The organism is Streptomyces sp. NPDC052079 (assembly GCF_040680275.1).
Classification (GTDB): Bacteria; Actinomycetota; Actinomycetes; order Streptomycetales; family Streptomycetaceae; genus Streptomyces.
The window spans coordinates 111,314-165,948 of the sequence record NZ_JBFAWL010000013.1; the positions used below are offsets into that span (position 1 = coordinate 111,314).

A 54,635-nucleotide genomic window follows, 5' to 3' on the forward strand; every position below is an offset into this window, starting at 1 on the left:
CGTGGCCCCCGACGAAGGGGCGCACGAGGACGAGGAGGAGGCCCTGGTCGCCATGGACGTCGGCATCGACGGCGGGGCCGCCTCCGCCGAGGAGGCCGCCGTGCATGTCGTAGACGAGGACAGCCTGCCCGGCTGAGCCCGCCACTCCCCCGCCGCAGCGCGGGCCCGAGTCGCCCCAGTCGCCCGAGGAGCATTCATGCAGCAGGACAAGCACCCCGACTACCACCCCGTGGTCTTCCGCGACCGTTCCGCCGGGTACGCCTTCCTCACCCGGTCGACCGCCACCAGCGGGCAGACCATCGAGTGGGACGACGGCGAGACCTACCCGGTCGTGGACGTGGAGATCTCCTCGGAGAGCCACCCGTTCTACACGGGCAAGGCCCGGACCGTGGACACGGAGGGCCGGGTGGCCCGCTTCCAGCGCCGGTACCGCGGTGAGGGCGCAGGCTGAGTCCCCCCGGGGCCGGGCCGTCAGATCACGTTGAGCGCCGCCGCGCAGCCCACCCCGCCCAGCAGCATGAACGCGGGCATCAGCACCTTCAGCTCCACCCAGCTGCCCGCCCGGAACCGCATGGCCTTCGGCGGACCGATGGGGTACCAGCGCTTGCGCCCCACCGGTATCGGCCACAGGATCGGGCAGCCGGAGACGGTCAGCGCGTCCCCGATGTCGTGCACCAGCGCGCCCAGCACGATCGGCAGCCCCAGCCACAGATACTCCTGGCCAGGCGCGGTGAACAGCCAGTCCGAGCCGTTGCCCGGCTGGTCCAGGATGTCCGCGATGATCCAGGCGCTGGTCGCCGCCAGCAGCCACACGAGGACGTCGCTGCTGGAACCGCGGGTCGCCCGCCACAGCAGGCCCTCAATGGCCAGCACCATGTGCACGAAGAGGATGGCCAGCACCGCCCAGCGGCCGCCCGTGACCGCCAGGGCCGCGGTGCCGCCGCCGATCAGGACGGCCCACAGCCAGGTGTGCGTGAGCGTGCGGTGCCCGCCGGAGCGGCGCGGGTCGCCCTGCTTCCTGGTGGCCTTGTAGACGGCGTAGGAGAGCTTGTCGACGATCTCGCAGAGCCAGCGGGACAGCGGCCCGAAGGCGCGGGAGATCGTGGCCGCCTTGTGGTCCAGGTCCGGGGCGAGTGCGGCGCCGGCGCAGATCAGGGCACCGGCCAGGAGCACCGGCCAGGGCATCGGGTGGCCGGCGGCTGCCGTCGCCGCACCGACTCCGAGCCAGGCCGCGGCACCCGAGAGTGAGTGTGCTGGTCCCATCATCGCCGTTGCCCGCCCCATTTCTCGTTCGCCGCCCGCCGGTTGACCGGGTGCGCTGAAGCCCCGCCGGCGCCACAGCGTAGCGGTCGTGATCTTCGGGCTCGCAGCCGATTCCCGCATCGGGCGGGCGGGCAGGCAAGATGGGGGCGTGACCCTCATCGATCAGCTCCCGCCGACCGCCGATCCCGACGCCCTGTACGAAGCCTTCGAGTCGTGGGCCCAGGAGCGCGGTCTCACGCTTTATCCCCACCAGGAGGAGGCGCTGATCGAGGTGGTCTCCGGCGCGAACGTGATCGTGTCGACGCCCACCGGTTCCGGCAAGAGCATGATCGCCGCGGGCGCCCATTTCGCCGCCCTGGCGCGCGACGAGGTCACCTTCTACACCGCGCCGATCAAGGCGCTGGTGTCGGAGAAGTTCTTCGAGCTGTGCAAGATCTTCGGCACGGAGAACGTCGGCATGCTCACCGGTGACGCGTCCGTGAACGCGGACGCCCCGGTCATCTGCTGCACCGCGGAGGTGCTGGCGTCGATCGCGCTGCGCGACGGCCGGAACGCCGACGTGGGACAGGTCGTGATGGACGAGTTCCACTTCTACGCGGAGGGGGACCGCGGCTGGGCCTGGCAGATTCCCCTGCTGGAGCTGCCGCAGGCGCAGTTCGTGCTGATGTCGGCGACGCTCGGCGACGTCTCCTTCTTCGAGAAGGACCTCACCCGTCGCACCGGCCGCCCCACCGCCGTGGTCCGCTCGGCGACCCGGCCCGTGCCCCTGTCCTACGAGTACCGGTACACACCGCTCACGGAGACGCTCACCGATCTGCTGGCGGCACGCCAGGCGCCGGTCTACATCGTGCACTTCACGCAGGCGCAGGCGGTGGAACGGGCGCAGGCGCTGATGAGCATCAACATGTGCACGCGCGAGGAGAAGGACCGCATCGCCGAACTCATCGGCAACTTCCGGTTCACCACCAAGTTCGGCCGCAATCTCTCCCGTTACGTGCGGCACGGCATCGGTGTGCACCACGCCGGCATGCTGCCCAAGTACCGGCGGCTGGTGGAGAAGCTCGCGCAGGCGGGTCTGCTGAAGGTCATCTGCGGCACGGATACCCTCGGTGTGGGCGTCAACGTCCCCATTCGCACGGTGCTGTTCACGGCCCTGACCAAGTACGACGGCAATCGCGTACGGACCTTGCGCGCCCGTGAGTTCCATCAGATCGCGGGCCGCGCCGGGCGGGCCGGCTTCGACACCGAGGGCTTCGTGGTGGCCCAGGCCCCGGAGCATGTGATCGAGAACGAGAAGGCGCTGGCGAAGGCCGGCGACGATCCGAAGAAGCGGCGCAAGGTCGTGCGCAAGAAGGCACCCGAGGGTTTCGTCGCCTGGAGCGAGCAGACCTTCGACAAGCTGATCGCTTCCGAGCCGGAGCCGCTGACCTCCCGTTTCCGGGTCACCCACACGATGCTGCTGTCGGTGATCGCCCGGCCCGGAAACGCGTTCAAGGCGATGCGGCGGCTGCTGGAGGACAACCACGAGCCGCGCAGGCAGCAGCTGCGGCACATCCGGCGGGCGATCGCCATCTACCGCTCGCTGCTGGACGGCGGCATCGTCGAAAAGCTCGACCGGCCGGACGCCGAGGGCCGCATCGTCCGCCTCACCGTGGACCTTCAGCAGGACTTCGCGCTGAACCAGCCGCTGTCCACGTTCGCCCTGGCCGCGTTCGAGCTGCTGGACCCCGAGTCGCCGTCGTACGCGCTGGACATGGTGTCCGTGGTGGAGTCCACCCTGGACGACCCGCGCCAGATCCTCGCCGCCCAGCAGAACAAGGCGCGCGGCGAGGCGGTCGCCGCGATGAAGGCCGACGGGGTGGAGTACGAGGAGCGCATGGAGCGCCTCCAGGACGTCAGCTACCCGAAACCGCTGGAGGAACTGCTCTTCCAGGCGTACGACACCTACCGCAAGAGCCATCCCTGGGTGGGCGACCATCCGCTGTCGCCGAAGTCCGTGGTCCGGGACATGTACGAGCGGGCGCTGTCCTTCACGGAACTGGTGTCCCACTACGAGCTGGCGCGCACGGAGGGCATCGTGCTGCGCTACCTCGCCGGCGCCTACAAGGCGCTGGAGCACACCGTGCCCGACGACCTGAAGACCGAGGACCTGGAGGATCTGATCGCCTGGCTGGGCGAGATGGTGCGCCAGGTCGACTCGAGCCTGCTGGACGAGTGGGAGCAGCTGGCGAATCCGGAGGAGATGACCGCCGAGGAGGCCCAGGAGAAGGCGGACCAGGTCAAGCCGGTCACCGCCAACACGCGGGCCTTCCGCGTCCTGGTCCGCAACGCCATGTTCCGCCGGGTCGAGCTCGCCGCCCTCGACCAGGTGGAGGAGCTGGGGGAACTGGACGCCGAGTCGGGCTGGGACGCCAACGCCTGGGGCGAGGCGATGGACAAGTACTGGGACGAGTACGACGAGCTGGGCACGGGCCCGGACGCCCGCGGCCCGAAGCTGCTGCTGATCGAGGAGGAGCCGGAGAACGCACTGTGGCGGGTCCGGCAGATCTTCGACGACCCGAACGGCGACCACGACTGGGGCATCAGTGCCGAGGTCGACCTCACCGCCTCCGACGCGGAGGGACGCGCGGTCGTCCGCGTCACCGATGTCGGCCAGTTGTGACCACAGGAGGATGCCGCCCATGACCAACCCGGCCGAGAGCCTCGTCGCCCTGCTCGACCTGGAGCAGATCGAGGTCGACATCTTCCGTGGCCGCAGCCCGCAGGAGTCGTTGCAGCGGGTCTTCGGCGGCCAGGTGGCCGGCCAGGCGCTGGTTGCCGCCGGCCGCACCACGGAGGGCGACCGTCCGGTGCACTCGCTGCACGCGTACTTCCTGCGCCCGGGCAGGCCCGGGGTGCCGATCGTGTACCAGGTCGAACGGGTGCGGGACGGCCGGTCGTTCACCACCCGCCGGGTCACCGCGGTGCAGCAGGGCCGCACGATCTTCAATCTCACCGCCTCCTTCCACAAACCCGAGCAGGGGAGTTTCGAGCATCAGCTGCCGCCGGCCCGCAGGGTTCCGGACCCTGAGTCGCTGCCGACGGTCACCGACGAGATCCGTGAGCATCTGGGCGCGCTCCCGGAACAGCTGGAGCGGATGGCGCGCCGCCAGCCCTTCGACATCCGCTATGTGGACCGGCTGCGCTGGAAGCCCGAGGACGTCGAGGGCGCCGAGCCGCGCAGCGCGGTGTGGATGCGGGCGGTCGGTCCGCTCGGCGACGATCCGCTGGTGCACACCTGCGCGCTGACCTACGCCAGCGACATGACCCTCCTGGACGCCGTGCGGATCCCGGTGGAGCCGCTGTGGGGTCCGCGCGGCTTCGACATGGCGTCCCTGGACCACGCCATGTGGTTCCACCGCCCATTCCGTGCGGACGAGTGGTTCCTGTACGACCAGGAGTCACCGATCGCGGTTGGCGGCCGGGGCCTTGCCCGGGGCCGCATCTACAACCTCGAGGGGCAACTAATCGTGTCCGTGGTGCAGGAGGGACTGTTCCGCAAGTTGGACTGACCTGCGGTTTCACCAATCATCGGCGGGGCCCGCAGTGGAAAGCGTCCAACTGTTCGTCCAGCTCCGCGCAGATCCGTGAGACCTCGCTCTTGGATATCCCGGTGTCCGAGCCCAGGGGCTTGACCAGGTCATCGACCGACCGGGTGGAGACGCCGTGGACGTGCGGGTGTCGGTGTGCTCTCCCCAGTCCGCGCCGATCTTCGCACTCGCCTCGGTCTCGATCAGTTCCTGCAGTAGCCGCTCAGCAACCTCCCGGACCGGTTCAAGACCATCCGCCGAACGTAGTGACTCAAGCAGACGAAGTAAGTCATGCTGGGACAAGGCCACCGTGCACCTCCCGAGGTCGAACTGCCCGTTCACCAAGGACAGTTGCACGGTGGTCTGCCAGTTGAGCAGGGAGTATTCACCCGTAGACGGTGCACTCCAGGGAGCGGAACCCGCGCACTCAACCGCGGGGATCCCTACACCACTCAGCGGGACGCCATCCCTGGTCCGGGTGATGCCGGGGAGCGCGAGAGCGGCCCTGACAACGCCAGGATGTGTCCAGTACTGCCGGATGGGGCGGGTCCGGCAAGCGTGATGGAGAGGAGTACCGCGAGGAATTCATGTCGGACACGCGCTCGACAACCTTGGCTGGCTGCTGGACGAGCAGCTCGGTTCCGTGGAGGGCGTCAGGTACGCCGGTGCTGATGAGCGGCGACGGCCTGCTCAAGGCCCACACGAAGACCATTAGCCAGGACGACGGCGAGAAGCCGGCCCTCCGAACCGCCTTATTGCGGGCATCGCGGCGGGCTTGGGACGATTTCACCGGCGGTCAGGGCGGGCGTCAGCACCTAATCGACGGCCTGACGACCGCGGCCGGGCAGCACACGATGCTGTCGGTCGTCACAACCGGACCCCAGGTCGACGTCGGCCTGATCCGCCACCACATGGCGCAGCTCGTGGTGCGGCTTGGCGAGCAGCTCGGCACCGAGCACCGCAAGCCCGCGCCACAGCCGGAAGGGGGCACCGCAGCGTGACCGGACCGCGCCACGACCCGGACATGATCAGGCCCTACGTCCGCACGGGCGGGCACATCCGCCCGTGCAGGGCTGTGCGCCTGGAAAGTGTGGTCATGGCCCGGCCCCCACACCTGCCCTGCGCGCTCTCACGCCTACCTCATCGCCGGAACCGCGATCAGCTACCTCCTCGACGCCTTCCCGGAGATAGACCTTGCTGTCCCGCCGCTGACCTGCGTTGGCGGCCCGGCCCTTTCCACCGTGCCTTGGAAGCCCTTCCGGCCCTCTTCCCGCCGCACACTGAGGAGCTCACACTCATGTCCGAGCAGCCGATACTCATCCTCGACCCCACCGGATCCGACCGCCACGGCGAGCACCGGGCCCTGCGCGCCCAAGGCTCGGCGGCACGGGTCGACATCCTCGGCGTCCAGGCATGGGCCGTCACCGATCCGGCCCTTCTCAAGCAACTCCTGAGCAGCCCGCAGGTCTCCAAAGACGGCCGCGCCCACTGGCCCGCCTTCGCCGACACCGTCCCCACCTGGCCCCTCGCCCTGTGGATCGCGGTGGAGAACATGTTCACCGCCTACGGCCCCGACCACCGTCGGTTGCGCCGCATGATCGCCCCGGCCTTCAGCGCCCGGCGAATCGCCACCATGAAGGACGCCATCGACCGCATGGCGACCACCCTCATCGACCGCCTGGCCACGCTGCCCCCGCACGAACCGGTGGACTTACGCGAGCACCTGGCCTACCCGCTGCCCATCGCGGTGATCGGCCACCTGATGGGCGTACCCGAGAGCCAGCGCGACGCCTTCCGTCAGGTCGTCGACGGCGTCTTCGACACGACCCTCACCCACGCCGAAGCCGAGGCCAACACCGCCACCCTGTACGAGCAGGCGGACCAACTCATCGACACCAAGCGCCGCACCCCCGGCGACGACCTGACCTCCCTGCTCATCGCGGCCCGCGACGACGAAGGCGACGGCGGCGGCTTCACGGACCAAGAACTGCGCGACACGCTCCTGCTGATGATCAGCGCCGGGTACGAGACCACCGTCAACGTCATCGACCAGGCCGTCACCGCCCTGCTGACCGACCCCGAGCAGCTCGGTCACCTCCGCGCCGGCCGCGCCGACTGGAGCGACGTCGTCGAGGAGACCCTGCGGCACGAACCCTCCGTCAAGCACCTGCCCCTGCGCTACGCCGTCACCGACATCCCCCTGCCCGACGGACGGACCATCGCCGCGGGCGAGGCGATCCTCGCCTCCTACGCCGCCGCCAACCGCCACCCCGACTGGCACGGCGCGTCCGCCGACCGCTTCGACGTCACCCGGCCCACCAAGGACCACCTGGCCTTCGGCCACGGCGTGCACTTCTGCCTCGGCGCCCCACTCGCCCGACTCGAAGTCACCACCGCCCTGCGCCTGCTCTTCGACCGCTTCCCCGACATCCGCCTCGCCGTCCCCGCCGGCGAACTGCGACCGCTCCCCACCCTGATCAGCAACGGACACGTCACCCTGCCCGTACACCTGCGGCCGGATACCCGCTGATCACCACTTCGGCCTGGAAGACCGTCGTCACCACCACCCCGACCACATCTCGCTGCCGGAACCGGCTGGCGGTCTGGGTCCTGACACCTCGTCCAGAGGCCGCTCCGAGCGGGTACCGACCGACAACGGCGCTGGCCTGGAGGGCCGGATGCTGGTTCCGTGGTGCGGGATGGGCTGTTCTGGCCGCTGTAGGTCAGCTGAGTTTGTGGCGCCAGCGGCCGAGCAGGCCGCGGGGCGTCCCGCGAGCCGGTTGGACGGGCCGTGGCGGCCGCCGGGCCGGGCCGGGGTGGCGTGGGGCCGGGTGGGGTGCCGGACGGTGTTGCCTTGCCTCTTGGGCCAGCCGGGTCAGATCGGCCTGGAGCCAGGCGATCTCATCGGGGTCCTGTGCCGTCATGAGGTCCTCCGCGATGTGGGCTGCCGGTGAGCCGGGAGATCCGTGGGAGGGCGGCGGTTCGCGGAACCCGCTCAGCAGGGACCGCTCGTAGGGGTTGGTGACGACCTGCGAGACATGGAGCGGGTCGAGCAGCGAGGCCACGGCTCCGGCCCGCGCCCAGGGGTGGCCGGCCTGACGGAGCAGGTGACCCAGGTGGCGGGCGCGCCAGTTGCGGGGACGCAGGTCGAGGCCGGCGTCCAGCATGCTCCTGAGGTTTTCCGGCGTGCGTCCCTTCAGCAGTGGTGCGTTCTTGTCGTCGGCCGCGAACAGCCTCAGTTCTTCGGCCAGGTAGAGCCAGACCACGGCCCGGTAGCGGTTCAAGTAGAACCTCACCGGCACCAGGAGTCCCAGCCGGGCCAGGCGGGTGAACCGGGCCTTCGGCACCTCCATGAGGGCGGCGCCCTCGGTGGTTCCCACGGCCTCCACGCTTCGGCGCAGGGTCTCGGGGAATCCTGGCCCGGCGCGGAGCCGCTCGATCTCGGCCCGGGCGACCCGTCGGCCACCGCCGCCGTCACGGGTCGTGCGGATCCGGCCGAGGTGCACGGCGAGGTCGAACTCGGTTCGCTTGAGGCAGAGTTCACGCGCCGCGCGCCCCGTCGTGACCCAGGCGCCACGGTCTTCCGTGGGCTGCTCGGCGGTGTCGCGGGCGGTTGCGTCGCGGGTGAGGATGTGGTGTCCGGGCATGCTCGTCTCCCCCGTGGAGTGTGGGCGGTGGCGCCGGGTGCGCCGCGGAAAAAACCGTAGCCGCTCCGTCACATTCCGTGGCGAGCCTGTGGAAAACCTCGAGCAGAGGACAAAAGCCCAGGTCAGAGATTTGGTCCGGGTTCCGGTTGGCGGGCGTCCACGTCCAAGTGCTCGCCGACCCGGTTGACCAGCAGGGTCATTTCGTACGCGATCCGGCCGATGTCGGCCTCGGCGCCGCTCAGCACGCAGAGACAACTGCCGGTACCGGCCGCGGTGACGAAGAGCACCGCGTCGTCGAACTCGATCATGGTCTGGCGCACCCCGCCCGCGCCGAAGTGCCGTCCGGATCCCTTGGCGAGGCTGTGCAGGCCGGACGACACGGCGGCGAGATGCTCCGCGTCCTCACGGCGCAGCCCCGTACTCGCGCCCGTCACCAGCCCGTCGTTGGAGAGGACAAGCGCGTGCCGCACATGTTCGACGCGTTGGGTCAGGTCGTCCAGCAGCCAGTCGAGTCCCTGGTTCTGCCCCATGTCGTGAATCTCCCCCTGCTCTTTCCCCGTGGTCTGCCCCGTGTCCGTCCCCTCCTGGCGGGAGGGTCCTCGGCCAGCCTTCCCCACGACCGGGCGGCGGGCAAGGAGGATGGAGGCCATGGGACACAAGATGACCGAGGAAGAGTGGCGGGAGTTCGTCTCGTCCGGAACCCGCACGGCCAAGCTCGCCACCGTCCGGGCCGACGGCAGCCCGCATGTGGCGCCGGTGTGGTTTCTGCTCGACGGGGACGACGTGGTCTTCAACACCGGCGCGCGGACCGTGAAGGGGCGCAACCTGGCTCGTGACGGACGCGTCGCCCTCTGCGTGGACGACGACCGGCCGCCGTTTTCCTTCGTGGTGCTGCAGGGCCGGGCGCGGCTCTCGGAGGACCCCGGGGAGCTCCTGCACTGGGCCACCCGGATCGCGGCGCGGTACATGGGCGAGGACCGTGCCGAGGAGTTCGGGGCGCGCAATGGGGTGCCGGGCGAACTCCTTGTCCGCGTCAGGATCGAGAAGGCCGTGGCGATGGCCGACCTCGCGGACTGACACCCCGCCCGCGGGGCGGCCGGCGCGCGTCATCCCACCGAGTCGAGCAGCCGGGCGGTGTGCATCCGCCCGGCGTACTCGACGAGCCGGATCAGCACCTCCTTTCCCGAGTCGCGCTCACGCGCGTCGCACAGCACGACGGGTGTTCCGGCGTCGAGGTCGAGCGCGCGGCAGACGTTCCGCGTGTCGTGGCGCCGGGCTCCCGCGAAGCAGTTGACGGCGACCACGAACGGGATCCGCCGATGCTCGAAGTAGTCCACCGCGGGGAAGCAGTCCTCCAGGCGCCGGGTGTCCGCGAGGACCACCGCGCCCAGAGCGCCCTGCGCCAGTTCGTCCCACAGGAACCAGAAGCGGTCCTGGCCGGGTGTTCCGAAGAGGTACAGGGACAGCCCGGAGCGGATGGTGATCCGGCCGAAGTCCATGGCGACGGTCGTCGTGACCTTCTGGTCCACCCCGTCGGTGTCATCCACCGAGCGGCCGGCTTCGCTCAGCAGTTCCTCGGTGCGCAGCGGACGGATCTCGCTGACCGCTCCCACCAGCGTGGTCTTGCCCACGCCGAATCCGCCGGCGACCAGTATCTTCAGCGCCAGCGCGGACGTGTCGCCGCCGGGTGCGTCGGAGTGTTCAGGGGCCATCGATCACTTCTCTCTGGAGTGCCGGCCGCGGTCGGCAGGGGCAGGGTGTGCCGCGCGGGCCCGGGAGGAGCGCCACCGCCGCGCGGCATGGGTGCGGTGACGCCTACAACGGCACGGCCGCGGTGACGCCTACAGGGCCCGCAGGCCCGCGATCACCTCGCGGAGGATGCGCTCGTCGGGCAGGCGCGCGGGGGGTACGGGTCGGCTGACGGTGACGCAGCCGCGTTCCAGCAGATCGCCGAGGAGGACCCGGACCACACCGACGGGCAGATCGGTCCCGGCGGCAAGTTCGGCGACCGACTGTGTCTCCGGACGGCACAGTTCGATCAGCGCGCGATGCTCCGGGCCGAGGGCCGGGTCGTGCGCCTCGGGTGCGGCCGGGGCCAGGGTGACGAGGGCGATCAGGTCGAACCGCACCCCGTCGGGGCCGGACCTGGTGCGTCCTCCGGTCATCGCGTACGGCCGAACCAGGGGCCCGGCCTCGTGGTCGTACCACTGGCTGCCCCGCTCGCGCGGGATGCCCGTCGTGTCCTCGGTCATCTGCTCGGACCGCTTCCTCGTCTCATCCGGCGGCCGGTGGCCGCGCGCCGGCGCGCGGCGCGGTGCGCAGGTGCTCGCCGACGCGTTTGACCAGCCGTGCCATCTCGTAGGCCACCAGGCCGATGTCCGCGGTCACCGCGGTCAGCAGGGCGAGGCAGGAGCCGTCTCCGGCGGCGGCCACGAACAGGAAGCCGTCGTCCATCTCGACCATCGTCTGGCGTACCCCGCCGGCCCCGAAATGCCGGCCCGCGCCTTTGGCGAGGCTGTGGAAGCCGGAGGCGACCGCCGCCAGGTGCTCGGCGTCCTCGCGTCCGAGGCCTTCGGAGGCGCCCACGGCGAGTCCGTCGTTGGACAGCACCACGGCGTGCCGCAGGCCGGTGACGCGGAGCACCATGTCGTCGAGCAGCCAGTCGAGTTCACCGGATCGCCGGCCGGCCGTGGTGCGCGGTTCCTGGATCATGCGGGGTCTCCTTCGGTGCTGTGGCCGCGCGGACCGGGAACGGCGCCGGGGCCGGGCGGTGTGCCGCCCCCGCGCGCCCAGCCGTCGCGATAGGCCGTCATGCGGTCCCGTACGAGTTCGGGGGTGCGGTCGTCGATGCCGTCGTGTCGCTCGGACGCGGGCGCGCCGTCCTGGCGGCCCTCGCGCAGTTGCGGGGCGAGGCTGGCCTGGCGCACCCGGCGTGGGAGGTCGTCGGAGCCGGCCGGCTCCTCCTCCGGGCGGTGCAGTCGCAAGGGGGCGGCTCCCGGGAGTCGGTTCGCGGGGGTGTTCCGCGGGGGGCGGGTGCCGGCGTCCGGCGCGCCCTTGCGCCCTTCCGCCCTGGCCGTGCCGCCGTACGACGGGCCGGTGCCCGTGCCCGCTCCGGCGGGGCCTGTGGCGTCCACCGCGCCGGTGCCTGCCCCGGCTGGGGTGACGTCCGCCGGGGCCGTGACCGGGGCGGCCAGGGCCCGCCGGTCGCCGGGTGCGGGGACGGCCTCTTGGAGCGGGGCGGCGCCGGGCACGGGTGCGGAGGCGTGTTGCCGGCGGGGCTCCCGCCGGGCCGTGGCGCCGGTGGAGCCTTCCGGCGGGCCGTTGCCGTCGAGCAGTGCGGTGGGCAGCAGGACGACCGCGGTGGTGCCGCCGTACGGGGAGGTCCGCAGGTGCACCTTGATGGCGTGCCGCGCGGCCAGCCTGCTCACCACGAAGAGGCCGAGCCGGTCGCTGTCGAACAGGTCGAGGGCCTGGGACTCGGTGATGCGCCGGTTGGCCTCGGCAAGGGTCTCCTTGCCCATGCCCAGGCCCCGGTCCTCGACCTCCAGGGCGTAGCCGTTCCCGACGGGTTCGCCGGTGACGCGGACGCGCGTGTGGGGCGGCGAGAACTGGGCGGCGTTCTCGATGATCTCGGCGAGGAGATGGGTGAGGTCGGCGACCGCCGTGCCCACGACGGAGGTCTCGGAGAGCTGCCGTACCTCCACGCGCGCGTAGTCCTCGACCTCGGAGACGGCGGCGCGCACGACGTCGGTCAGCGGGACGGGCATGCGCCAGGCACGGCCGGGTGCCGCTCCGGACAGGATGATGAGGCTCTCCGCGTGGCGCCGCATCCGTGTGGTGAGGTGGTCGAGGCGGAAGAGGTCGCTCAGCTCTCCGGGGTCGTCGGAGCGGCGTTCCATGCTGTCCAGCAGACTCAGCTGGCGGTGGACGAGGATCTGACTGCGACGGGCCAGATTGACGAATACTCCGGAGATCCCGTCGGCCAGTTCGGCGCGCTCCACGGCGGCGCGCAGTGCGGCCCGGTGCACCGTGCCGAGCGCCTCGGCGACCTGACCGGTCTCGTCCTGCGTCCGGGGTCCGGGCGGCGCCTCCGCCTCGATGTCGATCTCGCCGCCCGCACGCAGGGTCCTCATGGCCTCGGGGAGTTTGCGGTGGGCGATCTCGAGGGCGTTGTCGCGCAGGCCGATCAGTTCGACTACGAGGCCCCGGCCGATGCGCACCGAGATGACGAGCGAGGCGGCGACGGCGGCGAGGCCGAGGAGTACCGCGGCGCCGGCCGGGCCGAACAGCCCACGGGTGACCGGGTCGGCCCGGTGGGCGACACGGGTCGCCGCTTCGGCGCCGAGGGTCCGCATGCCGTCCCGCACGCGGGCGTGCGCCGCGTTCCACGCGTCCCGCGGGGCGGCTTGGACGGCCCGGGTGCCGGGGGCGGCGGCGAGCACGTCGTCCTCGGCGGTGTACAGGCTGGCGTAGTCCGGGCTGTCGGCGAGGGTGTTCCAGGCGGCGCGTGCGGGGTCGCGCAGGTCGGGGACGGCGGAAGCGGTGAGCGTGCGGCGCAGTTCGACGGCTCCGGTGAACAGGCGCAGCCGCTCCCCGCCGAGGCCGCCGCCGTCGAGCCGGGCACTGGTCAGGAGAGCGTCCTCCTGGGCGAGGGCCTCTCCCGCGCGGGCGAACTCGAGCACCACGCGCGCGTCGGCGCCGAGTTCGGCGTCCTGGATGCCGGTGAGGGCGCCGCCGACGCCGAAGGCCGCGGCGATGGTGCCGGTGTACCGGCCGTAGGTGTCCTCCCAGCCGGCGCTGCCCGCACGGACCGCCGTCCGCAGCGGGCGCAGGCGTTCGGCCGCGGCGATGAAGGTGTCCAGCCGGTCCTCCACCGCGCGGGGCAGTTCCTCGCCGTCGGCGACGGTGCCGTGCTCGCCGAGCCGCAGGGCCGCGACGGCCCGGTCGGTGCTGCGGGCGAGTCGCGTCAGCTCGTCGGTCCCGACCGCCGACGCGTCGGTCGCGCGGCGCACCGCGGCGGCGCGTTCGGCCTGCAGGGCGGTGACGGCGGCGGAGACCGGGGCACGGACCGCGGCGTCCACGCGCTGGGCCTGGCGCAGTCGGGAGATGTCCTGGGCCGTGGTCACGGTGGCGTACGCCCACAGGGCGAGCAGGGAGACGACCGGCACCATCAGCAGGCAGATGATCTTGGCGCGTACGGTACGGGGCCCGTTGAGCCCTCGTCGTGTGCGCCCGGCCGCCTGGACGGGGCCGTACGGGAGGCCGGGGCCTTCGTCGGCCGGTGGTCCCGCGTGTGCGCGCCGGCCGCGGGCAGGAGGCGGGGACGGTGCCCCGGCGCGGGCTGTCGGGGTCCTCCGGGATGTGCGCATGGACTCCTCGCTCGGGAGGGTTGTGGGGCGGGCCGGTCCGACACCGGCGCCGCGGGGGGCCGGGTCAGTGGGCGGTGTGTTCGACCGGCCGCCGGGCCGGGGTTTCGCCCTCCCCGGCCGAGGGGGACAGCGCCACGAAGGCCGAGGTGAGGAAGAGGTAGGACCCGAGTCCGACGGCGAGCGGGAAGATGAACTGCATCGCCGTGGCCCCGTCCAGTGGTGCGCCGGAGGGGGCGACGCGCACGCTCACCGCGAACATCCCCGTGTAGTGCATGCTGCTGACCGCCACGCCCATGATCAGGGACGCCACGGTGACCGCGCGGGGCGAGTGGATGTTGAGCGCCGCCCACAGGGCCGCGGTGGCCGCGAGGACGGCGATGAGGACGGACAGGCCGACGAGCACCGGGTCGTAGCTCACCTCGCCGTGCAGCCGCACCGCCGCCATGCCCAGGTAGTGCATGCTCGCGACGCCGAGACCGGTGGTGAGCCCGCCGAGCAGCAGGGCCCGGACACGGTCACGGCTGCGGCCGACGGCGAACACGCCGGCGCAGACGACGGCCATGGCGACGAGCAGGCTGGCCACGGTGAGCGGTACGTCGTAGCGGATGCCGGTGCCGCTGACGCCGAATCCCAGCATGGCCACGAAGTGCATGGTCCAGATGCCGGTGCCGATCGCGGAGGCGGCGGTGAGCAACCAGTTGCGGCGTGCGCGGCCGGTGGTGGCGAGCGCGCGGACGGTGCAGCGCAGTCCGAGGGCGGCGCCCGTGCAGGCCATCGCGTACGACAGCACGGGGGTGAGCCATCCCAGGGTGGCGTGGTCCAGGTGTCCCATGGCCCCGGGACGCTAGGGGGCGCGAGCGCGTGAAGGGGGCGCGTTTCGAAAGCGGTTGGAATCTGACGCAGCGGTGCACCGGAACGACCGCGTCGCGCTCGAACGTGCGCACTGCGCTGTCGCTCGTCCCGGTGAGGAATCATGCGGAGCATGAGCGACGACCACACACACGTCCAGGAGTTCTTCACCGCGCGTGCCGGTGACTGGGACCGCCGCTTCCCCGACGACGGCCCTGCCTACGCGGCGGCGGTCGCCGAGCTCGGTCTGCGGGAGGGCGGCCGGGTGCTCGACGCGGGCTGCGGCACCGGACGGGCCCTGCCTCCGCTGCGCGCGGCCGTGGGCCCTTCGGGGGTGGTGCTCGGCGCGGATCTGACCGCGGCCATGCTGCGGGAGGCGGCACGGGCCGGACGGGACCGCGACGGGGCGCTGCTGCTGACCGATGTCGCCGCGCTGCCGCTGCGGTCCTCCTCGCTGGACGCGGTGTTCGCGGCGGGGCTGATCGCGCATCTGCCGGACCCGGCCGGGAACCTCCGGGAGATCGCGCGGGTGGTGCGGCCCGGCGGTGTCCTCGCGTTGTTCCACCCGATCGGCCGGGCGGCGCTCGCCGCGCGCCAGGGCCGCACCATCACAGCGGACGACCTCCGCGCGGAACCAAACCTCCGGGCGCTGCTGGCCGGTTCCGGCTGGCGCATGACGTCGTACGCCGATGAGGACGACCGCTTTCTGGCGCTGGCCGTTCGAACGGGCTGAGCACCGGACCGAACGCCGGGGTCAGTCCGGGTGCCGCACCGGGCATCCCCGGAGCCCCGGTACGGGGGAGGTGCCCAGGTCGGCGAGCCGGTAGCCGTACGGGTAGCTCTTGATCTCGCGGTTCTGCCGGGCGAAGTGCGGGGCGCGGCGGGGCGGCAGCAGCCGGACGGCGCGGCCCCGCAGCCGTACCGCGCGGCGCACCCACGCCCGCGTGGCCGCGCTCGGCGGGGTGTACCGGAAGGCGCGCAGCAGGGGTTCGTCGAGCAGCGCGAGCGTGGCGGTGCGCAGCACCGGGGCGAGCGGGCGCGGATACCAGGAGGCCATGAGGTCGAGGGTGGCGTCCGAGACCCGTCGCGCGCCCTCGTCCCAGCCGAAGTGGGCCTGCTCGTAGGCGTCCAGACAGCTCGCGAACTCCTCGTAGGACCCGGGGATGTCCTTGATGCCCATGTGCCTGCCGAGCGTCCGGTAGTGGACGGTACTGGCGACGATCTCGTGCTGCGACAGCCTGCGCCATCCGTAGGCGTCGATCCACCGCCGGGGCATCACCACGAACGTGCACAGGACGTAGCGCATGTCGTCGTCGGGGATGTCGTAGGCGTGGTGCATCCGGTTGATGCGGCGGAGCGCCGTCCGGCCCTGCGGACTGCCGAAGCCGTGCTCGACGATGGCGTCGAGGAGCAGCGAGGTGTCGTCGTAGCGCTTCTGGGAGCGGTCGGTGAGCTCCGCCGTCTCGGCGAGCAGCCGGCCGATCCGGGGGACGGCGTAGGTGCGGTAGAGGGCCAGTTCCAGGGATCGGGTGTAGTCCCAGGGGAACTCGTAGGCGGAGCTGAGCCGGTAGATCTCCGTGGCCTGCCGGTACGGGTCCATCCGCCGGATGCGTTCCAGCCGCTCGTAACGTCGCACGGTGCCGCCCCCTTCTTTCGCCGACGCCGCAACTCTACGTTGAGCAGCAGGACACGCACGGTCGGAGGGCGATTTCGCGCGGAGGGAAGGTGGGCCCCATGTGGCGGACGGTTCGTGGCATCGGAAGCAGAGTGATCCGCGGTCTGCGCGCGGGGGAACGGTCCGGACCGAAGGAGCGTCCGCACAACCTGTTCGAAGCCGCGGCGGCCTATGTCTCGGCCTGCGCGGAGGACGACCAGGACCGGATGGAGGAGGCGGCCGGCTGGGTGTCGCCGGAGGCGCTGTCGTTCGGGGTGAACGAACTGGCGTGCCGCGCGGTCGTCGCGCTCGCGCGGGAACGGGACGAGTCCCCGGGGACGGTCGCGCGGGCACTGCTGGGGCTGCCCGCCGCCTGACCCGCCGGTCCGCGCGTGGCCGATTCGCCCCGTCCGGGCGGAAACCTGCAGCTCCGGGCGTGGCTGCGGGGTCGTGACAAGGGGGTCGGGGTCGGCATAAGGTGCGCGCCGATGGACGAAGCGATGGGGAGGCTGGGATGGCCGGGACGGACGAGGAAGCCGTCGCCGCCGCGGACGACGCGCTCTATGTGCTGACGGCGGCGCTGCTGACGCCGGCGAAGTTCCCGAGCGTGCTGGGCGACGACTATCCGGAGGCGTGCGCCGCGCTCGGCCTTCCGCCCCTCGCCGACGGGTATGGGCTGGTGCTCGGCCAGGACGGCGAGGGCGCCCGGTGGACCGTCGTCGTCGACGACGTCTCGCTGGTCGCCGTCGCGATCGCGTCCTGGGACTGCGGCATGGAGCATGATCTGTCGCCGGACGAACGCACGGTTGTCGCCGCGCTGCCCGGCTGGCCGCTGGCGGTCGCCGTCGCGGCGCCCAACGTGCCCGCGCCGCACGACCCCGGTCCCGAGGTCGCGGACCGGCCCGCTCTGACGCCTCCGGACGCCTCGGTCTGGGGGCCGGCCCAGCGTCGGCTGGGGGCCGACGAGATCGCGCTCCAGTGGGCGATCTGGCGGGAGCAGGTCGACGACGCGGCGTTTCCGGTGCCGGGCGGCCTGGCGGAGGAGGCGGGCGGTTCCGGCGAGGACGGCCCCAAGGACGCGCCGGACGATCGCAAGGACGGGGACGGCAGCGGGGACGTGCCGCGGGGCGGTCACAGCGGGATCCGGCGGGTCCTGGCGGAGGCGCGCGCCTATGTCGACTCGCCGCCGCCGCTCGGCCGGGTGCGGTCGTCCTTCGCGCCGGGCGGTGCCCGTACGCTGCGCGCCGACGGGCCCGGCTGGTCGCTGGTGGCCAGGACGGACGACATCGCGTTCGTCCTGCTCGACGAGGAACCCGGCGAAGTGCTTCCGGTGGGCAGGGGGCCGCAACTGCCGGGCCTGCTCGAGGCACTGGACCAGATGGCCGTACGACCCCTCTGAGCAGGCGCGGCCTTCGGCAAGGGCGCGGGTGAAGGACGCTAGCGTGTGCTACGGCCCCACGTGTGGGCGTCGTTCCGTATGGCGCCAACCCATCGAAGACGGCGAGGTCGGGCCCTCACCATGGGGCAGTTCCTTGATCAGCCCTGCCCCTCGTCCGTAGCCCGTCCTTCCGGAGGCCGTCATGCGCCCGTCCCGTGGCGTTCCGCTGCTCGCCGCCGTCCTTGCCGCCGCCACCCTCTCCGCTCCGACTCCGGCCGGTGCGGCCGGGGACGGCCACTGCGCACGCCAGGAGCAGGTGCGGGTGCCCGGCGCGGCCCATCAGCGCACTGCCTGTCTGACCGATCTCACGACCGCGGGGCTGGCCGGCACCCCGTACACCGACCTGGCCGACCAGGCGGGACTGACCGCCGCGGCCACCCGGTCGCCGTCCGGTGTGCCCGGAGTGCAGGTCGACGGCTACTTCCCGGACACCTCCCGCTTCAACAACACCCATGGCTGGGCGCACGACGCGCAGTTCGTGATCCGGCTGCCCGACCGCTGGAACGGCGGGCTGGTCGTCACCGGCGCGCCCGGCAACCGCAAGCAGTACGCGACCGACAAGGCGATCTCCGACCAGGTGCTGGCCCAGGGCTACGCCTATGCGGCGACGGACAAGGGCAACAGCGGGGTGGACTTCTACAACGACGGGAAGCAGCCCGGTGACGCGGTCGCCGAGTGGAACACGCGGACCACGGAGCTCACCCGGGCCGCCCGGCACGCGGTGGCCCAGCGCTATGGGCATGCCCCACGCCGGACGTACGTCACCGGGGTCTCCAACGGCGGCTACCTCACGCGCTGGCAGCTGGAGAACCACCCGGAGCTCTACGACGGCGGGGTGGACTGGGAGGGCACCCTGTGGGCCGACCGGGGGCGCCACCCGCTGCTCTCCCTGCCCGTAGCGGTGGCCAGGATGTACGGCAGGGCGACGGACGAGGACATGTACGCGGCCGGCTTCGCCCGCGGGTCGGAGTTCCTGTGGCCGTACCACGAGAAGGCCTATTGGGGCGTCACCCAGAAGATCTACCGTGCGGAGTTCGACCCGGACTACGACCCGGGCTGCCCCGGCGCCTCCGCGGGATCGACGGTGGAGGAGATCCTGGCGCCGTGCCCCTCCGACGCCGCCTACGACTACGCCTCCCGTCCGGCGTCCGTGCACCGTGCCGTGAACCGGGTGGCGCTCACCGGGCGGATCGGCAAGCCGATGATCACCTTGCACGGCGACCTGGACGCGCTGCTGCCCAAGGCCGTGGACTCCGATGTGTACGACGGCATGGTCGAGGCGAGTGGGCGCGAACACCTGCACCGCTACTACACGGTGCAGGACGGCACGCACGTCGACGGCCTGTACGACTCCTATCCCGACCGGCTGCGCCCGATCCTGCCCTGCTACCGCTCGGCGTTCGACGCCCTGGTCGCGTGGGTGGAGCGCGGGGTCGCACCGCCCGCGGACCGGACGATCGACAGGCCCGCGAGCGGTGACGTGGTCAACTCCTGCGCACTCGCCGCCGGTGAGCGGTGACGCGCCGGCGCCGCCTCAGCGGCGCAGCTCCTTGCGGGACTGGCGGCGCAGCCTGCGCCGCTGTGCCGGGTCCAGGGCCAGGTACGCGGCGGCCGGGACTCCCAGGACTATCAGGAGGGCGGCCCACCAGGGCAGCCAGATGAGCAGGATCAGTCCGACCGCCACACCTCCCACGGCGATCTTGGCGTTCTTCGACATGAGTGTCGCCTCCTTCGCGGCCACTGCCGCTCTCTGTCGTGAAAACGGGCCCGCGCCTTCGGCGGTTCCGGACCGCGACCCCGAGACCTCCCTGAGGTGCGCCCCCTAAGGTCCCGAGTGTCCGCGGGGAGCTCTCTCGTCGAGAGGGCCCCCGCAGACCCCTTCATGGTGACCCAGCTCACAGCACACGCATACCCGGTCAGCGGCGTTCATGCTGTACCTTCGGCGACTCCGGCTTCACTAGTCAAGTTTGAGGACTCCTGTCATCGCAGCGCTGACGACTCCCCCGGCCTCCCCCTCCGCGCCCTCCGCACCAGCCCATTGCCCTGTCGTCTTCGTACCGGGCGAACCCGCCCGCGCCGGACGCTTCGCCTTCTGGCGGCCCGGCGGTTCGGCTCCCCCCTCCGTGACCGGAGCGTCGGCCGGACAGCTGACCGTCGTCGTGCCCGGCGACGACGGCGTGGAGGCGGTGCGCGTCCCCGCCGCGCTGCTGCCGGTCGAGGCGGCGCTTCCGCTCCTCACGCGGGCCCGTGTCGCGGAGGACGGGCACCGGGCCGCCGTGTTCTGGGGCGCCGCCGCCCTGCACGCCCTGCACCTGGTGGCGCGCGGGCTGCTGTTGCCGGGCGTGTCCCCCGCCGACCACGACGCCTGGCGCGTCGGCCCGCTGGACGCGGAGCACGTCGAGGCGATCCGCCGGCTCGCCGCGGCGATGCCGCCCGAGGCGCATGCCGTGCCGTTGAACGCTTCGGGCGCGCCTCGTCTGGCGGAGCCCGAACGGCTGCTGCGCGCGTTCTTCGACGCGGTCGCCGACACCCTCCCCCGCTCCCCGGCCGCCCGTCTCGTGACCGGCACCGCGGCCTTCGCGGTGCCGGAGCCCCAGCGGCTGCCCGAGCTGCGGACCTGGGCCGCCGACATCGCGGCGGGGCACGACGCGGGCGTACGGCTGTCGCTGCGGATCGAGGTGCTCGGGACGACGGACGCGGCGGACGACGTGTCCGACGGCGCGGACGTGTCGTTCCGGGCCGTTCTGCAGATGCACGGGGTGACCGATCCCGCTCTGGTCGCGGACGCCGCCGCGGTGTGGGCGGGCGCCTCGGACGCCGCCTTCGGCCCCCGCGCGCAGATGGACGCCCTGCTCGCGCTGCGCCGCGCGGCGCGGGCCTGGGCGCCGCTCACTCCCCTGCTGTCGGCGTCCGTGCCGGACGCGGTCGACCTCGCGGAGGAGGAGATCACCGAGCTCCTCGGCGAGGGCGCCCGGGCGCTCGCGGCCGCGGGCGTCGACGTGCACTGGCCCAAGGGGATGGTCCGCGGACTGACCACCCGCGCGGAGGTGGGTCCCCGCGGCGACGGACCAGGGCACGGGCGGGCCGGCCCCGGGGAAGGCCCGTCGTCCCTGTCCGCCGACGCACTGCTCGCGTTCGACTGGTGGTTCGCCCTCGGCGACCGCCGCCTCACCCGCGAGGAACTGGACCGGCTGGCCGAGCAGAACCGGCCCCTGGTGCGGCTGCGCGACCAATGGGTCCTGGTGGATCCGCGGGAGCTTGCCCGCGCCCGTGCGCGACAGGACCACAAGATCACGCCGGTCGACGCGCTCGGCGCGGCGCTGACGGGCTCCGTGGAGGTCGACGGCGGCCGGATCGAGGTACGGCCCACCGGGTGGCTGGCGGCCCTGCGGGACCGGCTCGCGGACCCCGAGGCCCAGGAACCCGTCGAACAGCCCGCCGCCCTGGACGCCACGCTGCGGGACTACCAGCGGCGCGGACTGAACTGGCTGGCCCGGATGACCTCACTGGGCCTGGGCTGCTGTCTCGCGGATGACATGGGCCTGGGCAAGACCATCACCCTGATCGCGCTGCATCTGCACCGCCAGACCGACGCCGCGTCGGCCGGACCCGCCCTCGTGGTCTGCCCGACCTCCCTGATGGGCAACTGGCAGCGGGAGATCGAGCGGTTCGCGCCCGGTACTCCGGTGCGCCGCTTCCACGGGGCCCGGCGGGCGCTGGACGGCCTCGCGGACGGTGAGGTGGTGCTCACCACCTACGGCACCATGCGGCTGGACGCCGCCCGGCTGGCCGGGGTCACGTGGGGCATGGTCGTCGCCGACGAGGCCCAGCATGTGAAGAACCCCTACTCGTCGACGGCCCGCGAGCTGCGTTCCATCGGGGCACGCGCGCGCGTGGCGCTCACCGGCACGCCGGTGGAGAACAACCTGTCCGAACTGTGGGCGATCCTCGACTGGACGACCCCCGGTCTGCTGGGCCGGCTGGGCACCTTCCGCACGCGGTACGCGGAAGCCGTCGAAGGCGGCCGGGACCCCGCCGCCGCGGACCGGCTGGCCCGGCTGGTACGGCCGTTCCTGCTGCGCCGCCGCAAGTCGGACCCGGGCATCGCACCCGAGCTGCCGCCCAAGACGGAGACCGATCACGCCGTGTCGCTCACCCAGGAGCAGACGGCACTGTACGAGGCCGTGGTGCGTGAGGCGCTGGCCGAGATCTCCGGCGCCGGGACCATGGCGCGGCGCGGCATGATCGTGAAGCTGCTGACCGGACTGAAGCAGATCTGCAACCACCCGGCGCAGTTCCTCAAGGAGGAGCGGCCGGTGGTCGCCGGGCGGTCCGGGAAGCTGGAGCTGCTGGACGAGCTCCTCGACACGGTCCTCACCGAACAGGCCGGGGTCCTCGTGTTCACGCAGTACGTGCGGATGGCGCGGTTGCTGGAACGGCATCTGGCCGCGCGGGGCGTTCCGACGGAGTTCCTGCACGGCGGCACACCGGTAGCCGAACGCGAGGCGATGGTGCGCCGGTTCCAGGACGGCGAGGTCCCGGTGTTCCTTCTGTCGCTGAAGGCGGCGGGCACCGGGCTGAACCTCACCCGCGCGGAGCACGTCGTGCACTACGACCGCTGGTGGAACCCCGCCGTCGAGGCCCAGGCGACGGACCGTGCGTACCGCATCGGCCAGACCCGGCCCGTGCAGGTGCACCGGATCATCGCCGAGGGGACGATCGAGGACCGCATCGCCGAACTGCTGGTGCGCAAAAGGGAGCTGGCCGACGCGGTGCTCGGCTCCGGTGAGGCGGCGCTCACCGAACTGACGGACGCCGAGCTGGCGGACCTGGTCGAGCTGCGAGGGGGACCGCGATGAACGCCTACGACGGTGACGACACCGGTATGGAGCGAACCTTCGCCGCGCTGCCGCCCGCGCGGGGCCGGGGTTTCGCGCAGACCTGGTGGGGCCAGGCCTGGCTGACGGCGCTGGAGGGCACGGCGCTGGACACCGAACAGCTCAAGGCGGGCCGCAGGCTCGCCCGCGCGGGATCGGTCGGCGCGGTGACCGTACGGCCCGGTCGCATCACGGCGGTCGTACAGGACCGGGACCGCACGGCGCACCGCGCGGACGTCCTGCTGCAGGAGCTGTCCGGGGAACAGTGGGACCGGTTCCTCGCGATGGCCGTCGAGCGGGCCGGTCATGTCGCGGCGCTGCTCGACCGCGAGATGCCCACCCACCTCGTCGAGGACGCGGAGCTGGCCGGCGTCGAGCTGCTGCCCGGGCTGGGTGATCTTGAGCCGGAGTGCGACTGCGGCACCTGGGACCACTGCGGTCACACGGCGGCGCTGTGCTACCAGCTGGCCCGGCTGCTGGACCAGGACCCCTTCGTCCTGCTGCTGTTGCGGGGACGCGGTGAGCGCGCCCTGCTGGAAGCGCTCCGGACGCACGGCGAGGCGTCAGCGGGGCGGCCGGCCGCGCGGAGTGCGGAGGGCGTGGACGCGGCCGAGGCGTACGCGGCCGGGGACATCCTGCCGTCGCTTCCCGGCCTTCCCGCCCTTCCTGCGGAGCCGGGCGTTCCGCCCTCGTTGGACACGGAGACCGTGCCGGCGGCCGGCATCGACACGCCGGCGCTGGAGTTCCTGGCCTCCCGTACCGCCGCGCGGGCTCACCTCCTGCTGGCGGAGGCGCTGCGGGGAGGGCGGGAGGAGCATGCCGTCGAGGAGCCCTCGGTGGCGCGGGACGCGGTGCGGCTGGCCGTGGGTGAGCCCGGCCGCGCGGTGGCCGACCGGCTCGCCGAGGGGTCCGGACGCGGCCGGGAAGGGCTGGCCCTGGCCGTACGGGCTTGGCGGCACGGCGGTCCTGCGGCACTGGCCGTGCTCGACGAGGAGTGGACGGTGCGGGGCGAGAGCCTCGCCCGCGCGCGTGCGGCCCTGGAATCGGCCTGGGACGCGGACGAACGGCCGGCACTGCGCTCCCGGGCCAACCGCTGGACGGTCGTCGACGCGCCCGTGCAGCTTCGGCTGAGCCGCGACGGCGGCTGGTGGCCGTACCGCAAGGAGCGCGGGCGCTGGGTCCCGGCCGGAAGCCCCGCCCAGGACCCGGCGACCGCGCTGGCATCGGCGGAGCGTGGCTCGCAGGAGTGAGCGCCTGCCGTTCGGCGTCAGTGCTGCTGGAGTTCGGCCTCCCCCAGCGACGGGAGAAGCGATTCCAGACCGCTCGGAAGGCTGGTGGGCAGCCCGCTCGGCAGCTCGGTGGGAAAACCCGAGGGCAGCTCGGTGGGGAAGTCGGAGGGCAGCTCGGTCGGGAAGCCGGAGGGCAGCAGCCCGCTGGGGATGGCGGAGGGCAGTTCGGTGGGGAAACCGTCGGTCTCCGTTCCGGTCTCGGCGGGCTCGCCGTCCGGGTCGTCGTCCCCCGAGGCCAAGAACACGATCAGGGCGACAGCCACGACGGCCACGACCACGGCGAGCACCACCAGCAGAAGTCTGCGGCCACCGGGGCCCCGGTCCGGGCCGCCGCCATGATCCCCGGGCGGCGGAGGCGGCGCGCCCCCGTACGACGGCGGTCCGAAGCCGCCGCCCGGGGGCGGCGTGTCGTCCGGCGGGCCGGGCGGCTGCTGAGGCGGTACGGGTGGCGTGGCCATGGGCACCATGGTCCCCGCGGACACGGTGCCCGCGCGAGGGCGACGCGCGGAAGTCAGCAGCCGGCGAGGGCACGCGCCCCGGGCCGACGTGCACCGCGCCCGGGAGCACGCGGCGTGCGGCACCGGCGTACGAGGGCTCGGGCAGGCACGGCGGGCGCGCCCGTACGGGCCGGAACGTCCGGACGCGCGATCCGCACCGCAGTGCACGGGGCGTGCGCCCGCACCTTCGCCGTGCACGGGCGCACGCACGCCAGGCGCGCCCGTACAGGCCGAAGCGTCCGGACGCACTCTCCGCACCGCCGTGCGCACCCACCTTCGCCGTGCACGGGCGCACGCACGCCAGGCCCACCCGTACAGGCCGAAGCGTCCGGGCGCGCACTCCGCACCGCCGTGCGCCCGCACCTGGCCGAGCACGGGGCGTGCGTCCGTGCCCCTTCGCCGTGTACAACGCGTGCTTGCGCACATTCGCGTGCACAACGCGTGCTTCCGCACCGCCGTGCACTCGCACGTTCGTCGTGCAAAACGCGTCTGTCCGCACGTTCGCCCTGTACGACGCGTGCGCCCGCACGTTCACCCCGCACGAGCGTGCGCCCACCGTCCACGCGCCGCCCTCGGCAGTCGCCCCGCCCCCTTCACCCAGCTCGCGGTCGCCCACTTCCCTGTACGGAGGGAGTGGCAGCCCCGCCCGCACACGACTGCGTCCCGCGCGCACAGGCGGGGGCGCGGCCGCCTCCCGACAGCGTCGGAACGGTCGCGCCCCGCGCGAGGGGTTCAGCCCCGGGCGGCCAGCAGGTGGTCCATCGCCAGCTGGTCGAGGCGCTCGAAGGCCATGCCCCGCGCGGCGGCGGCGTCGGGGTCGAAGTCCTCGAAGGCGGACCGGTCGTCGAGCAGGGCCTGGAGGCCGTCGGCCGCCGTCGGCTGGGCCAGCTCGTCCAGACGGGCGGCGCGCAGCGCCTCCTGCACCTCCGGGTCCGCCCGGAAGGCCGCCGCGCGCTCCTTGAGGATCAGGTAGTTGCGCATGCAGCCGGCCGCCGAGGCCCACACGCCGTCGAGGTCCTCGGTCCGCGGCGGCTTGAAGTCGAAGTGCCGCGGGCCCTCGTACCCGGCCGACTCCAGCAGATCCACCAGCCAGAACGCCGCGCGCAGGTCGCCGGCGCCGAAGCGAAGATCCTGGTCGTACTTGATCCCGGACTGGCCGTTGAGGTCGATGTGGAACAGCTTGCCCGCCCACAGCGCCTGGGCGATGCCGTGCGGGAAGTTGAGCCCGGCCATCTGCTCGTGCCCGACCTCGGGGTTGACGCCGTACAGCTCCGGGCGCTCCAGGCGCTCGATGAACGCCAGGGCGTGGCCGATGGTGGGCAGCAGGATGTCGCCGCGCGGCTCGTTCGGCTTGGGCTCGATGGCGAAGCGGATGTCGTAACCCTGCCCGGTGACGTACTCGCCGAGCAGGTCGAAGGCCTCCTTCATCCGGTCCAGGGCCACCCGGACGTCCTTGGCGGCGCCGGACTCGGCGCCCTCCCGGCCGCCCCAGGCAACGTAGGTCTGCGCGCCGAGCTCGGCCGCGAGGTCGATGTTGCGCATGGTCTTGCGCAGCGCGTGGCGGCGCACGTCGCGGTCGTTGGCGGTGAAGCCGCCGTCCTTGAACACCGGGTGGGTGAACAGGTTGGTGGTGGCCATCGGCACCTTCATGCCGGTGTCGTCCAGCGCCTGCCGGAACCGCTTGATGTGCTCCTCGCGCTCGCTGTCGCTCGAGCCGAAGGGGATGAGGTCGTCGTCGTGGAAGGTCACGCCGTGAGCGCCCAGCTCGGCGAGGCGCCGAACGGACTCGACCGGGTCGAGGGCGCGCCGCGTGGCGTCACCGAAGGGGTCCCGTCCCTGCCAGCCGACGGTCCACAGTCCGAACGTGAACTTGTCCTCGGGGGTGGGCTGGTAGTTCATGCCGCGGCTCCTCGCTCGCTGAGACCATTTCGTCATGGCGATTTACAAATTAGTATGCAGGAACATTTCTGGGAAGAGACACACCCCGACGGGTGCGGAAGAGGGAGAGACCGATGTCAGCAGCCGAGGGTCCGCTCGTCGTCGGCGTGGACACATCGACCCAGTCCACCAAGGCACTGGTCGTCGACGCGGCGACCGGCAGGGTCGTCGCGAGCGGCCAGGCCCCGCACACGGTGACCTCGGGCGCGGGCCGGGAGAGCGACCCGCGCCAGTGGTGGGAGGCCCTGACCGAGGCGCTGCGCCAGTGCGGGGAGCCGGCGCACGAGGCCGCCGCGGTGTCGATCGGCGGACAGCAGCACGGCCTCGTCACCCTGGACGGACACGGTGAGCCGGTCCGTCCGGCGCTGCTGTGGAACGACCTGCGTTCCGCGCCGCAGAGCCGTCGGCTGATCGAGGAGCTGGGCGGCGCGAAATTCTGGGCCGAGCGCACCGGAAGCGTGCCCACCGCCTCCTTCACGGTGACCAAGTGGGCGTGGCTGGCGGAGCACGAGCCGGACGCGGTGCGGGCCACCCGGGCCGTGCGGCTGCCCCACGACTACCTCACCGAGCGGCTCACCGGCGAGGGCACCACCGACCGCGGCGACACCTCGGGCACCGGATGGTGGGCCTCCGGGACGGAGACGTACGACGGGGAGATCCTGGCGCACGTGGGCCTCGACCCGGCGCTGCTGCCCCGGATGGTGCGGCCCGGTGAGGTGGCCGGGACCGTGCGCCACAGCCACGACCTGCCGTTCTCCAAGGGCACCCTGGTGGCATGCGGCACCGGTGACAACGCCGCCGCCGCGCTGGGCCTGGGGCTGCGTCCCGGCACGCCGGTGATGAGCCTCGGCACATCGGGCACCGTGTACGCCGTGTCGCGGCACCGGCCGGCCGACCCGACCGGCACGGTCGCGGGCTTCGCCGACGCGCACGGCGACTGGCTGCCGCTGGCCTGCACCCTCAACTGCACGCTCGCCGTGGACCGGGTCGCGACCCTGCTGGGCCTGGACCGCGAGGCCGTCGAACCCGGACGCGGTGTCACACTGCTGCCGTTCCTGGACGGCGAGCGCACCCCGAACCTCCCCCACTCCTCCGGCCTGCTGCACGGGCTGCGCCACGACACCACCGGCGGCCAGCTCCTCCAGGCCGCCTACGACGGCGCCGTGTACTCCCTACTGGCCGCCCTCGGTCTCGTCCTCGACGACGACGCCGACCCGTCGGAGCCCCTGCTCCTGATCGGCGGCGGCGCCCGGGGCACGGCCTGGCAGCAGACCGTACGGCGGCTGTCGGGGCGGCCCGTGCAGGTGCCCGAGGCGAAGGAACTCGTCGCGCTGGGTGCCGCGGCACAGGCGGCGGGGCTGCTCACCGGGGAGGACCCGGCGGCGGTCGCCCGGCGCTGGAACACGGCGGCGGGCCCGGTGCTGGACGCGGTGGAGCGCGATGAGGAGACCCTGTCCAGGCTGGCCGGGGTACTCTCCGACGCGGCCCCGCTGCTGGAACGCGGCACGGACACCGACTGACGGCGGAAGGCGGCACGGTCCTGCCGGTGAGCAGCTCCCGGTGAGGCGCACCAAACGTCCGGCCGGCTGTGTGGGCGAAGAACCGAGGAATGACAGAGGCAATGAGCGCACCACCGCACAGGACCCGCCCAGCCGGCCCGGGGCGCGCACTGCCCGACACCCAGCAGGGCATGCGTCGCCGCAACCTCTCGCGGGTGATGCACACCGTCGGCGCCGAGGGGCCGCTGTCCCGCGCCGCCGTCGCCTCCCGCATCGGCCTGACCCGTGCGGCGGTGTCCACGCTGGTCGACGAGCTGATCCGCTCGGGCCTGCTGGAGGAACTGGGCCCCGAACGGCCCGGACGCGTGGGCCGTCCCGGTTCTGCGCTGGCCGTGAGCGGACACGGTCCCGCGGGGATCGGCGCCGAGGTCGGCGTCGACCACCTCGCGGTCTGCGCGGTCGACCTGCGCGGCCGGGTCCGGGCGCGCGCGGTACGGCACGTCCCGAACCGTGACCGGCCCGCCGAGCCGGTGCTCGGGGACCTCACCGAGCTGATCCACCGGGTGGTCGCCGAGGCGGAGGGCGAGGGCCTGTGGCCGGCGGGGCTCGCCGTCGCCGTACCGGGTCTGGTGGCCCGCGACGCCCGCACCGTCGTACGCGCCCCGAACCTCGGCTGGGTCGACACGGACCTCGGCGACCTGCTGCCCGCGACGTTGCCGCTGACCGTGGCCAACGAGGCCAACTTCGGCGCCCTGGCCGAACTGTGGCTCGGCGAGGGCGCTCCGCGCGACTTCCTCCATGTGTCCGCCGAGATCGGCATCGGCGCCGCGGTCGTCGTGGACGGGCGGCTGCTGCACGGCAACCGCGGCTTCGCGGGTGAGCTGGGCCATGTACCGGTGTGGCCCGACGGGCCGGCGTGCGCCTGCGGCGGACGCGGCTGCCTGGAGCAGTACGCCGGTGAGGAGGCGGTGCTGCGCGCGGCCGGGCTGGAGCCGGGCGAGGACCGGGTCGGTCTCCTCGCGGGCCGCGCCGAGCAGGGCGACGCGGAGGTACGGCGTGCCCTGTACGACGCGGGAACGGCGCTCGGCATCGCCCTGACCGGCGCCGTGAATCTGCTGGACCCGGAGAACGTGGTGCTGGGCGGCGCCCTGTCCGGGCTCGCTCCCTGGCTGCTGCCCTCTCTGCGGTCGGAACTGGCCCGGCGTACCGCGGGGCCGGCCTGCCCGGTCTCCGTGTCGGCGCTGGGCCCCGACGGCCCGCTGCTGGGCGCGGCGCACTCGGTGGTCCGGGGGGTGCTGGACGACCCGGCGGCCGTGGCCGAGCGGGTCTGACCCGTCCGTCCGCCTGTTGAGTCCGGTGAGCGTCGCCCTCAAGGCACACCAGAACCGGCCTCCGTCCGCGCTGCCGGAACCGGCGAGGTGCACCTACCGCCGCGTCACCGTGCTGCCGCGCGCGACGCAGGGGCCGGCCGGCCGCTGAGCCGGGTCGCTGTGCGGCCTCACGGCCGCAGAGTGCCGACGATCTCGGCGGTCGCCGTGAGGCCGCTGTGGATCGTGGGTGCGATGCTCGTGCTGGCCAGATAGAAGCCGAGCAGCAGACAGACCAGCGCGTGGGAGATCTTCAGCCCGCTGTTGCGCAGGAAGATCACCGCCAGTACCGAGAGCAGCAGCACCACAGAGATGGAAACAGCCATCGTCAACCTCCTCCGCCACATCCGATGAGCGGCGTTCGGCCGCAAGTGTGGCGTAGCGGAGGGTTCGTCCGGGCTGTCGGCGTGTCCTCCGAACGTGTGGTGTCACGCCCTCCGGTGGGAGTCCAGGAAGGATTCGAGCCCCGCGAGGTCGTCGGTGTTGAGGTGGTCGACGTCCGCCGCGACCAGTTCGCCCCACAGCGCGTCCCGCGCGGGGCCCGGCAGGTCCGGGGTGGCCCAGAAGCGCACCCGCTGGCCGCGCGCGTGTGCGGTGCTCACGATGCCGCGCAGTTTCCGGCGTTCGGCGTCCGGGAAGGGACCGACGCCCTGCCAGGTGAAGTTGAGCGTCCAGTTGTCGCTGATCAGCGGGACGAACGAGGCCCGGGCGGGGCCCCCGAGGTCGGTGAGGCGGCCGTCGTAGAAGGCGCGGCGGACCCGTTGGGCCTCCATGGGCGCGCGGGCTGCGCGGTCGCCGGAGATGACGGCGGTGACCGGTCCGGGGATCACCCTGCCGTGCACGTAGGTGGTGAACAGGTGCCGGTAACGGCGCAGTCGGCGGTCGAGTTCCAGGTAGGTGGACGCGCCCTCGGTCTTGATGTCGACCAGCAGTTGGAGCGCTCCGCGGTGCCCGCGGTACACCGAGCCGCGGTTCGCGCGGACCCGGGCGGCGAGCGGATCGAGGTACAGGGATTCGAGGGTGCGGGAAGGGTCGAGGTCCTCGGGGTCGTGGGCGACCTGGAGTTGGCCGCCGACCAGGAAGATGTCCGCCTCGACGCTGCCGAAGCGGTGGTCCAGGGCGTCGAGCAGGGGACGGGGGTGCTCGTAGTCGTTGTGGGCGTGGGCGCGCCACAACGGGCGCTGACGGTGCTGCTGTTCGCCGGCCAGTGCCTGGGTCGCGTGCAGCGCTGCCGAACCGGCGAGGGCGGCGCCGAGGGTGGTGAGGGCTCTGCGACGGGTGGTGAGGGCCATGCCTGCCTCCCTGGAAGTGCCGTACGGGGTCCCAGCGAGTATGAGGTCCCGCGGTGCCCAAGGAGCAGTGCCGTGCGCTGAGTTGGCCGATCCGCCGTCGGGCGTTCACTTCTCCGGACCGGGAGCGCGCGAAGAAGCCCGCCCCCTGAGGGGCGGGCTTCCCTGGTCCGGCCGGTCAGGGTGCTCTCAGGTCGACCAGTTCGGCGAGCGCCTCGCGGTGGGCGCCCGCGGTGCCGTAGGCGATCGAGTCCGCCTTGGCCCGCTTGAGGTAGAGGTGCACCGGGTGTTCCCAGGTCATGCCGATGCCGGCGTGCAGTTGCAGTGCCTCCTCGGCGGCACGGACCGCGACGGGCGCGGCGTAGGCCTGGGCAACGGCGACCGCCATGCCGGCGTCCTCATCGGTGGCCAGGGCGTCGGCGGCGTTGCGTGCGGCCGCGCGGAGGCTGACCACCTCCAGCCACAGCTGGGCAAGCCGGTGCTTGAGCGCCTGGAAGCCGCCGACGGGCCGGTTGAACTGCTTACGGTCCTTCAGATACCGGACGGTCTCGGTCAGCGACCAGTCGGCGAGGCCGAGTTGCTCCGAGGCGAGCAGTCCGGCTCCGGCCCGCAGGGCGCGGCGTACGGCGGGTTCCGCGTCGCCGAGGCGGCGTCCCGGGGCGCCGTGGAGGGCGATCCGGGCGAGGGGCCGGGTGAGGTCCAGGGACGTCTGCGGAGTGACGGTGACGATGTCGGTGTCGGTGTCGGTGTCGGCCTCCACCGCGTACAGCCCGCCGTCGTCCGCCGGCACGAGCAGTACGTCGGCGACCGCGGCGTCCGCGATGCCGGTCAGCTCCCCGTGCAGGGCGCCGCTGTCGAGCCGTACGGTGGGGAACGCGGCGCCGGGAGCCACGTGCAGCCCCACGGCGAGGGAGCCGATCCGCCGCCCGGTCGCCAGGCCGGCGAGGAGGTCGTCCGCCGCCTCGCAGGCGAGCAGCGCCTCGGTGGCGACCACGGCGCTGGTCAGATACGGCACAGGAGCGACCGCGCGCCCCAGCTCCTCCAGGACCACCGCGGCTTCCCGGTGGGTGGCGCCCTGACCGCCCCTGTCCTCGGGCACCAGCAGGCCGGCGAGGCCCATGCCGTCGGTGAGCGCCTTCCACAGGGACAGGTCGTGCGGGGCGTCGGACTCGCAGCGGGCGATCACACCCGCCGCGTCGCAGTGGTCGGTGAGCAGGTCCCGGACGGCGGCGCGCAGCGCCTGTTCCTCCTCCGAGTACAGCAGGTCCGGCTGTGTGCTCATCGGGCCAGGTCCTTCCATGCGACGTCCTTGTCGGTGCGCGGCTCGGCCGGGAGGCCGAGGACGCGCTCGGCGACGATGTTCAGCAGGACCTCGCTGGTCCCGCCCTCGATACTGTTGCCCTTGGAGCGGAGGTACCGGTAGCCGGCGTCGCGTCCGGTGAAGTCGACCAGTTCGGGACGGCGCATGGTCCAGTCGTCGTACAGCAGGCCCTCCTCGCCGCGCAGTTCCACCTCCAGGCCGCTGATCTCCTGGTTGAGGCGGGCGAAGGCGAGTTTCATGCCGGCGCCCTCGGGGCCGGGCTGTCCGGCGACGAGCTGCTGGCGCAGGCGTTCGCCGGTGAGCCGGGCGACCTCGGCGTCGACCCAGAGTTTCAGCAGCCGCTGGTGCAGGTCGTGGGTGCGCAGTCCGGGGCGTTCGCGCCAGGTCTTCGCGACCGGGCCGATCATGCCGCCCTCGCGGGGCAGCCGCATACCGCCGATGGCGACGCGCTCGTTGTTGAGGGTGGTCTGCGCGACCCGCCAGCCGTCACCGGTCCCGCCCAGGCGGTGGGCGTCGGGGATCCGTACGCCGGTGAGGAACACCTCGTTGAACTCGGCCTCGCCGGTGATCTGGCGCAGTGGCCGGACCTCGACGCCGGGGTCGGTCATGTCGCAGACGAAGTAGGTGATGCCGCGGTGCTTGGGCACGTCCGGGTCGGTGCGGGCGATGAGGATGGCCCAGCGGGCGAGGTGGGCGCTGGACGTCCACACCTTCTGCCCGTCGACCACCCAGTCGTCGCCTTCACGGACGGCGCGGGTGCCGAGCGCGGCCAGGTCGGAGCCGGCGCCGGGCTCGCTGAAGAGCTGGCACCAGACCTCCTCGCCGGTCCACAGGGGCCTCAGGAAGCGGGCCTTCTGTTCCTCGGTGCCGTACTGGAGGATGGTCGGCGCGGCCATACCCAGACCGATGCCGATGCGGCGCGGGTCGTTGCCGGGGGCTCCGGCGGCCTCCAGTTCGGCGTCGACGACGGGCTGGAGGGAACGCGGAAGGCCGAGTCCGCCGAGCCCTTCGGGGAAGTGCACCCAGGCGAGGCCGGCGTCGAAGCGGGCGCGGAGGAACGCGAGGCGATCGGTGTCCGCGGGCGGGTGGGAGGCCAGCAGCTCTTGGGTGCGGCGGCGCAGTTCGGCGGCGTCGGTCATGCGGCGGCTCCGTTCTGCGAGGGCAGCACGGCGACCCGCCCGGTGGTGAGACCGTCGGCGACCCGCTGCACGGCGTCGGCGGCCCCCGCGAGCGGGACGCGCTCGCTCACCAGCGGCTTGACGGCGCCCCGAGCGGCGAGGTCGGTGAGCTGCTCGTGGCAGTGCTGGACCAGCTTGGGGTTCTTGGTGTTGTACAGGCCCCAGTGCAGGCCGAGGATCGCGTAGTTCTTGATCAGGGCGTGGTTCAGCGCGGGGCTGGGGATGAATCCGCTCGCGAAGCCGACGACGACGATACGGCCCTCGAAGGCGACGGTCTTGGCGGACTGGGCGTAGGCGTCGCCGCCCACCGGGTCGAAGACCACGTCCGCGCCGCGTCCGCCGGTGGCCTCCTTGACCGCGGCGACGACGTCCTGTTCGCGCCGGTCGATCACCGTGTCGCAGCCCAGTTCGCGGGCGACGGCCGCCTTCGCGGCGCCGCCGACCACGCCGATCACGGTGGCGCCCGCCGCCTTGCCGAGCTGTACGGCGGCACTGCCGACGCCGCCCGCGGCGGCGTGGACGAGCAGGGTCTCGCCGGCCTCCAGGCGGGCCCGCCGGTGCAGGGCGAACCAGCCCGTCTGGTAGCCGATGTGCAGGGCCGCGGCCTGGGCGTCGTCCAGCGCGTCCGGGGCGGGCAGCAGGGCGGCGGCGTCGGCGACGGCGTACTCGGCGAAGCCGCCGTACGGCAGCGCGGGGTTGGCGATCACCCGGCGCCCGTCCTCGGTCTCGCCGCAGATCTCCACGCCGGGGGTGAACGGCAGCGGGGGCCTCACCTGGTACTGGCCCCGGCACATCAGGGCGTCCGGGAAGTTGATGTTGGCGGCGCGCACCTTCAGCAGGACCTGTCCCCCGGCGGGCGCCGGGCGCTCGGTCTCCGCGAGGCGCATCACCTCGCCCGGCTCGCCGAGCTCGTGCACTTGCCATGCCTGCATGCGGGGCCTCCACGGGACTGTGAACGTCGGGTTCGCCTGACCGGTCCACCGCATACTAAGCGGTCGCTTGCCCATCGGGGAACAGTCTTGTCCCTCACATCCGCCGGACGCCGCTGTCAGCCCCGCCGTGGACGTGCCCGCACATGCATCCGCTCCCCCTGGGGACCGAACAGGCTGAGGAACTCCACGGGCCCTTCGCCCGTCGACCCGAACCAGTGCGGCACGCGCGTGTCGAACTCGGCCGCCTCCCCCGCCACCAGCACCACGTCATGCTCGCCGAGCACCAGCCGCAGCCTGCCGGACAGCACATACAGCCACTCGTAGCCCTCGTGGGTGCGCGGTTCGGGTTCGAGCCTCCGCTTCGGTTCGAGCACCTTGTACGCCTGGAGCCCGCCGGGCTGGCGGGTGAGCGGCCAGTGGGTGCGGCCGTAACGCCGGATCGGCTCGGATGCGCGGATGCGCGGATCGCCGACCGGCGGGGCACCGACCAGTTCGTCCAGCCCCACCTGGTGGGCCTGGGCGATGGGCAGCAGCAGTTCGAGGCTGGGTTTGCGCAGCCCGGACTCCAGCCGCGAGAGGGTGCTGACGGATATGCCGGTCGCCTCCGACAGCACCGCGAGCGTCACCTCGCGCTCCTTCCGGATCCGTCGCAGCCTGGGTCCCACATCCGCGAGAACGTCGTCGGTCGTCACAGCACCATTGCAGAATCGGCAAAGGTGTTTGTCAATGCGGCAGTGGCCGGGCGACCGTCGTCCCAGGAGGTGGTCACGATGAACGAGACGGACCGCAACGAGCTCCACGACGTGGTGGTCGTCGGCGGCGGGGTGGCCGGACTGTCCGCCGCGCTGGTGCTGGGCCGGGCCCGGCAACGCACCCTGGTGGTCGACGCGGGCGAGCCGCGCAACGCGCCCTCGGCGCACATGCACGGTTATCTGTCCCGGGACGGAATGTCACCGGCCGAGTTCCTGGCGCAGGGCCGGGAGGAGATCGCGCGCTACGGCGTCGAGCTGGTCCGGGACCGGGTCACGGACGTCACCAGGGGCGAGGACTTCACCGTCGTACTCGAGGCGGGAGGGGTCGTGCGGGCCCGGCGGCTGATCGTCGCCACCGGACTGAAGGACGAACTGCCGGACGTCCCCGGGGTCGCCGAGCGCTTCGGGCAGGACGTACTGCACTGCCCGTTCTGCCACGGCTGGGAGGTGCGCGACCAGCCCTTCGCGGTGCTCGCGTGGAGTGCGATGAGCGTGCACCAGGCGCTGATGGTGTCCCAGTGGTCCAAGGACGTCACCTTCTTCCCGCACCGGGTCGCCGAGGAGGAGCTGACCGACGAGGACCTGCGCCGGCTGGCCGCCGCCGGGGTCGATGTGGTGCCCGGTGAGGTGGCGGAGCTGGTGGTCGAGGACGGCCGGCTCGCCGGGGTGCGGCTGGCCGACGGCACCACGCACGCCCGCTCGGTGCTGTTCGTCGCCCCGCGCCCGCTGCCGCGGACGGGCCTGCTGGAGAGGCTGGGCGCCGAGATGGACGAGACACCGTTCGGCGCGTATCCGGTCGTCGACCCGACCGGTCTGACCACGGTGCCCGGGGTCTGGGCCGCGGGCAACGCGATCGGTTTCGCCGAGCAGGTCGTGCACGCGGCGAGCGGCGGCTACCGCGCGGCGGCCGCGATCGTCGGCGACCTGCTGATGAGCCGCCTGGACGCCGCGGTGGGCGCACAGGCACCGGACGGCCGGGGTGTGGAGCGTCCGGCTCCGTAGCACCATGGCTGCATGCTGCTCTCCCGGCTGGCCCGTGTGTCCCAGGAGGTCGCCGCCACCTCGGCGCGGTCCCGGAAGATCGCTCTGCTCGCCGAGCTGTTCCGGGAGGCGGAGGCGGAGGACGTGCCGGTCGTCATCCCGTATCTGGCGGGCCGGCTGCCGCAGGGGCGCATCGGCGTCGGCTGGAAGGTGCTGAGCCGTCCGGTCGCGCCCGCCTCCGAGCCGTCCCTGACGGTGCGCGAGGTGGACGCCCTGCTCACCTCGCTGGGCAAGGTGTCCGGTCCGGGCTCCCAGGCCGAGCGGGCGCGGCTGGTGGGTGAGTTGCTCGGCGCGTCCACCGAGGACGAGCAGCGGTTCCTGTTCGGTCTGCTCACCGGCGAGGTCCGCCAGGGGGCCCTGGACGCGGTCGCGGTCGAGGGGCTGGCGCAGGCGACGGGGGCTGCGCCGGCCGAAGTGCGGCGGGCGGTGATGCTGGCCGGTTCCCTCCAGTCGGTGGCCGAGGCGCTGCTCGCGGACGGCCCCGGGGCGCTGGAGCGGTTCCGGCTCACCGTCGGGCGCCCGGTGCTGCCGATGCTGGCGCACAGCGCGTCCTCGGTCGCCGAGGCGGTCGGGAAGCTGGGGGCCTGCGCGGTCGAGGAGAAGCTCGACGGCATCCGCGTCCAGGTCCACCGTGACGGCGACACCGTGCGCGTGCACACCCGCACCCTCGACGACATCACCGACCGGGTGCCGGAAGTGACGGCGGCGGCCCGGGAGTTGCGGGGCGAGCGGTTCATCCTGGACGGGGAGGTCATCTCCTTCGGCGACGACGGCCGCCCCCGCTCGTTCCAAGAGACCGCCGGACGGGTCGGCTCCCGGGTGGACGTCGCCACGGCCGCCCGGGAGGTGCCCGTCTCCCCCGTCTTCTTCGACGCACTGTCCGTCGACGGCCGCGACCTGCTGGACCTGCCGTTCTCCGAGCGGCACGCGGAACTGGCCCGGCTGGTCCCGGAACCGATGCGAGTACGGCGCACCGTGGTGTCCGGTCCCGGGGACGAGGACGCGGCGGAGCGGTTCCTGGCCGAGACGCTCGAGCGCGGCCACGAGGGCGTCGTGGCCAAGGGCCTGGACGCTCCCTACAGCGCGGGCCGGCGAGGCGCCTCCTGGCTGAAGGTCAAGCCCGTGCACACCCTCGACCTGGTGGTGCTGGCCGCCGAGTGGGGCCACGGCCGCCGTACCGGCAAGCTCTCCAATCTGCACCTGGGCGCGCGTACCGCCGACGGCGGTTTCGCCATGCTCGGCAAGACCTTCAAGGGCATGACCGACACGATGCTGGAGTGGCAGACCGAGCGGCTGCGGGAGCTGGCGGTCGAGGAGAGCCGACACGTCGTCACGGTGCGCCCCGAGCTCGTCGTGGAGATCGCCTACGACGGCCTGCAGCGCTCCACCCGCTACCCGGCCGGCGTCACCCTCCGCTTCGCCCGCGTGCTCCGTTACCGCGAGGACAAGCGCCCCGAGGAGGCGGACACCGTGGAGGCCCTGCTCGCCGCGCACCCAGGGGTACGGCCGTGACGGGCTCCCGGAGCGCCGGCCTGCTGTTGTACCGGCACACCCCTCAGGGTCTTGAGGTCTTGCTCGGTCATATGGGCGGCCCGTTCTTCCGCAACCGGGACACCGGGGCCTGGACCGTGCCGAAGGGCGAGTACGGCCCCGAGGAGCCGGCCTGGGAGGCGGCGCGCCGCGAGTTCGAGGAGGAGCTGGGGCTGCCGCCACCCGACGGGGAGGCCGTACCGCTCGGAGAGGTGCGGCAGACGGGTGGGAAGACCGTGACGGCCTGGGCGGTCGAGGCCGATTTGGACCCGGAGACGGTGGACCCCGGCACGTTCGAGATGGAGTGGCCGCCGAAGTCGGGGCGGATCCAGGAGTTCCCGGAGCTGGACCGGGTCGCGTGGTTCCCCCTGGACCGGGCCCGGGAAGTGATCGTCCCCGCGCAGGCCGCGTTTCTCGACCGCTTGGCGGAGCACTCGCCCTGAGGAAGCTTCCCGCGTTGCGCCGCCCACCGCCGCGCGGGAGGGTCAAAAGGCAGGGCCCGTCCCCAGGGAGGTCAGCGATGCACATCGCCACGGTGAATCCGGCGACCGGCGAGACCGTCAAGACGTACCACCCCATGGACGAGGAGGAGATCGGGCACCGGCTCCAGCTCGCGGAGGCCACGTTCCGGACGTACCGGACGACGAGCTTCGAGGAGCGTGCCCGTCTGATGCACCAGGCCGCCGAGATCCTCGACGAGGACCAGGAGGCCATCGGCCGGGTGATCACCACGGAGATGGGCAAGCCGGTCAAGCAGGCCCGCGCGGAGGCCGCGAAGTGCGCCAAGGCGATGCGCTGGTTCGCCGATCACGCGGCGGAACTCCTCGCCGACGAGGAACCCGACGCCGCCGATGTGAAGGACTCCGGGGCCTCCCGGGTCCTGGTGCGCTACCGGCCGCTGGGTCCGGTGCTCGCCGTGATGCCGTGGAACTTCCCGCTGTGGCAGGTGGTGCGGTTCGCCGCGCCCGCGCTGATGGCGGGCAACGTGGGCCTGCTCAAACACGCCTCGAACGTGCCGCAGACCGCCCTGTATCTGGAGGATCTGTTCCACCGCGCGGGCTTCAGCGAGGGCTGCTTCCAGACGCTGCTCATCGGCTCGGCCGCGGTCGACGACATCCTGCGGGACGAGCGGGTGAAGGCGGCCACCCTGACCGGGAGCGAGCCCGCGGGCCGCGCGGTCGCCTCCACCGCCGGGGAGATGATCAAGAAGACGGTGCTGGAGTTGGGCGGCAGCGACCCGTACGTGGTGATGCCCTCCGCGGATCTGGACCGGGCCGCCGAGGTGGCGGTGACCGCGCGGACGCAGAACGCGGGGCAGTCCTGCATCGCCGCGAAACGGTTCATCGTGCACACGGACGTCTACGACGCGTTCACGGAGCGTTTCACGGCCGGCATGAAGGCACTGAAGATCGGCGACCCGATGGACGAGGAGACGGACATGGGCCCGCTCTCCAGCGAAAAGGGCCGCAAGGATCTGGAGGAGTTGGTCGACGACGCCGTAAGGGCCGGCGCCACCGTGCTGTGCGGCGGCGAGCGTCCCGAGGGGCCCGGCTGGTTCTATCCGCCGACCGTGCTGGCCGGGATCGGCCGGGAGATGCGCATCCACCGGGAGGAGGCCTTCGGCCCGGTCGCCACGCTGTATCGCGCGGCGGACATCGACGAGGCGGTGCTGATCGCCAACGACACCGACTTCGGGCTGAGTTCCAACGTCTGGACCCGCGACGAGGCCGAGGTCGACCGGTTCGTACGGGATCTGGAGGCCGGCAGTGTGTATGTGAACGGCATGACGGCGTCCCATCCGGCGTTCCCGTTCGGCGGGGTGAAGCGGTCGGGGTACGGGCGTGAGCTGTCCGGGCACGGAATCCGGGAGTTCTGCAACATCACCACGGTTTGGCAGGGTGCGTGATGCCCGCGCGGCTACGATCCCGACTGTGAACCGCGAAGTGACTCTTCCGCTGATCGTCGACGACCGCGGGACCCTGCAGGTTGCCGCCGCCGACGTCAGCAAGCTGCTGCGTACGGTGGGTGGGCGGTGGGTCCGGCTGGTCGAGGCGGGGGAGGACGGGCTCGACGAGGACACGGTCGCTGCGCTGACGATCGAGCTGGCGAAGCTTGCCGATCGGATCGACGTGGCGTGCATTGCCCACAGCAGTGGGGGTGCGCCGTAGCTGCGCGGGTTCAGTGCCGGGTGCGGGCAGTGGGAGCTTGTCGCGCAGTTCCCCGCGCCCCTGAGTGTGCTTCCCAACGTTGACCAGAAGCTCGCCTCGTAGGTCCGGAGCAAGCGGGCGTTCACGTTTCCCCGGAGCCGGGGCACAGGTAACCCGGCGGCGCCGCGCGCCGCCGGGTTGTCCATGGGGGCCGGCTCAGCGGATCGGCAGGCCCGACAGGGTTCGGGCGATCACCAGGCGCTGGATCTCGCTCGTCCCCTCGAAGATCGTGTAGATGGCGGCGTCGCGGTGCATCCGCTCGACCGGGTACTCGCGGGTGTAGCCGTTGCCGCCGAGGATCTGGATCGCCTGGGCGGTGACCTTCTTGGCCGTCTCGCTGGCGAACAGCTTGGACATGGAGCCCTCGGCCGCCGTGAACGGTTTCCCGTTGATCGCCATCCAGGAGGCGCGCCACACGAGGAGACGGGCGGCGTCGATCTGGGTGCGCATGTCCGCGAGCTGGAAGGCGACGCCCTGGTTGTCGATGATCGGGCGGCCGAACTGCTCACGGGTGGTGGCGTAGTCCAGGGCGACCTCGTACGCCGCGCGGGCGGTGCCGACCGCCATGGCGCCGACGGCAGGGCGGGATGCCTCGAAGGTGGCCATCGCGGCGTTCTTCACGCGCTCACCCCCCTGCTTCGCCTTCTCGCGGGCGCGTGCGAGGCGCTCGTCCAGCTTCTCCTTGCCGCCGAGCAGGCAGGAGCCGGGGACGCGCACGTTGTCGAGGATGACCTCGGCGGTGTGCGAGGCGCGGATGCCGTGCTTCTTGAACTTCTGGCCCTGGGAGCAGCCGGGGGTGCCCGGCGGGATGATGAAGGAGGCGTGGCCCTTGGAGCCGAGCTCCGGGTCGACGACCGCCACCACCACGTGGACGTTGGCGATGCCGCCGTTGGTCGCCCAGGTCTTGGTGCCGTTGATGACCCACTCGTCCTTGGCCTCGTCGTACACCGCGCGGGTGCGCATGGAGGCCACATCGGAGCCGGCATCGGGTTCGGAGGAGCAGAAGGCGGCGACCTTGACATCGTTGACGTCGCCGTACATCTGGGGGATCCAGGTGCCGATCTGCTCCTCGGTGCCGTTGGCGAGGACGCCCACGGCGGCGAGGCCGGTGCCGACGATCGACAGGGCGATGCCCGCGTCGCCCCAGAACAGCTCCTCCATGGCCATCGGAATGCCCAGGCCGCTTGCGTCGAAGTACTGCTGGGCGTAGAAGTCCAGGGAGTAGATGCCGACCTTGGCGGCCTCCTGGATGACCGGCCAGGGAGTCTCCTCACGCTCGTCCCATTCGGCGGCCGCGGGGCGGATGACATCGGCGGCGAAGCCGTGCAGCCAGTCGCGGACCTCCTTCTGTTCGTCGTTGAGCTCCATGGTGAACTCGGCCATGACCCCTCCAGCGGCGCACGTGCATGTTACTTGCGGTAACAGGAGTCTGTTACTGACGGGTAGGAAAAGTCAACTCCTCAGGACGGTCCGTATCCCGTTCGATGCCTGCGGATCCGTCAGTGTTAGTTTGCGCAGGCGTTACCGAACCAGCACGGGTGGGGAGAGCTCATGGACACCACACAGCGGACCGATCAGCAGCGTTCGGCCGACCGACGCCGACGCGAGCTGCTCGAGGCCGCCGACCGAGTGGTGCTGCGCGACGGCCCGGGGGCCTCGATGAACGCGATCGCCGCCGAGGCCGGCATCACCAAGCCGATCCTCTACCGGCACTTCGGTGACAAGGGAGGACTCTACGCGGCCCTGGCCAAGCGGCACACCGACGCGCTTCTGGATTCGCTGCGGGCCGCGCTGGACGCCCCGGCGGACCGCCGGGAGCGGGTCGAGGCCACGCTGGACACCTATCTGTCGGCGATCGAGGCGCGCCCCCAGGTGTACCGGTTCCTGATGCATCCCGCGGAGGGCTCGCAGAGCGACCACGGCTTCGACGTCGGCAAGCACTCGGCGCCGCTGCTGCGGCGGATGGGCGAGGAGCTGGCGCAGGTGATCGAGGACCGGCTGGACCTCGGGCCGGGCAGCCAGCAGCTGGCCCGGGTCTGGGGGCACGGCATCGTCGGCATGATGCACGCGGCCGGTGACTGGTGGCTCGGCGAACGGCCCTGCTCCCGGGCGGAGTTGGTACGCAGCCTGGCGGATCTGCTGTGGGGGCGGCTCGCGGCCGCGGGGGACAAGGCGGGAGGCCCCGGGTTCTGAGACCCCCGGTCACCGGGCGGGCCGCATCCACGGGGCCCGGCTCGCCCGGCGCAGGAGCCTGCGGCGCCGCCACCCCGTCAGACGGTCGGCGTAGACACCGCCCTCCAGATGGTCGCACTCGTGCTGCAGGCACCGGGCGAAGAACCCGGTGCCGTGGACGGTGACCGGTTCCCCGGTCACCGTGACGCCCTCGACGACCGCGTGGTCGTACCGCTCCGTGCCCGCCTCCAGACCGGGCAGCGACAGACAGCCCTCCGGACCGCGCAGCACCACCCCGTCCGTCTCGACCAGCCGCGGGTTCACCACATGGCCCCGGTGCCGGACGTCCTCGTCGTCCGGGCAGTCGAAGACGAACACCCGCAGCGGCTCGCCGACCTGGTTGGCGGCCAGGCCCACGCCCTGCGCCGCGTACATCGTCGCGAACAAGTCCTCCACCAGACGGCCGAGTTCCGGCCCGAAGTCGGTGACCTCCCGGCAGGGCGCGTGCAGCACCGGATCGCCGAGCAGGGTGAGGGGCCGCACACGTCCGTGGACGCCGGGGATGGAGCCGTGTCGCATGGCGGCAAGAGTACGGTCCTACCAGCAGCGCCCGTCTCACGAGGGTGCCGCGGTTCTGGAGTGCGAATGGATCTCGATAGGCTGAGGTCTCACCACGTGGCCGTCAGGCACAGACGCGGCGCGTACGCAAGGAGGATCGAGAACTGATGGCAGGCAACTCGGACCCGCTCTCGCCGCGGGCCAAGCTGGCCGTGACCGCCGGCAAGGCGGTCGCAGCGGCATCCCGCGCCGCCGGGCGCGGCAGCGGTTCGGTGATCGGCGGCCGGGTGGCACTCAAGCTCGACCCCGATCTCCTCGCCCGGCTCGCGCAGAACCTGGACTGCGTCCTGGTCTCGGCGACCAATGGCAAGACCACCACGACCCGGCTCATCGCGGAGGCGCTGCGGGCCGCGGGACCGGTCGTCTCCAACGCGCTCGGCGCCAACATGCCGGCCGGTATCACCTCGGCGCTCGCCGGCCGCTCGGACGCGAAGTTCGGCGTCATAGAGGTCGACGAGAAGTACCTGGCCGGTGTCGCCCGGGACACCGACCCGAAGTGCATCGCCCTGCTCAACCTCTCCCGCGACCAGCTCGACCGCGCCGCCGAGACCCGGATGCTCGCGGAGAACTGGCGCGAGGGCCTGGCCGGCTCCAAGGCCGTCGTCGTCGCCAACGCCGACGACCCGCTGGTGGTGTGGGCCGCCTCCTCCTCCCCCAACGTGATCTGGGTCGCCGCCGGCCAGATGTGGAAGGACGACGCCTGGTCCTGCCCCTCGTGCGGCGGTGTGATGCAGCGCCCGGGCGACGACTGGTTCTGCGGCGAGTGCGGTTTCCGCCGGCCGACCCCCAGCTGGGCGCTCTCCGGCGACCACGTGCTCGACCCGCACGGTTCCGCCTGGCCGATCCACCTCCAGCTGCCGGGCCGCGCCAACAAGGCCAACGCCGCGAGCTCCGCCGCCGTCGCCGCCGTGTTCGGGGTGCCGCCGCAGGTCGCCCTGGAGCGCATGTACCAGGTGCAGGCCGTGGCCGGCCGCTACGACGTGGTGCAGTTCGAGGGCCGCGATCTGCGCCTGCTGCTGGCCAAGAACCCCGCGGGCTGGCTCGAGACGTTCTCGCTGATCGACCCGCCGCCGACCCCGGTGATCCTCTCGGTGAACGCCCGCTCCGCCGACGGCACCGACACCTCCTGGCTGTGGGACGTGGACTACACGCGGCTCACCGGCCACCCGATCTGCGTCATCGGCGACCGCAAGCTGGACCTGGCCGTGCGGCTGGAGGTCGCCAACCAGCAGTTCCAGGTCTGCGAGAACCTCGACCAGGCGGTCCAGCTGTGCCCGCCCGGCCGGATCGAAGTCATCGCCAACTACACCGCGTTCCAGGACCTGCGCCGCCGCGTCGGCAACTGACCACGACACCTCAGGGGACTTGAAGTGAGCGACAACCAGCTGCGGGTCGTCTGGATCTACCCGGACCTGCTCAGCACGTACGGCGACCAGGGCAACGTGCTCGTCGTGGAGCGCCGGGCGCGCCAGCGCGGCCTGGACGTGGCACGGCTCGACGTGCGCAGCGACCAGGCGATCCCTACCTCCGGCGACATCTACCTGATCGGCGGCGGCGAGGACCGTCCGCAGCGGCTGGCCGCCGAGCGGCTGCGCCGGGACGGCGGTCTGCACCGCGCGGTGGAGAACGGCGCGATCGTGTTCTCGGTGTGCGCCGGCTACCAGATCCTCGGCCACGAGTTCATCAACGACCTCGGCCAGCGAGAGCCGGGCCTCGGACTGCTCGACGTGGTCTCGGTGCGCGGTGAGGGCTCCCGGTGCGTGGGCGATGTGCTGGCGGACATCAACCCGCAGCTCGGTCTGCCCCCGCTGACCGGGTTCGAGAACCACCAGGGCGTCACCCACCTGGGTCCCACGGCGCGCCCGTTCGCCCAGGTGCGTTTCGGCAACGGCAACGGCACGGGGGACGGCACGGAGGGCGCGTTCAACGACACGGTCTTCGGCACGTACATGCACGGTCCCGTGCTGGCCCGCAACCCCCAGATCGCGGACCTGCTGCTGAAGCTGGCGCTCGATGTCAACGCGCTGCCGCCGACCGACGACCGCTGGTACGAGGCACTGCGCGACGAGCGCATCGCGGCGGCGCAGCAGCCCGCCTGAGGCGTCCCGAGCACGGGACACCCCGGCCGCCGGGCGGGCCCGGACGGGCCCGTCTGACGGCTGCTCCGCACAGGTGAGCGGGGTCGTCCAGCAGGCGGACGCCAGGTGCGGTCCCGCCCCCCGAAACCGCTAGGGTGGCGGGGATCGAGCCGGACAGCGCGGTCCGGTCCCGGCCCACATCGAGAAGGTTGTTTCGGGCTATGCGCATTGGTGTCCTCACGTCCGGCGGCGACTGCCCCGGCCTGAACGCCGTCATCCGGTCCGTCGTGCACCGCGCCGTCGTCGACCACGGCGACGAGGTCATCGGCTTCCGGGACGGGTGGAGGGGCCTCCTGGAGTGCGACTACCTCAAGCTCGACCTCGACGCGGTGAGCGGCATCCTCGCCCGCGGCGGCACCATCCTCGGCTCCTCCCGGGTGCGCCCCGAGCATCTGCGCGACGGTGTGGAGCGCGCCAAGGGGCACGTCCAGGAGCTCGGCCTCGACGCGATCATCCCGATCGGCGGCGAGGGCACGCTCAAGGCGGCCCGGCTGCTCTCCGACAACGGCCTGCCGATAGTCGGTGTGCCGAAGACCATCGACAACGACATCGCCGTCACCGACGTCACCTTCGGTTTCGACACCGCCGTCGGGGTGGCGACCGAGGCCCTGGACCGGCTGAAGACCACCGCCGAGTCCCACCAGCGGGTACTGATCGTCGAGGTCATGGGCCGTCACACCGGCTGGATCGCGCTGCACTCCGGGATGGCGGCCGGCGCGCACGCCATCGTCGTACCCGAACGGCCCTTCGATATCGACGAGCTGACCGCGAAGGTCGGCGAGCGGTTCTCGGCCGGGAAGCGGTTCGCGATCGTCGTCGCGGCGGAGGGGGCCAAGCCGAAGGCCGGCACCATGGACTTCGACGAGGGCGGCAAGGACATGTACGGCCACGAGCGGTTCGCCGGTATCGCCCGGCAGCTCTCGCTGGAGCTGGAGGCGCGGCTCGGCAAGGAGGCGCGGCCGGTGATCCTCGGTCATGTGCAGCGCGGCGGGACGCCCACGGCGTACGACCGCGTGCTGGCCACCCGGTTCGGGTGGCACGCGGTGGAGGCGGTGCACCGGGGCGAGTTCGGACGGATGACCGCGCTGCGGGGCACCGACATCGTGATGGTGTCCCTCGCGGAGGCGGTGGAGACGCTGAAGACGGTGCCGGAGGAGCGGTACGCCGAGGCCGGGTGCGTGTTGTGAGACGCGGGTAGCGCTCGGGCGCCCGCGGTTTCGTGTGTTGTTGATCGCGCAACTTCCCGCGCCCCTTGACGGGGCGCTCCAGCTGACCCCGGTCGCAGAGGCGGCCGGGGTTCGCCGTACTCTGTGGGGCGGACAGACGCGTACAACCCCCACGAATCAGGAGCCGGCGGATGGATCACAGCGGGCACGGCATGACGATGGATCTGCCGCCGTTCACGCTGGGGCGAGGGCTCGCCTGGTCGGCGGATCCCTTCTTCCTCCTCGCCTGTCTGCTCGCACTGGCGCTGTACGGCTGGGGCGTGGTCCGGCTGGTACGGCGCGGTGACAAGTGGCCGGTGGGGCGCACCGTGGCGTTCGTCGCCGGTGTGCTGAGCATCGGGCTCATGATGTGCACCAAGCTGAACGACTACGGCATGGTCATGTTCAGCGTGCACATGGTGCAGCACATGATGATCAGCATGGTGTCCCCGATCCTGATCCTGCTCGGTGCCCCCATCACGCTGGCGCTGCGCGCCCTGCCGCCGGCCGCGCGCGGCCGCAAGGGGCCGCGCGAGCTGCTGCTGATGTTCCTGCACAGCCGTTACATGCGGATCGTCACCCACCCGGTGTTCACCATTCCGCTGTTCATCGCGAGCCTCTACGGGCTGTACTTCACCCCGCTGTTCGACTTCCTGATGGGTTCCAGGGTGGGTCATGTCGCGATGATGGTGCATTTCCTCGCCGTGGGGCTGGTCTTCTTCTGGCCGATCATGGGCGTGGACCCCGGCCCGCACCGGCCGGGCTATCTGATGCGCATGCTGGAACTCTTCGCGGGCATGCCGTTCCACGCGTTCTTCGGTATCGCGCTGATGATGGCGTCGACGCCAATGGTCACGACGTTCGAGAATCCGCCCGCCTCCCTCGCCGTCGACGCGCTGTCCGACCAGAACGCGGCGGGCGGCATCGCCTGGGCGTTCAGCGAGGTTCCCTCCGTCCTGGTGCTGCTGGCGCTGCTGTTCCAGTGGTACGCCTCCGACCAGCGGCAGGCGAAGCGCCAGGACCGCGCGGCCGACCGGGACGGGGACAAGGAACTCGAGGCGTACAACGCCTATCTGGCCTCACTGCACGCGCGGCGGAACTGAATTCACCGATTTCCCCGTCCCTTTGAGATTTCCCCGTCCCCTTGAACGGGCGAATTCCTCCAGTAGCATGATGCGCCAGGGGGAACCGCCGAGGGGGAGCGGTCATGGGATGTCGCACGTACACGCACACGCACGGGGCGGGAAAAGAAGCTCGATCACACAAAGGGAATGACTGTTCCCTTTTCTTCGCCACTCCAGAACGGATGTGCGATCGCGCGCGGAATGGCGCTGCGGCCCGGCGTTCTTTCCGGTGGGAGTGACGGGATGCCGTCAGGATCACCGACACCGGGCGTGGGCCGGGTGATCGCCGGCCGCTATCTGCTGCTGCGACGACTTGGCGGCGGTGGCATGGGGCATGTGTGGCTCGCCCATGACCAGCGGCTCGCGTGCGAGGTCGCCCTCAAGGAGATCGTGTTCGGCGATCCGGCCGAACCCGGCCAGGAGCGGGCGGCCCGGGTCGCCAGGGCCCGCGCGGAGGCCCGGCACGCCGCCGGTCTGCGCGGTCACCCCCATGTGGTGACCGTCCACGACGTGCTGGAGCACGAGGGGCTGCCGTGGATCGTCATGGAGTACCTCGCGGGCGCCGTCGACCTGCGCGGCCTGCTCGCCCGCAGTGGCCCCCTGGCCCCTGCCGAGTGCGCCCGGATCGGGCTGGCCGTCCTGGACGCGCTGACGGCCGGGCACGAGCGGGGGGTGATGCACCGGGACGTGAAACCGGCGAACATCCTGCTCGCGCCGGACCGCACCGGTGTGCCGTACGCGCGGGTGCTGCTCACCGACTACGGGATCTCCGTGCAGCCGGACACCGGGGAGACGCGGTACACCATGGCGTCCGCGCTGGTCGGCACCGCCGGCTATCTGGCGCCGGAGCGGGCGACCGGCGGTCCGCCGACGCCCGCGGCCGATCTGTTCTCGCTCGGCTGCACGCTCTACCACGCGGTGGAGGGCCGGGCACCCTTCGCGCGGGAGTCCCCGCTGGCGTCGGTGACCGCCGTCGTCCTGGAGGAACCGCGTGCGCCGGTGCGGGCGGGCGCGCTGGAGCCGGTGCTGCGGAAGCTGCTCGCCAAGGACCCGGAACTGCGGGCGACCGCGCCCGAGGTGGAGGCCGAGCTGGCGCGGATCGTGACACCGCAGTCGGAGGCGTATCCGCGGACGCGGACGGACCTCGGCTCCCGGCCGCCGTGGGACGCCCCGCCGCCTCCCGTGCCCGAGGCGGACCGGTACGGCCGCTCCGGCGCCGGTCACCGCCGCAGCTCCCGCCCGCAGGCCGTGCGCGCGCTGCTCGCGGGCGTTCTGGGCACGGTGCTGGCCCTGGGCGGGGCCTGGTACGCGCTGGCCGACCGCGAGGCGGGCGCCGGCGGGAAAGCGCTGCCGTACGGCGAAGCGGTCGGGCTGGTGAAGCCGTTGCGGGAGGGCGACTGTGTTCGGGCCGACTGGCCCGGCGGCACCCGGTTCACCGGCACGCCCCGGCTGACCGTCGACCCGGACTGTTCGGGCGCGGCTCCCGACGGGCAGGTGATGGCGTCGGTGCCGGCCGCGTCGGACGACGAGGCGCGGGAGCGTGGCCCGGCCCTGTGCGAGGAGCGGACCCGGGAGCTGCGCGGCCGGCTGGCCGACGTCCAGGAACTGGCTGTCGTACCGGTGCCGGACGGGTTCGAGGCGGCCGGGCGGCGTACCGCGTGTCTGGTGCTCGGGGCGCACGGTCCGGTGTACGGGCCGCTCGGGGACCGGCGCCGCACCGGGACGGTGTTCGCCGACACGGCGACGATGCAGCGGCGGGACTGTCTGGACGTAGGGTCCCGCCGGGAGGCGCGGCTGGTGTCGTGCGAGGGGACGTACGACGAGCAGGTGCTCGGTTTCGCGCGGCTAGGGGAGGACGTCACGCCGGCCGAGGCACGCACCCGGTCGGATGCGATGTGTGCACGCGAGGTTGCGCCCCGTGACTACGGCTTCGACCCGTCGGTCCACGAGACGGGGTCGTGGGTGGGCGAGAGGTCCTGGAAGTCGGGCGCACATGTGGTCGTGTGCACCGTGAGGCGGCAGAACGGGGGCACCATGGAGGGAACCGAACCATGAGGAGGGTGTTGCGATGCCCGGTACCACGAACGGTTCAACGTCGACGAAGACCATGGGAGTGCTCACCGTAGGGGCGCTGGTGGCCGTGACGGCCTACACGGTGGCGCTCGGCAGCAACGGCTGGCTGTGGTTCGGCTGGGTGGTCCTGGGTCTGATCACCCTGGGGATGGTCGCCACCCGCAGCACCTGAGGGGCGAGCGGGGCGGGCCTCACCTCGGGGTGAGCCGCCCCGCCAGGTGCACGCCCGGCTGGTACTTCGGCAGCCGGACGGTGATCTTCATGCCCGCGCCCGCCGCCGTCTCGATGACGAGGCCGTGGTCGTCGCCGTAGACCTGGCGGAGCCGGTCGTCGACGTTGGACAGTCCGATGCCGCCGGTGGGGCTGGCCTCGTGGGCGAGGATGCGGCGCAGCAGAGCGGGGTCCATGCCGGCGCCGTCGTCCTCGATGACGACGAGGGCCTCGGCACCGGCGTCCTGTGCGGTGATTCGGATGTGGCAGGTGTCGGCCTTGCCCTCGAGACCGTGTTTGACGGCGTTCTCCACCAGCGGCTGGAGGCAGAGGAAGGGCAGCGCGACCGGCAGCACCTCGGGAGCTATCTGCAGGGTGACGGCGAGGCGGTCGCCGAAGCGTGCGCGGACCAGCGCCAGGTAGTGGTCGATGGCGTGCAGTTCGTCGGCGAGGGTGGTGAAGTCGCCGTGCCGGCGGAACGAGTAGCGGGTGAAGTCGGCGAACTCCAGCAGCAGTTCACGGGCGCGCTCGGGGTCGGTGCGCACGAACGAGGCGATCACGGCGAGCGAGTTGAAGATGAAGTGCGGGGAGATCTGCGCCCGCAGCGCCCTGATCTCCGCCTCGATGAGGCGCGTGCGGGACCGGTCGAGGTCGGCGAGTTCGAGCTGGACGGAGACCCAGCGGGCGACCTCGCCTGCGGCCCGGACCAGGACCGCGGACTCGCGGGGCGCGCAGGCGACGAGGGCACCGTGCACCCGGTCGTCGACGGTGAGCGGGGCCACCACGGCCCAGCGCACCGAGCAGTCGGGGGTGTCACAGGTGAGCGGGAAGGCCTCGCCCCGGCCGGTGACGAGAGGGCCGGTGAGCCGCTCCATGATCTCGGTGCGGTGGTGGGCGCCGGCGCCGTCCCAGACAAGGACCCGTTCGCGGTCGGTGAGGCACAGGGCGTCCGTGCCCAGCAGGGAGCGCAGCTTGCGGGCGGATTTCCCGGCGGTCTCCTCGGTCAGGCCCGCGCGCAGCGGCGGTGTGGCCAGGGAGGCGGTGTGCAGGGTCTCGAAGGTGGCGTGCTCGACGGGTGTGCCGAGTCCGGCGAGGCTGGCGGGCCGTGCGGTGCGCCGGCCGATCCAGAATCCGGCCGCCAGCAGGGGCAGTACGGCGACGAGCAGGCCGGCGAGGAAGCCGCTCATGCGGACACCTCCGTGCGCAGTTCCTCGGGGAGGTGGAAGCGGGCCAGTACGGCCGCCGTCCCGGGCGGCACCCGGCCGGGGGTGGCCAGGGACACCAGGATCATGGTGAGGAAGCCCAGCGGCACCGACCAGAGCGCGGGCCAGGCGAGCAGGGCGTGCCAGGGCCCCGTGCCCGGGTAGCCGGCCATGGTCGCGGCGACCGCGAGGAACGCGGAGCCGCCACCCACCAGCATCCCGGCCGCCGCGCCGGGCGGGGTCAGCCGGCGCCACCAGATGCCGAGGACGAGCAGCGGGCAGAACGAGGACGCCGACACGGCGAAGGCCAACCCCACGGCGTCGGCCACCGGCAGCCCGCCGACCAGGACGCTCGCCCCGAGCGGGACGGCCATCGCGAGCACGGTGCCGAGCCGGAAGTGCCGTACGCCGCGTGAGGGGAGGACGTCCTGGGTGAGCACCCCGGCGACGGCCATGGTGAGTCCGGAGGCGGTCGACAGGAACGCGGCGAAGGCGCCTCCGGCGACCAGGGCGCCGAGGAGGTCGCCGCCCACTCCCCCGATCATCCGGCCGGGCAGCAGCAGGACGGCGGCGTCCGCGTCGCCGGTGAGGGTCAGTTCGGGGGCGTAGAGCCGGCCCAGGGCGCCGTAGACCGGGGGGAGGAGGTAGAAGGCGCCGATCAGGCCGAGGACGGCGACGGTGGTGCGGCGGGCGGCCACGCCGTGCGGGCTGGTGTAGAAGCGGACGACCACGTGGGGCAGGCCCATGGTGCCGAAGAAGGTCGCGAGGATCAGCCCGTAGGTGGCGTACAGCGGGCGCTCCTCACGGGACTCGGCCCGGGAGGGCGACAGGGCGTCGTCGCCGCCGCGTCCGGCGGCGGGGACCTCCGCGCCCTCGGCGAAGGTGAGCCGGGTGCCGCCGTCGATGCGGTGGGTGCCCGCGGGCAGGCCGACCTCGGCGCCGTCGTGTGCGCGGCCGTCGACGGTGCCGTCGACCGTGACGGTGAGCGGCCGGTCGAGCCGCAGGTGCAGGGAGTCGTCGATGGTGACCACCCGCTGTTCGCGGAAGGCGGCCGGTTCGTCGAAGGCGTGGCTGGGTGCGCCGTCGCTCTGCCAGGCGAGGACGAGGAAGAGCGCGGGGACGAGGAGGGCGGTCAGCTTCAGCCAGTACTGGAAGGCCTGGACGAAGGTGATGCTGCGCATGCCGCCCGCGGCGACGATGACGGTCACCACGACGGCGACGATCACCGCGCCGAGCCAGTCGGGCGAACCGGTGAGCACGGTCAGGGTGAGCCCGGCGCCCTGGAGCTGCGGGAGCAGATACAGCCAGCCGACACCGACCACCAGGGCGCCGGCGAGCCGCCGCACCAGGTGCGAGGCGAGCCGTGCCTCGGCGAAGTCGGGCAGCGTGTAGGCGCCGGAGCGGCGCAGCGGGGCGGCGACGAACAGCAGCAGCACCAGATAGCCGGCGGTGTAGCCGACCGGGTACCAGAGCATGTCCGGGCCCTGTACGAGGACGAGGCCCGCGATGCCCAGGAAGGACGCCGCGGAGAGGTACTCCCCGCTGATGGCGGCGGCGTTGAGGCGGGGGCCGACGGTGCGGGAGGCGACGTAGAAGTCGGAGGTGGTGCGGGATATGCGCAGGCCGAAGGCGCCGACGAGAACGGTGGCCAGGGCGACGAGCGCGACGGCGGTGACGGCGTAGGCGGAGTTCACGGTGTTCCGGGCTCCGGTCTCAGCGGTCCTCGACGAGCCGCGTGAAGTCGCGTTCGTTGCGTTCGGCGCGGCGTACGTACCAGCGGGCGAGCAGCACCAGCGGAGGGTAGAGGCCGAAGCCGAGCACCGCCCACTCCAGCCGGCGGGCGTCGGGGGCGGCGGCGAAGACCAGCGGGAGCGGGCCGATGAGCAGGGCGAGGACGGCGAACACCACGAGTCCGGTGCGCAGCTGGATGCGCATCAGGGAACGGACGTAGGTGTGGCCGAGGGTCGTCTGCTCGTCGATCTCGGTGCGCGGGCGGTAGTAGCCAGAGGTCCGGCGGGTGCGGCGGGGCGGGCCGGTGACGACCACGCGGCGTTCGGTCGGGTCCTGGGGCATGCGGTGCTCCCCCCCTCTAGCTCGTGGTCCGGCGCATCAGCAGGTCCCGCAGTTCGCGGGCGTGCCGCCTGCTGACCTGAAGTTCCTCCGAGCCGATCAGGACGCTCACGGTGCCCGCGTCGAGCCGGAGCTCGCCGATGTGGCGCAGGGCGACCAGATGGCGGCGGTGGATGCGGACGAAGCCGCGGGAGCGCCAGCGCTCCTCCAGCGTGGACAGCGGGATCCGTACGAGGTGGCTGCCCCGGTCGGTGTGCAGCCGGGCGTAGTCGCCCTGGGCCTCGACGTGGGTGATGTCGTCGACGGCGACGAAGCGGGTGACGCCGCCGAGCTCGACGGCTATGTGGTCGGGGTCGGGCTCGTGCACGGGGATGCGCGGGGCGGCCTCGCGGGGGGTGCTGCCGCGCTGGGCGGCGGCCCGGCGCACGGCCTCGGCCAGCCGTTCCTTGCGGACGGGTTTGAGGACGTAGTCGACGGCCTTGAGGTCGAAGGCCTGGACGGCGAAGTCCTCGTGGGCGGTGACGAACACGATCAGCGGCGGCCGGGCGAACCCGCTGAGCAGCCGGGCGAGGTCGAGGCCGTCGAGCCCGGGCATCTGGATGTCGAGGAAGACGACGTCGATCGCCTCGGGCCCGTCGGGGCCCGACTCCAGGGCGCGGTTGATGCGGCGCAGGGCCTCGGTGGCGTCCCCCGCGCCCTCGGCGGTGCCGATGCGCGGGTCCGCGTTCAGCAGGTACAGCAGTTCCTCCAGCGAGGGGCGTTCGTCGTCGACGGCGAGGGCGCGCAGCATGAAGGTGGAGTGTAGGGGGCATTTCCGCGTCTGGACACGTGCCGGACGTGGGCGTTCGCACCGTGGGCGCCGGTGGGCGGGCCCGCCGGGCGCCGCTGGATACAGTGCCCGCATGAACAGCAGGCCCGCTCCGTTCGACGAGCTCGACCGGAAGATCGTCACGGCTCTCATGGCGAACGCCAGGACGTCCTTCGCGGAGATCGGCGCGGCCATCGGGCTGTCGTCGACGGCGGTCAAGCGCCGGGTGGACCGGCTGCGCGAGACCGGGGTGATCACGGGGTTCACGGCGACGGTGCGGCCGTCGGCGCTGGGCTGGCGCACGGAGGCGTATGTCGAGGTGTACTGCGAGGGGGCGGCGCCGCCCCGGCGGCTGGCGGAGGTGGTGCGCAATCATCCGGAGATCGCCGCGGCGATGACGGTGACCGGGGGCGCGGACGCGCTGCTGCACGTGCGGGCGCGGGATGTGGAGCACTTCGAGGAGGTGCTGGAACGGATCCGCCAGGAGCCGTTCATCCGCAAGACGATCAGCGTGATGGTGCTGTCCCATCTGCTGCCGGAGAGTCCTGAGGCGGGAGTGAGCCAGCCCGCGCCGGACAGCGCACCGGACGTGCGCTGAGCGGCCGGAACACGCAGTGATGCTGCGTGTACACGCAGCTCTTGTTCCTTGTCGCCCGTCGAGGTCCGTTCCTACCGTGGAGGCACCCCCTGTCGGCACCGCATGGAAGCGGAGGAACCCCTCTGTGCCCGGATCCCGTGTGGCGCGCCGGCGGCGCTACCTCGTCTGCGAACCCAGACACTTCGCCGTCCGGTACGCGATCAATCCCTGGATGCATCCCGACCGTCCTGTTGACGTCTCCCTCGCCCAGCGCCAATGGCGGGCGCTGATCGGCGTCTACCGTGACCACGGACATACCGTGGAGACCGTGAAGCCGGAGCCCGGACTGCCCGACATGGTGTTCGCCGCGAACGCGGCGGTCGTCGTTGAGGGCCGTGTCTTCGGTTCCCTCTTCTCCGCGCCCGAGCGGCGTCCGGAGTCCGTGCCGTACGAGGCCTGGTTCAAGTCGGAGGGCTTCGAGGTCCAGCACCCCGAGTCGGTGTGCGAGGGCGAGGGCGACCTGGTGCCCGCCGGGCGCTGGATCCTCGCCGGCACCGGGTTCCGCACCACCCCGGAGGCGCACCGCGAGGTGCAGGAGTTCTTCGGCGTACCCGTGATCGGGCTGACGCTGGTGGACCCGTACTTCTACCACCTGGACACGGCGCTGTTCGTCCTCGACGACGAGAACGTCGCCTACTACCCGGAGGCGTTCTCGCCGGGCAGCCGCGAGGTGCTCGCCCGGTTGTACCCGGACGCGGTGATCGCCACCCGTGAGGACGCCATGGCGTTCGGTCTGAACTCCGTTTCCGACGGGCGCCATGTGTTCATCTCGCCGGAGGCGACGGCCCTCGCCGACCGGCTCGCCGACCGCGGTTACGTTCCCGTCCCCGTCGACCTGTCCGAGTTCCGCAAGGCGGGCGGGGGCATCAAGT

General features: G+C 72.4%; 53 protein-coding genes and 2 pseudogenes (2 of these 55 running past the window's edge). 30 read left to right on the forward strand and 25 right to left on the reverse strand.

Going from position 1 to position 54,635, the window contains the following annotated elements; translation table 11 throughout:
- Both AB0L56_RS20175 and AB0L56_RS20180 read left to right on the forward strand, forming a co-directional pair.
- Positions 1 to 136, forward strand: the 3' portion of a protein-coding gene (locus tag AB0L56_RS20175; protein ID WP_365425005.1) for a DUF5709 domain-containing protein. It extends 335 nt beyond the left edge of the window; only the last 136 of its 471 coding nucleotides appear in the window; the start codon falls outside the window, past its left edge; its stop codon occupies positions 134 to 136.
- A gap of 60 nt (positions 137 to 196) precedes the next feature.
- Positions 197 to 451, forward strand: coding sequence for a type B 50S ribosomal protein L31 (locus tag AB0L56_RS20180; RefSeq protein WP_361023789.1), 255 nt, complete (start codon positions 197 to 199; stop codon positions 449 to 451).
- 20 nt (positions 452 to 471) lie between these two features.
- Here the strand turns inward: AB0L56_RS20180 and AB0L56_RS20185 are convergent, their stop codons facing one another.
- Entirely contained in the window at positions 472 to 1,266 is a 795-nt protein-coding gene (locus AB0L56_RS20185; protein WP_361023792.1) for a metal-dependent hydrolase, read from the reverse strand.
- A 145-nt stretch (positions 1,267 to 1,411) separates the two neighbouring features.
- Between AB0L56_RS20185 and AB0L56_RS20190 the strand changes: the two genes are divergently transcribed.
- Together AB0L56_RS20190 and AB0L56_RS20195 are read left to right on the forward strand one after the other, a co-directional pair.
- Entirely contained in the window at positions 1,412 to 3,925 is a 2,514-nt protein-coding gene (locus AB0L56_RS20190) for a DUF3516 domain-containing protein (protein ID WP_361023795.1), read from the forward strand.
- 19 nt (positions 3,926 to 3,944) lie between these two features.
- Entirely contained in the window at positions 3,945 to 4,814 is an 870-nt protein-coding gene (locus AB0L56_RS20195; protein ID WP_361023798.1) for an acyl-CoA thioesterase II, read from the forward strand.
- Positions 4,815 to 4,851: 37 nt separating this feature from the next.
- Here the strand turns inward: AB0L56_RS20195 and AB0L56_RS20200 are convergent.
- Positions 4,852 to 5,141: pseudogene (locus AB0L56_RS20200) on the reverse strand (transposase); the annotation flags it as partial.
- 362 nt (positions 5,142 to 5,503) lie between these two features.
- Between AB0L56_RS20200 and AB0L56_RS20205 the strand changes: the two are divergent.
- The 3 genes and pseudogenes from AB0L56_RS20205 to AB0L56_RS20215 all read left to right on the forward strand — a co-directional run bounded on the left by AB0L56_RS20205 (position 5,504) and on the right by AB0L56_RS20215 (position 7,362).
- Positions 5,504 to 5,833, forward strand: a complete 330-nt coding sequence (locus AB0L56_RS20205; RefSeq protein ID WP_365425009.1) for a roadblock/LC7 domain-containing protein — start codon at positions 5,504 to 5,506, stop codon at positions 5,831 to 5,833.
- 102 nt (positions 5,834 to 5,935) lie between these two features.
- Positions 5,936 to 6,093: pseudogene (locus tag AB0L56_RS20210) on the forward strand (cytochrome P450); the annotation flags it as partial.
- 36 nt (positions 6,094 to 6,129) lie between these two features.
- A complete protein-coding gene (locus AB0L56_RS20215) occupies positions 6,130 to 7,362 on the forward strand; it encodes a cytochrome P450 (protein WP_365425106.1) in 1,233 nt (410 codons plus the stop codon).
- A gap of 193 nt (positions 7,363 to 7,555) precedes the next feature.
- Here AB0L56_RS20215 and AB0L56_RS20220 read toward each other — a convergent pair whose 3' ends face one another.
- On the reverse strand, positions 7,556 to 8,479 hold the full coding sequence (locus tag AB0L56_RS20220) for a DUF6397 family protein (RefSeq protein WP_365425011.1): 924 nt from the start codon (positions 8,477 to 8,479) through the stop codon (positions 7,556 to 7,558).
- Positions 8,480 to 8,601: 122 nt separating this feature from the next.
- Entirely contained in the window at positions 8,602 to 9,009 is a 408-nt protein-coding gene (locus AB0L56_RS20225; RefSeq protein ID WP_361023807.1) for a roadblock/LC7 domain-containing protein, read from the reverse strand.
- A 118-nt stretch (positions 9,010 to 9,127) separates the two neighbouring features.
- Here AB0L56_RS20225 and AB0L56_RS20230 point away from each other — a divergent pair, with 118 nt between their 5' ends.
- A complete protein-coding gene (locus AB0L56_RS20230; RefSeq protein WP_361023810.1) occupies positions 9,128 to 9,556 on the forward strand; it encodes a PPOX class F420-dependent oxidoreductase in 429 nt (142 codons plus the stop codon).
- 29 nt (positions 9,557 to 9,585) lie between these two features.
- Here AB0L56_RS20230 and AB0L56_RS20235 read toward each other — a convergent pair whose 3' ends face one another.
- The 5 genes from AB0L56_RS20235 to AB0L56_RS20255 all read right to left on the reverse strand — a co-directional run bounded on the left by AB0L56_RS20235 (position 9,586) and on the right by AB0L56_RS20255 (position 14,680).
- On the reverse strand, positions 9,586 to 10,191 hold the full coding sequence (locus AB0L56_RS20235; RefSeq protein WP_365425014.1) for an ATP/GTP-binding protein: 606 nt from the start codon (positions 10,189 to 10,191) through the stop codon (positions 9,586 to 9,588).
- Between the two features lie 129 nt (positions 10,192 to 10,320).
- Positions 10,321 to 10,731, reverse strand: coding sequence for a DUF742 domain-containing protein (locus AB0L56_RS20240; protein ID WP_365425016.1), 411 nt, complete (start codon positions 10,729 to 10,731; stop codon positions 10,321 to 10,323).
- 22 nt (positions 10,732 to 10,753) lie between these two features.
- Positions 10,754 to 11,191 carry a roadblock/LC7 domain-containing protein gene (locus tag AB0L56_RS20245; protein ID WP_361023818.1) on the reverse strand — a complete coding sequence of 146 codons (438 nt, stop codon included), beginning with the start codon at positions 11,189 to 11,191 and terminating at the stop codon, positions 10,754 to 10,756.
- Positions 11,188 to 13,848 carry a nitrate- and nitrite sensing domain-containing protein gene (locus AB0L56_RS20250; protein WP_365425018.1) on the reverse strand — a complete coding sequence of 887 codons (2,661 nt, stop codon included), beginning with the start codon at positions 13,846 to 13,848 and terminating at the stop codon, positions 11,188 to 11,190. The genes AB0L56_RS20245 and AB0L56_RS20250 overlap by 4 nt, the downstream gene beginning before the upstream one ends.
- 64 nt (positions 13,849 to 13,912) lie before the next feature.
- Positions 13,913 to 14,680, reverse strand: coding sequence for an MHYT domain-containing protein (locus AB0L56_RS20255; protein WP_365425020.1), 768 nt, complete (start codon positions 14,678 to 14,680; stop codon positions 13,913 to 13,915).
- 150 nt (positions 14,681 to 14,830) lie between these two features.
- On the opposite strand from AB0L56_RS20255, the gene AB0L56_RS20260 reads away from it, so the two are divergent.
- On the forward strand, positions 14,831 to 15,430 hold the full coding sequence (locus AB0L56_RS20260; RefSeq protein WP_361023827.1) for a class I SAM-dependent methyltransferase: 600 nt from the start codon (positions 14,831 to 14,833) through the stop codon (positions 15,428 to 15,430).
- A 21-nt stretch (positions 15,431 to 15,451) separates the two neighbouring features.
- Here the strand turns inward: AB0L56_RS20260 and AB0L56_RS20265 are convergent, their stop codons facing one another.
- On the reverse strand, positions 15,452 to 16,333 hold the full coding sequence (locus AB0L56_RS20265) for an oxygenase MpaB family protein (RefSeq protein WP_365425022.1): 882 nt from the start codon (positions 16,331 to 16,333) through the stop codon (positions 15,452 to 15,454).
- A gap of 98 nt (positions 16,334 to 16,431) precedes the next feature.
- On the opposite strand from AB0L56_RS20265, the gene AB0L56_RS20270 reads away from it, so the two are divergent.
- From AB0L56_RS20270 to AB0L56_RS20280, 3 genes are all read left to right on the forward strand, one after another.
- Complete coding sequence (locus AB0L56_RS20270) at positions 16,432 to 16,728, forward strand: hypothetical protein (RefSeq protein WP_365425024.1); 297 nt, start codon at positions 16,432 to 16,434, stop codon at positions 16,726 to 16,728.
- Positions 16,729 to 16,865: 137 nt separating this feature from the next.
- Entirely contained in the window at positions 16,866 to 17,750 is an 885-nt protein-coding gene (locus AB0L56_RS20275) for a hypothetical protein (RefSeq protein WP_365425026.1), read from the forward strand.
- A gap of 181 nt (positions 17,751 to 17,931) precedes the next feature.
- Positions 17,932 to 19,308 (forward strand): tannase/feruloyl esterase family alpha/beta hydrolase, encoded by a 1,377-nt coding sequence (locus tag AB0L56_RS20280; RefSeq protein WP_361023839.1) that lies wholly within the window; start codon positions 17,932 to 17,934, stop codon positions 19,306 to 19,308.
- A 15-nt stretch (positions 19,309 to 19,323) separates the two neighbouring features.
- On the opposite strand, the gene AB0L56_RS20285 is transcribed toward AB0L56_RS20280, so the two are convergent.
- On the reverse strand, positions 19,324 to 19,506 hold the full coding sequence (locus AB0L56_RS20285; protein WP_361023841.1) for a hypothetical protein: 183 nt from the start codon (positions 19,504 to 19,506) through the stop codon (positions 19,324 to 19,326).
- Positions 19,507 to 19,780: 274 nt separating this feature from the next.
- Here AB0L56_RS20285 and AB0L56_RS20290 point away from each other — a divergent pair, with 274 nt between their 5' ends.
- On the forward strand, positions 19,781 to 22,648 hold the full coding sequence (locus AB0L56_RS20290) for a DEAD/DEAH box helicase (protein ID WP_365425108.1): 2,868 nt from the start codon (positions 19,781 to 19,783) through the stop codon (positions 22,646 to 22,648).
- Entirely contained in the window at positions 22,645 to 23,916 is a 1,272-nt protein-coding gene (locus AB0L56_RS20295) for an SWF or SNF family helicase (RefSeq protein WP_365425029.1), read from the forward strand. Before AB0L56_RS20290 ends, AB0L56_RS20295 begins: the two co-directional genes overlap by 4 nt.
- A 17-nt stretch (positions 23,917 to 23,933) precedes the next feature.
- Here the strand turns inward: AB0L56_RS20295 and AB0L56_RS20300 are convergent, their stop codons facing one another.
- Positions 23,934 to 24,413 (reverse strand): hypothetical protein, encoded by a 480-nt coding sequence (locus AB0L56_RS20300; protein WP_365425031.1) that lies wholly within the window; start codon positions 24,411 to 24,413, stop codon positions 23,934 to 23,936.
- Between the two features lie 771 nt (positions 24,414 to 25,184).
- On the reverse strand, positions 25,185 to 26,351 hold the full coding sequence (gene xylA / locus AB0L56_RS20305) for a xylose isomerase (RefSeq protein ID WP_365425033.1): 1,167 nt from the start codon (positions 26,349 to 26,351) through the stop codon (positions 25,185 to 25,187).
- A 113-nt stretch (positions 26,352 to 26,464) separates the two neighbouring features.
- Between xylA and xylB the strand changes: the two genes are divergently transcribed.
- On the forward strand, positions 26,465 to 27,910 hold the full coding sequence (gene xylB / locus AB0L56_RS20310; protein ID WP_365425035.1) for a xylulokinase: 1,446 nt from the start codon (positions 26,465 to 26,467) through the stop codon (positions 27,908 to 27,910).
- Between the two features lie 101 nt (positions 27,911 to 28,011).
- The gene (locus AB0L56_RS20315) at positions 28,012 to 29,220 is read left to right on the forward strand and encodes an ROK family transcriptional regulator (RefSeq protein ID WP_365425037.1); all 1,209 of its coding nucleotides are present in this window, start codon (positions 28,012 to 28,014) and stop codon (positions 29,218 to 29,220) included.
- Positions 29,221 to 29,387: 167 nt separating this feature from the next.
- Here AB0L56_RS20315 and AB0L56_RS20320 read toward each other — a convergent pair whose 3' ends face one another.
- The 6 genes from AB0L56_RS20320 to AB0L56_RS20345 all read right to left on the reverse strand — a co-directional run bounded on the left by AB0L56_RS20320 (position 29,388) and on the right by AB0L56_RS20345 (position 34,668).
- On the reverse strand, positions 29,388 to 29,582 hold the full coding sequence (locus AB0L56_RS20320; protein WP_361023859.1) for a hypothetical protein: 195 nt from the start codon (positions 29,580 to 29,582) through the stop codon (positions 29,388 to 29,390).
- 102 nt (positions 29,583 to 29,684) lie between these two features.
- Positions 29,685 to 30,548 (reverse strand): phosphatidylinositol-specific phospholipase C/glycerophosphodiester phosphodiesterase family protein, encoded by an 864-nt coding sequence (locus tag AB0L56_RS20325; protein ID WP_365425039.1) that lies wholly within the window; start codon positions 30,546 to 30,548, stop codon positions 29,685 to 29,687.
- Positions 30,549 to 30,723: 175 nt separating this feature from the next.
- Positions 30,724 to 31,827, reverse strand: a complete 1,104-nt coding sequence (locus tag AB0L56_RS20330) for an acyl-CoA dehydrogenase family protein (RefSeq protein WP_365425041.1) — start codon at positions 31,825 to 31,827, stop codon at positions 30,724 to 30,726.
- Positions 31,824 to 33,005 (reverse strand): acyl-CoA dehydrogenase family protein, encoded by a 1,182-nt coding sequence (locus AB0L56_RS20335; RefSeq protein WP_365425043.1) that lies wholly within the window; start codon positions 33,003 to 33,005, stop codon positions 31,824 to 31,826. Before AB0L56_RS20335 ends, AB0L56_RS20330 begins: the two co-directional genes overlap by 4 nt.
- The gene (locus AB0L56_RS20340; protein ID WP_365425045.1) at positions 33,002 to 33,976 is read right to left on the reverse strand and encodes an NADPH:quinone oxidoreductase family protein; all 975 of its coding nucleotides are present in this window, start codon (positions 33,974 to 33,976) and stop codon (positions 33,002 to 33,004) included. The genes AB0L56_RS20335 and AB0L56_RS20340 overlap by 4 nt, the downstream gene beginning before the upstream one ends.
- A 116-nt stretch (positions 33,977 to 34,092) precedes the next feature.
- Positions 34,093 to 34,668, reverse strand: a complete 576-nt coding sequence (locus AB0L56_RS20345) for an XRE family transcriptional regulator (protein WP_365425048.1) — start codon at positions 34,666 to 34,668, stop codon at positions 34,093 to 34,095.
- Between the two features lie 78 nt (positions 34,669 to 34,746).
- On the opposite strand from AB0L56_RS20345, the gene AB0L56_RS20350 reads away from it, so the two are divergent.
- The 5 genes from AB0L56_RS20350 (at position 34,747) to AB0L56_RS20370 (ending at position 39,467) form a co-directional block, all read left to right on the forward strand.
- On the forward strand, positions 34,747 to 35,730 hold the full coding sequence (locus AB0L56_RS20350) for an NAD(P)/FAD-dependent oxidoreductase (RefSeq protein WP_365425050.1): 984 nt from the start codon (positions 34,747 to 34,749) through the stop codon (positions 35,728 to 35,730).
- A gap of 12 nt (positions 35,731 to 35,742) precedes the next feature.
- Positions 35,743 to 37,281: an ATP-dependent DNA ligase gene (locus AB0L56_RS20355; RefSeq protein WP_365425051.1), complete on the forward strand. Its 1,539-nt coding sequence runs from the start codon at positions 35,743 to 35,745 to the stop codon at positions 37,279 to 37,281.
- Positions 37,278 to 37,742: an NUDIX domain-containing protein gene (locus AB0L56_RS20360; protein WP_365425052.1), complete on the forward strand. Its 465-nt coding sequence runs from the start codon at positions 37,278 to 37,280 to the stop codon at positions 37,740 to 37,742. The genes AB0L56_RS20355 and AB0L56_RS20360 overlap by 4 nt, the downstream gene beginning before the upstream one ends.
- A 77-nt stretch (positions 37,743 to 37,819) precedes the next feature.
- Complete coding sequence (locus AB0L56_RS20365; RefSeq protein ID WP_365425054.1) at positions 37,820 to 39,205, forward strand: NADP-dependent succinic semialdehyde dehydrogenase; 1,386 nt, start codon at positions 37,820 to 37,822, stop codon at positions 39,203 to 39,205.
- 25 nt (positions 39,206 to 39,230) lie between these two features.
- Positions 39,231 to 39,467 carry a DUF6213 family protein gene (locus AB0L56_RS20370; RefSeq protein WP_004991175.1) on the forward strand — a complete coding sequence of 79 codons (237 nt, stop codon included), beginning with the start codon at positions 39,231 to 39,233 and terminating at the stop codon, positions 39,465 to 39,467.
- 195 nt (positions 39,468 to 39,662) lie between these two features.
- Here the strand turns inward: AB0L56_RS20370 and AB0L56_RS20375 are convergent, their stop codons facing one another.
- The gene (locus AB0L56_RS20375; RefSeq protein WP_365425056.1) at positions 39,663 to 40,889 is read right to left on the reverse strand and encodes an acyl-CoA dehydrogenase family protein; all 1,227 of its coding nucleotides are present in this window, start codon (positions 40,887 to 40,889) and stop codon (positions 39,663 to 39,665) included.
- A 168-nt stretch (positions 40,890 to 41,057) separates the two neighbouring features.
- Here AB0L56_RS20375 and AB0L56_RS20380 point away from each other — a divergent pair, with 168 nt between their 5' ends.
- Positions 41,058 to 41,699 carry a TetR family transcriptional regulator gene (locus tag AB0L56_RS20380; protein ID WP_365425058.1) on the forward strand — a complete coding sequence of 214 codons (642 nt, stop codon included), beginning with the start codon at positions 41,058 to 41,060 and terminating at the stop codon, positions 41,697 to 41,699.
- Positions 41,700 to 41,708: 9 nt separating this feature from the next.
- On the opposite strand, the gene def is transcribed toward AB0L56_RS20380, so the two are convergent.
- Entirely contained in the window at positions 41,709 to 42,257 is a 549-nt protein-coding gene (gene def / locus AB0L56_RS20385) for a peptide deformylase (RefSeq protein ID WP_361023896.1), read from the reverse strand.
- A gap of 146 nt (positions 42,258 to 42,403) precedes the next feature.
- Between def and AB0L56_RS20390 the strand changes: the two genes are divergently transcribed.
- From AB0L56_RS20390 to AB0L56_RS20415, 6 genes are all read left to right on the forward strand, one after another.
- Entirely contained in the window at positions 42,404 to 43,642 is a 1,239-nt protein-coding gene (locus AB0L56_RS20390) for a MurT ligase domain-containing protein (RefSeq protein WP_361023899.1), read from the forward strand.
- Positions 43,643 to 43,666: 24 nt separating this feature from the next.
- On the forward strand, positions 43,667 to 44,395 hold the full coding sequence (locus tag AB0L56_RS20395) for a glutamine amidotransferase (protein WP_361023902.1): 729 nt from the start codon (positions 43,667 to 43,669) through the stop codon (positions 44,393 to 44,395).
- 200 nt (positions 44,396 to 44,595) lie between these two features.
- A complete protein-coding gene (locus AB0L56_RS20400; protein ID WP_361023905.1) occupies positions 44,596 to 45,621 on the forward strand; it encodes a 6-phosphofructokinase in 1,026 nt (341 codons plus the stop codon).
- A 170-nt stretch (positions 45,622 to 45,791) separates the two neighbouring features.
- The gene (locus AB0L56_RS20405) at positions 45,792 to 46,742 is read left to right on the forward strand and encodes a cytochrome c oxidase assembly protein (RefSeq protein WP_365425061.1); all 951 of its coding nucleotides are present in this window, start codon (positions 45,792 to 45,794) and stop codon (positions 46,740 to 46,742) included.
- A gap of 264 nt (positions 46,743 to 47,006) precedes the next feature.
- Complete coding sequence (locus AB0L56_RS20410) at positions 47,007 to 48,818, forward strand: protein kinase (protein WP_365425063.1); 1,812 nt, start codon at positions 47,007 to 47,009, stop codon at positions 48,816 to 48,818.
- Positions 48,819 to 48,831: 13 nt separating this feature from the next.
- The gene (locus tag AB0L56_RS20415) at positions 48,832 to 49,008 is read left to right on the forward strand and encodes a membrane protein (RefSeq protein ID WP_037934856.1); all 177 of its coding nucleotides are present in this window, start codon (positions 48,832 to 48,834) and stop codon (positions 49,006 to 49,008) included.
- A gap of 19 nt (positions 49,009 to 49,027) precedes the next feature.
- Here AB0L56_RS20415 and AB0L56_RS20420 read toward each other — a convergent pair whose 3' ends face one another.
- The 4 genes from AB0L56_RS20420 to AB0L56_RS20435 are packed head-to-tail and all read right to left on the reverse strand — an operon-like array spanning position 49,028 to position 53,108.
- Positions 49,028 to 50,233: a histidine kinase gene (locus AB0L56_RS20420; protein ID WP_365425065.1), complete on the reverse strand. Its 1,206-nt coding sequence runs from the start codon at positions 50,231 to 50,233 to the stop codon at positions 49,028 to 49,030.
- Entirely contained in the window at positions 50,230 to 51,942 is a 1,713-nt protein-coding gene (locus AB0L56_RS20425) for a cation acetate symporter (RefSeq protein WP_361023922.1), read from the reverse strand. The genes AB0L56_RS20420 and AB0L56_RS20425 overlap by 4 nt, the downstream gene beginning before the upstream one ends.
- A 19-nt stretch (positions 51,943 to 51,961) precedes the next feature.
- Positions 51,962 to 52,321 (reverse strand): hypothetical protein, encoded by a 360-nt coding sequence (locus tag AB0L56_RS20430; RefSeq protein WP_365425068.1) that lies wholly within the window; start codon positions 52,319 to 52,321, stop codon positions 51,962 to 51,964.
- A gap of 16 nt (positions 52,322 to 52,337) precedes the next feature.
- Positions 52,338 to 53,108: a LytTR family DNA-binding domain-containing protein gene (locus tag AB0L56_RS20435; RefSeq protein ID WP_361023928.1), complete on the reverse strand. Its 771-nt coding sequence runs from the start codon at positions 53,106 to 53,108 to the stop codon at positions 52,338 to 52,340.
- 112 nt (positions 53,109 to 53,220) lie between these two features.
- Here AB0L56_RS20435 and AB0L56_RS20440 point away from each other — a divergent pair, with 112 nt between their 5' ends.
- Together AB0L56_RS20440 and ddaH are read left to right on the forward strand one after the other, a co-directional pair.
- Entirely contained in the window at positions 53,221 to 53,724 is a 504-nt protein-coding gene (locus AB0L56_RS20440) for an Lrp/AsnC family transcriptional regulator (protein ID WP_361023930.1), read from the forward strand.
- Positions 53,725 to 53,848: 124 nt separating this feature from the next.
- Positions 53,849 to 54,635, forward strand: partial view of a dimethylargininase gene (gene ddaH, locus AB0L56_RS20445; RefSeq protein ID WP_365425071.1) — the 5' portion only. Its footprint extends 26 nt past the window's final position; the window shows 787 of its 813 coding nt (coding positions 1-787); the start codon lies at positions 53,849 to 53,851; its stop codon lies beyond the right edge, outside the window.

Coding starts and splice junctions, on each gene's coding strand:
- AB0L56_RS20335 (WP_365425043.1), bottom strand. CDS start 33,005: ATGACCGACGCCGCCGAACTGCGCCGCCGCACCCAAGAGCTGCTGGCC.
- xylA (WP_365425033.1), bottom strand. CDS start 26,351: ATGAACTACCAGCCCACCCCCGAGGACAAGTTCACGTTCGGACTGTGG.
- AB0L56_RS20215 (WP_365425106.1), top strand. CDS start 6,130: ATGTCCGAGCAGCCGATACTCATCCTCGACCCCACCGGATCCGACCGC.
- AB0L56_RS20390 (WP_361023899.1), top strand. CDS start 42,404: ATGGCAGGCAACTCGGACCCGCTCTCGCCGCGGGCCAAGCTGGCCGTG.
- AB0L56_RS20285 (WP_361023841.1), bottom strand. CDS start 19,506: ATGTCGAAGAACGCCAAGATCGCCGTGGGAGGTGTGGCGGTCGGACTG.
- AB0L56_RS20245 (WP_361023818.1), bottom strand. CDS start 11,191: ATGATCCAGGAACCGCGCACCACGGCCGGCCGGCGATCCGGTGAACTC.
- AB0L56_RS20275 (WP_365425026.1), top strand. CDS start 16,866: ATGGCCGGGACGGACGAGGAAGCCGTCGCCGCCGCGGACGACGCGCTC.
- AB0L56_RS20440 (WP_361023930.1), top strand. CDS start 53,221: ATGAACAGCAGGCCCGCTCCGTTCGACGAGCTCGACCGGAAGATCGTC.
- AB0L56_RS20250 (WP_365425018.1), bottom strand. CDS start 13,848: ATGCGCACATCCCGGAGGACCCCGACAGCCCGCGCCGGGGCACCGTCC.
- AB0L56_RS20295 (WP_365425029.1), top strand. CDS start 22,645: ATGAACGCCTACGACGGTGACGACACCGGTATGGAGCGAACCTTCGCC.
- AB0L56_RS20350 (WP_365425050.1), top strand. CDS start 34,747: ATGAACGAGACGGACCGCAACGAGCTCCACGACGTGGTGGTCGTCGGC.
- AB0L56_RS20380 (WP_365425058.1), top strand. CDS start 41,058: ATGGACACCACACAGCGGACCGATCAGCAGCGTTCGGCCGACCGACGC.
- AB0L56_RS20230 (WP_361023810.1), top strand. CDS start 9,128: ATGGGACACAAGATGACCGAGGAAGAGTGGCGGGAGTTCGTCTCGTCC.
- AB0L56_RS20340 (WP_365425045.1), bottom strand. CDS start 33,976: ATGCAGGCATGGCAAGTGCACGAGCTCGGCGAGCCGGGCGAGGTGATG.
- AB0L56_RS20325 (WP_365425039.1), bottom strand. CDS start 30,548: ATGGCCCTCACCACCCGTCGCAGAGCCCTCACCACCCTCGGCGCCGCC.
- AB0L56_RS20235 (WP_365425014.1), bottom strand. CDS start 10,191: ATGGCCCCTGAACACTCCGACGCACCCGGCGGCGACACGTCCGCGCTG.
- AB0L56_RS20280 (WP_361023839.1), top strand. CDS start 17,932: ATGCGCCCGTCCCGTGGCGTTCCGCTGCTCGCCGCCGTCCTTGCCGCC.
- AB0L56_RS20355 (WP_365425051.1), top strand. CDS start 35,743: ATGCTGCTCTCCCGGCTGGCCCGTGTGTCCCAGGAGGTCGCCGCCACC.
- AB0L56_RS20400 (WP_361023905.1), top strand. CDS start 44,596: ATGCGCATTGGTGTCCTCACGTCCGGCGGCGACTGCCCCGGCCTGAAC.
- AB0L56_RS20375 (WP_365425056.1), bottom strand. CDS start 40,889: ATGGCCGAGTTCACCATGGAGCTCAACGACGAACAGAAGGAGGTCCGC.
- AB0L56_RS20405 (WP_365425061.1), top strand. CDS start 45,792: ATGGATCACAGCGGGCACGGCATGACGATGGATCTGCCGCCGTTCACG.
- AB0L56_RS20320 (WP_361023859.1), bottom strand. CDS start 29,582: ATGGCTGTTTCCATCTCTGTGGTGCTGCTGCTCTCGGTACTGGCGGTG.
- AB0L56_RS20180 (WP_361023789.1), top strand. CDS start 197: ATGCAGCAGGACAAGCACCCCGACTACCACCCCGTGGTCTTCCGCGAC.
- AB0L56_RS20205 (WP_365425009.1), top strand. CDS start 5,504: ATGAGCGGCGACGGCCTGCTCAAGGCCCACACGAAGACCATTAGCCAG.
- def (WP_361023896.1), bottom strand. CDS start 42,257: ATGCGACACGGCTCCATCCCCGGCGTCCACGGACGTGTGCGGCCCCTC.
- AB0L56_RS20435 (WP_361023928.1), bottom strand. CDS start 53,108: ATGCTGCGCGCCCTCGCCGTCGACGACGAACGCCCCTCGCTGGAGGAA.
- AB0L56_RS20240 (WP_365425016.1), bottom strand. CDS start 10,731: ATGACCGAGGACACGACGGGCATCCCGCGCGAGCGGGGCAGCCAGTGG.
- AB0L56_RS20255 (WP_365425020.1), bottom strand. CDS start 14,680: ATGGGACACCTGGACCACGCCACCCTGGGATGGCTCACCCCCGTGCTG.
- AB0L56_RS20225 (WP_361023807.1), bottom strand. CDS start 9,009: ATGGGGCAGAACCAGGGACTCGACTGGCTGCTGGACGACCTGACCCAA.
- xylB (WP_365425035.1), top strand. CDS start 26,465: ATGTCAGCAGCCGAGGGTCCGCTCGTCGTCGGCGTGGACACATCGACC.
- AB0L56_RS20430 (WP_365425068.1), bottom strand. CDS start 52,321: ATGCCCCAGGACCCGACCGAACGCCGCGTGGTCGTCACCGGCCCGCCC.
- AB0L56_RS20415 (WP_037934856.1), top strand. CDS start 48,832: ATGCCCGGTACCACGAACGGTTCAACGTCGACGAAGACCATGGGAGTG.
- AB0L56_RS20260 (WP_361023827.1), top strand. CDS start 14,831: ATGAGCGACGACCACACACACGTCCAGGAGTTCTTCACCGCGCGTGCC.
- AB0L56_RS20315 (WP_365425037.1), top strand. CDS start 28,012: ATGAGCGCACCACCGCACAGGACCCGCCCAGCCGGCCCGGGGCGCGCA.
- AB0L56_RS20220 (WP_365425011.1), bottom strand. CDS start 8,479: ATGCCCGGACACCACATCCTCACCCGCGACGCAACCGCCCGCGACACC.
- AB0L56_RS20365 (WP_365425054.1), top strand. CDS start 37,820: ATGCACATCGCCACGGTGAATCCGGCGACCGGCGAGACCGTCAAGACG.
- AB0L56_RS20185 (WP_361023792.1), bottom strand. CDS start 1,266: ATGATGGGACCAGCACACTCACTCTCGGGTGCCGCGGCCTGGCTCGGA.
- AB0L56_RS20410 (WP_365425063.1), top strand. CDS start 47,007: ATGCCGTCAGGATCACCGACACCGGGCGTGGGCCGGGTGATCGCCGGC.
- AB0L56_RS20330 (WP_365425041.1), bottom strand. CDS start 31,827: ATGAGCACACAGCCGGACCTGCTGTACTCGGAGGAGGAACAGGCGCTG.
- AB0L56_RS20420 (WP_365425065.1), bottom strand. CDS start 50,233: ATGAGCGGCTTCCTCGCCGGCCTGCTCGTCGCCGTACTGCCCCTGCTG.
- AB0L56_RS20195 (WP_361023798.1), top strand. CDS start 3,945: ATGACCAACCCGGCCGAGAGCCTCGTCGCCCTGCTCGACCTGGAGCAG.
- AB0L56_RS20300 (WP_365425031.1), bottom strand. CDS start 24,413: ATGGCCACGCCACCCGTACCGCCTCAGCAGCCGCCCGGCCCGCCGGAC.
- AB0L56_RS20270 (WP_365425024.1), top strand. CDS start 16,432: ATGTGGCGGACGGTTCGTGGCATCGGAAGCAGAGTGATCCGCGGTCTG.